Below are 57,671 nucleotides of genomic sequence, written 5' to 3' on the forward strand. Positions count from 1 at the left end.
GACCACGCCGAAGATCAGCGCCAGTACGGTGGCCAGCAGCAACAGCTGCTTGGCATGCGCCGCGTCGGCATCGCGTACTGCGGTTTGCGAGACGGTGAGTTTTTCGCTGTGGCCCAGCAGGATATCGCCTTGCTCGGTCATGATTTTCAGGGCCGCAGCGCTGGCGACCTGGGAGTCGCGGTACTGGCTGACGGCGGTGCGATAGGCTTGCAGCGACACGCCGGCTTCTTGCAGGTTGGCCTGGTACTGGGCAGGCAATTGGCCTTCCAGTTCGGTGATTTTCTTCAGGGCGTTGTCGATGGCATCCAGGGCAGGCTGCTCGGCCTCCGTCTTGGCGCTGTAGGTATAGCCGCGCACCTGGAAGCGTGATTGCTGGATCAGCTTGCTCAAGTCGACCACGCTGTTGAACTGGGTAACGCTGTCACCTTGCAGCAGCGCCTTCTCGACCTCATTGGTCTTGGCCACGGCGTTGTCGGCGGTGTCGCCGAGCTTGCTGCGCGCGCCTTCGCGCTTCAGGCCGGCCTGGACCATGGTGGCGAAGGCTTTTTTGTATTGGTTCAAGGCCTCCTGTTGTTGCTCCACCAGGGCCTTGTCGTCGGGTTGCTCGATCAGGGTTTGTGCGGTTTTAAGGCCGTTGTCCAGCTGGGTAAGCAGGCTGTTGACCGCATCCGTGCCTTGTTCGCCGCGACGCATTTCGAAGTCCAGGCGCGCCAGGCGCAGGTCTTTGGTCAGGCCGTTGAGGCTGGAGATAAAGCCCAGTTTGTCACCGCGACTGATCACATCGCCCAGGCCGGTCCAGCCGGTGAAGGTGGTCAACAACGTCAGGACTAACACCAAGCCAAAGCCAATGCTCAGCTTGCGGTTGACGCTCACATTCCCCAGTTTTTCGGCTAACCAACGATACATACTGCGAACTCCCTTTGAACAAGGCTTGGACTTATTCAGAGGCTATCGGCTGCGCAGGACTATTCTGTAGGCGCGATGGATCATGTTGCGCGTTTTGAGGTGGGCAGGTTTTTGTGGCGAGCGGGCTTGCCCCGCGTTGGGCTGCGCAGCAGCCCCAGTCAGAGCAACGCCGTATGTCAGGCATACCCAGTTGACCGTTTTGGGGCCGCTTCGCGCCCCAACGCGGGGCAAGCCCGCTCGCCACAAAAAGCCCGCTTGGCAGCAAACGGTGAGGTTTAGAACAGGCGGGCGAGCAGGGCGGTCACGGCGGTTTCTACGCGCAGGATTCGCGCGCCGAGCTGCACGGGTTGCAAGCCGGCTTTGGTCAGCAGGTCCACTTCGTAGGGTATCCAGCCACCTTCCGGGCCGATGGCCAGCGTTACCGGTTCATCCAGCGCACGCGGGCAGGCTGGGTAGTCGCCGGGGTGGCCGATCAGGCCGAGGGTGCCTGCGGTCATGGCTGGCAGGCGATCTTCGACGAACGGCTTGAAGCGCTTTTCGATAACGATCTCGGGCAGCACCGTATCGCGCGCCTGCTCCAGACCCAGAACCAACTGCTCACGAATCGCCTCTGGCTCAAGGAACGGGGTTTGCCAGAAGCTCTTCTCCACGCGGTAGCTGTTGACCAGCACCACCTTGGGCACGCCCATGGCTGCGACGGTTTGCAGCACCCGGCGCAGCATCTTCGGGCGCGGCAGCGCCAGCAGCAGGGTCAGCGGCAGTTTGGCCGGCGGCTGCAGGTCGAAGCTGACTCGCAGCTCGGCTTCGCCGGGTTCCAGGCGCAGCAGGTGGGCGTTGCCCATCAGCCCGCCGATGCGGCCCACACGCAGGTTGTCACCCACCACTGCGCGGTGGACGTCCTGCATATGCACCAGGCGCCGATCACGCAGGATCACCCGGTCGGCCGCGATAAAGTCGGCCTCCTCAAGCAGCAGCAGGTTCACGGCTGGGTCGCTGGCGGCTGATCGTCGTCGGCGGGTTGGTTATCCGGGTGCTCGCCACGTTTGCTGATCAAACTGCCAAACAGGATGCCGATCTCGAACAGCATCCACATCGGCACAGCCAACAGGGTCTGCGAGAAGATGTCCGGTGGCGTCAGGATCATGCCGACCACAAAGCAACCGATGATCACGTAAGGGCGCACTTTCTTCAGGTACTTGACGTCAACCACGCCGATCCATACCAGCAGCACCACGGCGACCGGGATTTCAAAGGCCACGCCAAAGGCGAAGAACAGCGTCATCACGAAGTCGAGGTAACTGGTGATGTCGGTCATCATCTCCACACCGGCCGGGGTGGCGGCGGCGAAGAACTTGAAGATCAGCGGGAACACCAGGAAATAGGCGAAGGCCATGCCGGTGTAGAACAGCAGGATGCTCGACACCAGCAATGGCACCGCGATGCGTTTCTCATGCTTGTACAGGCCCGGCGCGATAAAGCCCCAGATCTGGTGCAGGATCACCGGGATCGCCAGGAACAGCGAAACCATCATGGTCAGCTTCAACGGCGTCAGGAACGGTGACGACACGTCGGTGGCAATCATCGTCGCGCCGGCCGGCAGGTACTGGCGCAGCGGTGTCGAAACGAAGGTGTAGATCTGCTGGGTGAAGGCGAACAGCCCGGCAAAGATGATGAAGATCGCCGCTACGCAACGCAGCAGGCGGGTACGCAGCTCGGTGAGGTGCGAGACCAGCGGCATGTGCTGGTCGTTTTCCGGTTTATCAGCGCTCATGGGGCTCGCGGCGGCAATGTAGGGTCATGGGGAGCGGGCGACGCAACGGGCGTCGGCGCTGGCGTTGTCGGGGCAGGTGCGGTGGGTGCCGGGGTGTGTTCCACCACGGGGGCAGCATCAGCCGCGGCCGGTGGCGCGATGCTGTGCTCGGCCACGGGCTCTGCCGGTTTGCTCGGCTCATTGACCGGCGACAGAATCTTGCGCGCTTCCTGCTCCAACGAAAGGATATGTTCGTTGTGCAGCTGGCGGCGAATCTCGTCGGCGCCGATTTCCCGTTCAACTTCCTGTTTGATGGCGTTGAAACTGCGTTTCAGGCGCCCGATCCATAGGCCGGCCGTGCGCGCGGCACCGGGCAGGCGTTCCGGCCCCAATACCAGCAGGGCGACGAGGCCGACGAGGAGCAGTTCAGAGAAGCTGATACCAAACATTAGTCAGTGCTCACGAGTCTTTGCGGGTCGGCTCTTGGACTTTTTCAGCCTGCACGTCGAAGGTACGACGTTCGGTGATGGGCTGGGTGGCCTGCGGGTGCACAGGCTGCGCCGGGGGGACCGGGTTGGCGGCAGGTTCGGCGGGCTTTTCATCGTCGTTCATGGCTTTGCGAAAGCCCTTGATCGACTCGCCCACGTCAGTGCCCAGGTTTTTGAGTTTCTTGGTGCCGAACACCAGTACCACCACCACCAGAATGACGATCCAGTGTTTCCAGTCAAAAATGCCCATGCTGCAATTCCTCTGTAAAAGTTATTCAGGCGGACGGGCGCGAGGCCTTTTCGGCATGCCCGGACAAGCCGAAGCGACGGTCCAGTTCATCCAGCACTGCCTGCGGATGCTGCCCCAGTTGGGCGAGCATGACCATGCTATGGAACCATAGGTCAGCGGTTTCGTAGATGACATCGCTGCAGTCGCCGCTGATTTGCGCGTCTTTGGCAGCAATGATGGTTTCGACGGATTCCTCGCCGAGTTTTTCCAGAATCTTGTTCAAACCCTTGTGGTACAGGCTGGCGACATAGGAGCTGTCGGCGTCCGCGCCTTTGCGGTCTTCCAGCACCTGGGCCACGCGGTTGAGGGTATCGCTCATGTCTAGTGTCCTGCCGAGTAAATGGCGTGCGGGTCTTTGAGCACCGGTTCGACCACCTTCCATTCGCCATTCTCGAACACGCGATAGAAGCAGCTGTGACGGCCGGTGTGGCAGGCGATGTCGCCGATCTGCTCGACTTTGAGGATTACCACGTCGGCGTCGCAGTCGATGCGCATCTCGTGCAGGGTTTGCACGTGCCCGGACTCTTCGCCCTTGCGCCACAGTTTGCCACGCGAACGTGACCAGTAAATGGCGCGCTGCTCAGTGGCAGTGAGGCTCAGGGCCTCACGGTTCATCCAGGCCATCATCAGCACGCGCCCGGTCTTGTAGTCCTGGGCAATGGCCGGCACCAGGCCGTCACTGTCCCATTTGATCTCGTCCAGCCAGTCTTTCATGTTCCGCTCCGGCAATTTGCGACAGTGTATAACCGGATCGGCTATCGACGCACGATCAGATAAACACCCACGGCGACCATGATGCCGGCCGGCCAGTGGCCCAGTTGGTTCAGCGGCCCACCGATGGCCAGCATCACGCCGCCGACCAGGTGCGCGGCGCCCAGCAGGCGCAGGAACCAATCGTCCTTGCGCTTCTGCCAGGGCGGCGCGGGGTCTTTGGCGTGGGGTTGGGACATGCGCTCCAGCAGGTCGCGCGTCATGTTGGCCAGGTGCGGCAGTTGCTCGACCTGGCTTTGCAGGTTGCCCAGCAAGGTTTTCGGGCTGACGCGCTCACGCATCCAGCGCTCCAGGAACGGCTGCGCGGTGTTCCACAGGTCGAGGTCCGGGTACAGCTGACGGCCCAGGCCTTCGATGTTGAGCAGGGTTTTCTGCAGCAGCACCAGTTGCGGCTGCACTTCCATATTGAAGCGCCGCGCGGTCTGGAACAGGCGCATCAGTACCTGGCCGAATGAAATATCTTTTAACGGTTTTTCAAAGATCGGTTCGCACACGGTGCGGATGGCCGCTTCGAATTCGTTGAGCTTGGTTTCTGCCGGCACCCAGCCCGAATCGATGTGCAGCTGCGCCACGCGGCGGTAGTCACGCTTGAAGAAGGCGAACAGGTTGCGCGCCAGGTAATCCTGGTCTTCCGGGGTCAGGCTGCCGACGATGCCGCAGTCGATCGCAATGTACTGCGGGCTCCACGGGTTGACGGTGCTGACGAAGATGTTGCCCGGGTGCATGTCGGCGTGGAAAAAACTGTCGCGGAACACCTGGGTGAAGAAGATCTCCACGCCGCGCTCGGCGAGCATTTTCATGTCGGTACGCTGGTCGGCCAGGGTGGCGAGGTCGGTGACCTGCACGCCGTAGATGCGCTCCATCACCAGCACTTTGGGGCGGCACCAGTCCCAATACACTTGCGGCACGTACAGCAGCTGCGAGCCTTCGAAGTTGCGCTTGAGCTGGCTGGCGTTGGCGGCCTCGCGCAGCAGGTCGAGTTCGTCGTAGATGGTTTTTTCGTAGTCGGCGACCACGTCCACCGGGTGCAGCAGGCGTGCGTCGGCGGAGAAGCGCTCGGCGGCGCGCGCAAGAATGAACAGCCACGCCAGGTCCTGGCCAATGATCGGCTTGAGGCCGGGGCGAATCACCTTCACCACCACTTCTTCGCCAGTCTTGAGCTGCGCGGCGTGCACCTGTGCGACCGAGGCCGAGGCCAGCGGGTCGACGTCGAAACGGCTGAATACTTCGCTGATCTTTTTGCCCAACTGCTCTTCGATCAGCTTCATCGACTGTTGGGAATCAAACGGCGGCACGCGGTCCTGCAGCAGCATCAACTCGTCGGCGATGTCTTCGGGCAACAGGTCGCGGCGGGTGGAGAGGATCTGCCCGAACTTGATAAAAATCGGCCCCAAATCCTGCAGCGCCAGGCGCAGGCGCGCGCCACGGCTCAGCTCCAGCGGTCTGCGCGGGAGCCAGCGCCATGGCAGCACATAGCGCACCGCCAGCAGAAACCACGGCAAGGGCAGGGCGAACAGCAGGTCATCGAGGCGGTAGCGGATTACGACGCGCTGGATACGAAACAGACGGCGGACGGCGAGCAGCTTCATGCGTTATCGCTTGGATCAAGGGAACGGCTCAGGCGCTCAACGCGCGCCTCGAGGCGTTCCAGGTCGATTTTGGCCTTGTCGAGTTCGCGAAAGCGCGCTTGCGCTTCCCGTTCTCCGACCAGGGTGCGCGATTCTTCGCTCAGGTATTCGGCAAGGTTCTGGTTGAGGGCGGCGAACCCTTGCTGGTACCAGCGCGAGCGGCTGCGCAGGTGCCCGCTGATCAACTGAGTGGCCACGGGGCCGATCCAGCGTGACAGCTCGTATTCCCAATCCAGTTCCAGGTCTTGCAGCACGGCGGCCAGGTCCATCAGCACCGCGCTGTCGCCTTCCAGTTCCACGTCGGGGCCGTGGAGGATGGCGGTTTTGTTGCGGCTCAGCGCCAGGTGCAACAGGCTCGAGGCGGGCGCACGCAGGGTGCAGTCGGCTTCGGCGGCCCATTGGGTCGCGAGCAGCACGCCTTCATCGCTGGGCAGGATAAACAGCTGCAAGGCGGGGCTCGTGCAATCGACGGCAATGACTTTGCCGTTCAAGTGCGCGAGCCGCGCCAGGGCGGTGCTGTCCAGGCGCAGCACACGGTTGAGGCCGTGTTCAACGCTGGCGAGAAGGCCTGCGAACAGCATCAGGGTTTGATGCCGCGGTGCAGGGCGACGATGCCCGAGGTCATGTTGTGGTAGGTCACGCGGTCGAAACCGGCGTCTACCATCATCGACTTCAGCGTTTCCTGGTCGGGGTGCATGCGGATCGATTCGGCCAGGTAGCGGTAGCTCTCGGCGTCATTGGTGATCAGCTTGCCCATCAACGGCATGAAGGCGAACGAGTAGGTGTCGTAGACCTTGGACATCAGCGCGTTGGTCGGCTTGGAGAACTCCAGCACCAGCAGGCGGCCACCTGGCTTGAGCACACGCAGCATCGAGCGGATGGCGTCCTCTCTGTGGGTCACGTTGCGCAGGCCGAAGGCAATGGTCACGCAGTCGAAATGGTTGTCCGGGAACGGCAGCTTTTCAGCGTCGGCCTGGACGAATTCGATGTTGCCGGCCACGCCTTTATCCAGCAGGCGATCACGGCCAACCTTGAGCATCGAACCGTTGATATCCGCCAGCACCACCTGGCCGGTCGGGCCGACGAGCTTGGAGAACTTGGCGGCCAGGTCGCCCGTGCCGCCGGCAATGTCCAGCACGCGGTTGCCGGTGCGTACACCCGACAACTCGATAGTGAAGCGCTTCCACAGGCGGTGCATGCCGCCCGACAGCACGTCGTTCATCAGGTCGTACTTGGCGGCTACGGAGTGGAACACCTCAGCGACTTTTTCCGCTTTCTGGCTTTCCGGAACGTTCTTGAAGCCGAAGTGAGTGGTGGGTTCGGCATCGCTGCCTTTGCGCTGATCAGTCATATCGCTGTCACCAAAAGAGAATGCGGGACATGATAATCCCCAAGGCTTGCTTTGTCTTGGCAAGGCTGAAGGTAAGATAGACGGTCACCGAGACCTTTTGCCGCATGGCAGGTGTTCTGAGTCGTTATAAAGAGGAGTCATTGCAATGGCCCGTATTACCGTAGAGCGCGCACATTCCCTGGGTAAAGAAGGCGCGCGGGCGAAGGCCGAGAAGTTGGCGCACAAACTCAAAGAGCAATATGGCCTTGAGCCCACGTGGTCCGGCGACACCCTGATGCTCAAACGGTCCGGGGTGAAAGGCACGGTACTTGTAGCGGATGAATCGCTGCGCATTGATGTGGAACTCGGCCTGTTGATGTCGGCCATGAGTGGCACTATCAAATCCGAAATCGAGAAAGCCGTGGATAAGGCGTTGGCCTGATTCGAGTGCGCTTAGGGTGCCGATTCTAATTTTTCACCCTACTTTGTGCCCAAGCCCTCAACTCCTGTGGGCCGTTCCTCGACCCTGATTTGCGTGAGGTGCACCATGGCCAAAGTTATTTTGAAGAAAAAAATCGACATTCAGACCACCGCCCTGAGTGACGTTAAAAGCTACGCCCGCAAGATCTGGCTGGCAGGTCTTGGTGCCTACGCCAAGGTCGGCAATGAAGGCAGCGACTATTTCAAAGAGCTGGTTAAGACTGGTCAACATGTTGAAAGTAAAGGCAAAAAAGTTGTCGTTGAACAACTTGATGCTGCCAACAGTCAGATTGATCAAGTAAAGAGTAATGTCTCAAGCGTCAAAGGTTTGGTTGAAGTTCAACTGGATAAAGTTGAAAAAGCTTTTGACACGCGTGTTGCCAGTGCCTTGAATCGGATCGGCATTGCGTCTAAACATGACGTTGAGACACTCTCTGCTAAGCTCGAAGAGCTGACGGCATTGCTAGAACGTGTCGCGCGTAAACACTAAGGAGACATCGGGATGGCTGTTAAAAAGACTACTCAGAAAGAAGGCAGCTCGTGGATCGGGGAAGTTGAAAAATATTCCCGTAAGATCTGGCTTGCTGGTTTAGGCGTGTACTCGAAGGTTAGCAGTGACGGCGGTAAGTACTTCGAGACTTTGGTCAAGGACGGCGAAAAGGCCGAGAAGTTGACCAAGACTACAGTCGGTAAGAAAGTAGAAGCGGCAAAGGCGAGTGCGGGTTCTGCCAAGTCGAGCATTTCTGACACGTGGGGCAAGTTGGAAGAAACTTTCGACAAGCGCCTTAACAGTGCCATTTCGCGACTGGGCGTGCCGAGCAAAGCTGAGCTGAAGACGCTGCACGGCAAGGTCGATACGCTGACCCGTCAAATCGAAAAGCTCACGGGCGCAAAAGTGGCCCCGGCTAAAACCGCAGCGGCCAAACCAGCTGCCAAGCCTGCCGCTAAAACGGCTGCGGCAAAACCTGCAGCGAAAGCTGCAGCCAAGCCTCTGGTTAAAGCGGCGGCTAAACCCGCTGCCAAACCTGCGGCCAAGGCTCCAGCCAAAGCCGCGGCTAAACCGGCTGCCAAGCCTGCCGCTAAAACAGCCGCCGCTAAACCTGCCGCCAAGTCTGCTGCTAAACCCGTGGCCGCTAAAGCAACTGCCAAGCCAGCGGCTAAACCTGCTGCCAAGGCGGCTGCGAAACCTGCGGCTAAAACGGCTGCTGCAAAACCCGCTGCCAAGCCTGCCGCGAAATCTGCAGCCAAGCCAGCCGCGGCAAAACCGGCTGCCAAAGCTGTGGCGGCCAAGCCAGCGGCAAAACCAGCCGCCGCCAAGAAGCCTGCTGTAGCGAAAAAACCAGCAGCGGCAAAACCAGCGGTTGCGGCCAAGCCTGCAACGCCGGCGCCGACCGCTTCGACAGCCAACTCGGTGTCCGCACCGACGCACGCTGCTACTGCCCCGACTGCATCGCCGGCAACCCCGACGCCATCCAGTCAGTCCTGATTTTTTCAGGGCACAAAAAACGCCCGGCCTGTGAAGGTCGGGCGTTTTTTATTGGCGATCGTATGACCCACATAGTTCCAATGTGGGAGCGGGCTTGCCCGCGATTGCGGTCTGCCGATGACATAGGTGCTAACTGACTCACCGCTATCGCGGGCAAGCCCGCTCCCACATTTTCAATCCAGATCATCCAGATATTTCAGGGCAAACTTCTCGGTCGCCTGCCGTGCCGGCAACAGCAAGTGCGGCGCCACCAGCATCATGATCTGGTACACCACCACGCGCACTTCGCCTTCTCGGTCGAGGATGCGCTGGTAGTCCAGCGAAAACAGCAGCGTCAGGGTGATCTGCTCCACCAATTGGCCCAGTGCCTGGGTATCACTGACCAACTGCCCCGCCGCCTTCAAACGCGCAAGCAGCGACGCCAGCGTACGCTTGAGCGCCGTGAGCAAGGTGCGAATGCCCTTGGCCAGCTTTGGCAGGCGCCCCGCGAGGTTTGACAGGTCCTGAAACAGGAACCGGTAATGGGCCATGCGCTCGACGATCAGGTGCAGGAACAGCCAGTAATCCTCGGCGCTGAGTTGCGCATCCGCCGGCGGGTCAAGCAGCGGCGCCAGTTCATTCTGAAAGCGCTCGAACAGCCCAAGCACCAACGGCTCCTTGCCATGGAAGTGGTAGTAGAGGTTGCCGGGGCTGATCCCCATTTCATTGGCTACCTCCATGGTCGACACGTTCGGTTCGCCCTTGTGGTTGAACAACTGCAAGGCACATTCAAGGATACGGTCGCGGGTCTTCATCCAGTCTTCTTAATGTGATCGTTGAGCTCAGCGCACATGCACGTAAGTGCCCGGCGCCGCTTCCATCGGTGGGTAATTCTGGTTGCCCAGGGCGGTGAGGGTTTCGCGCTGCACGCCGGAGCGTTGTTGAATCCACTCCAGCCACTGCGGCCACCAGCTGCCTTCGACGTGGTGGGCGTCGTAGTACCAGGCACGCGGGTCGCTGCTCAGCTTGAGGTTTTCGACGTAATTGGCCTTGGGGTTGCCCGGCGGGTTGAGGATGCTCTGCACATGCCCGCTGTTGGACAGCACGAAGCGCCGCTCACCGCCCAGCAATTGCGTGGAGCGATACACCGCATCCCACGGCGTAATGTGGTCGTTGATGCCCGCGACGCTGAAGCTGTCCACCGTGACCTTCTGCAAGTCGATAGGCGTGCCGCACACCTCCAGGCCACCGGGATGGCTCAACGGGTTGTGCTTGAAGAAGTCCAGCAAGTCGCCATGCAGCGCGGCAGGCAGGCGCGTGTTGTCGTTGTTCCAGTACAGGATGTCGAACGCCGGCGGCTCCTTGCCCAGCAGGTAATTATTGATCCAGTAGTTCCAGATCAGGTCGTTGGGGCGCATCCAGGCAAACACCTTGGCCATGTCCCGGCCGTCGAGCACGCCTTGCTGGTAGGAGCGGCGCTTGGCGGCTTCCAGGGTCTGCTCATCGGCGAACAGAGTGGCGGGGCTGTCGATCTGGCTGTCCAGCAGGCTCACCAGGTAACTGGCGCTGGAGATGCGTCGCAACTGGCGCTTGGCTTGCAGATGGCCTTGCAGTGCGGCGATGGTCAGGCCACCCGCGCAGGCGCCCATCAGGTTGACTTCGCGGGCCCCGGTGATCGCGCGGCACACGTTCAACGCTTCTTCCAGCGCGGCGACGTAGGTGGACAGGCCCCATTCTCGGTGACGCACATCCGGGTTACGCCAGCTGACCATAAACGTCTGCAGGCCGTTTTTCAGTGCGTACTGCACAAAGCTGTTGGCTGGGCTGAGGTCAAAAATGTAGTACTTGTTGATTTGCGGCGGCACGATCAGCAGCGGCTTGGCGTACTGTTTTTCGCTCATGGGTTTGTACTGGATCAGCTCCAGCAGCTCGTTGCGAAACACCACCGAGCCGGGTGTGGTCGCCACGGTCTTGCCGACTTCGAACGCATGCTTGCTGACCTGGCGGGGCAGGCCGTTGTTGTGCAGCAAATCATCAAACAGGTTGCTCACGCCGCGCACCACGCTGTTGCCGCCGGAGTTGAGCAGTTCCTTGACGGCCAGTGGGTTGAGCAAGGTGTTGGAGGGCGACACCGCATCGTTGAGCAGCGAGAACGCAAAGTGCGCGCGGGCGCGATCGTCAGGGTTGAGGGTGCTGTCGTCGATCCAGTGGCGGGTTTGTTTCTGCCAGCTCAAATAGGCTTGCAGGCTGCGGCGGTACAACGGGTTGAGCTTCCAGGTCGGGTCAATGAAGCGCGCGTCGTTGGGGTTGGGCTCATGCACGGTTTCGCCCAGCAGCACGCGGCCCAGCTGACCACTCAGCGCCAGGGCGTGGCGCGCGGTGTGCACCGGGTTGCGCAAGCCGTGGGCGGCGACGCTGCGCAGGGTCGCCAGCAAATCCCGACCGCGCAGGCCGGTGATTGCATTTTGCGCATTGATGAACACGGCAGGGGTGGGCGCCGGGTTCGTCACGGGTCTTTCTCGCATGAGCCAACACTCCTTCGTCAAGGCAACAACGGGCACGCCAATTCAGAACCATAGTCGGTTCTCGGCAAGTTGCGCGGCGGTGCGGTCCTTACACGGCCGGTCGCGGGTGAATCACGGCCCGCAGGCGCTCCTCTTCGAGAAACTTCATGATGATCGGCGCCACGGCTTCGGCCCGGGTGATCAGGAACAGGTGACCGTCATCGATGATGTGCAACTGCGCGTTGGGAATCCGCCAGGCCAGCATGCGCATATTGATCAGCGGAATCAGCGGGTCGTCGTCGCCCGCCAGCACCAGCGTGGGTTGGCGGATCTTGTGCAGCCAGTGAATGCTGGTCCAGCCCAGCCCGGCGAACAGCTGCCAGTAATAGCCGAGCTTGCCGGCCGAGCGCACTTTGCTGGCGTGCTCGGCGGCCAGTTTCGCGTCACGCCGGAACGAGCCGCCATAAATCATCGGCGCGATGCGCACCACGTGGGACGGTTGGATGTAGCGCCGTGGGCTTGCCATCAGCCACAGCACCTTGGGCTTGCCCGGCACCATAAATGCACCGGCGGCGGTGGCGGCGAGGATGAGTTTTTTGCAGCGCTCCGGGTAGTCATAGGCGAACTGCTGCGCGAGCGCGCCGCCCCAGGACACACCCACGGCATTCACTTGGCCGTAGTCGAGGTAATCGAGCATACGCGCGGTGAGTTTGGCCAGGCCAGGAAAGCGATAGGGCCGACTCGGCGTCGAGGAACCACCGACGCCCGGCACATCGAAGGCGATCACTTCCAGGTCCGGGTCCAGCGCCTGGACGAACGGAAACACCAGCTCAAGGTTGGCGCCGATGCCGTTGAAAATCAGCAACGGCGTCAAGTGAGGCTTGCCCGGGCGTACCGCCGTGCGGATGGCCTGGCCATCCAGGTCGATGGTACGGAAGATGAACGGTTGCGGCATGGGCTTACCCTGCAAAATGGCGCTATTTCCCTGCGGGAACATGGTCAATGTGGGAGCTGGCTTGCCTGCGATGCAGACGCTGCGGTGTATCAGGCCTACCGAGTGGATGCCATCGCAGGCAAGCCAGCTCCCACATTTGATCCCATTCCAGCCTACCTTTCGTGAACGTATGTACCCGGCGCCGCCTCAGCTGCGGCATAGGTTTTGTTACCCAAAATTGTCGGAGCTTTCTTCAACTTGCCCGCCCGCTCTGCCTGCCACACCTGCCAATGCAGCCACCACGAGTCAGTATGTTTGGTCGCATTTTCCTGCCATTCCAGCGCCTTGCCCGCCAGGCCATCGCTGGTCTGGTAGCGTGCCTTGGGGTTGCCCGGCGGGTTGAGGATGCTCTGGATATGCCCACTGCTGGACAACACAAACTCGACCTTGCCGCCAAACAACTGCGCCGACTTGTAGCAGGATTGCCACGGCGTAATGTGGTCGTTGGTGCCGGCCAGTGAGTAGATGTCGGCGGTAACCTGCTTGAGGTCGATCGGCGTGCCGCACACTTCCAGGGCGTTGGCACGCACCAGCGGGTTGTTCTTGAACAGTTCGATCAGGTCGCCGTGAAAGGCGGCCGGCAAACGTGTGGTGTCGTTGTTCCAGAAGAGGATGTCGAACACCGGCGGCTCGTTGCCCAGCAGGTAGTTATTGACCCAGTAGTTCCAGATCAGGTCGTTGGGGCGCATCCAGGCAAACACCTTGGCCATGTCGCGGCCTTCCAGCACGCCGGCCTGGTAGGAGTGGCGCTTGGCTGCCTCCAGGGTCTGCTCGTCGACGAACAGCGCTACCTGGGTGTCCAGCGTGGTGTCCAGCACGCTCACCAGCAAGGTCAGGGCGTTGACCTTCTTCTCCCCCAGCGCCGCGTAGTGGCCCAGCAGCGCGGTGCAGGTGATGCCGCCGGAGCAGGCGCCGAGCATGTTGATGTCTTTGCTGCCGGTAATCGCCGTGACCACATCGACCGCTTCCTTGAGCGCCTCGATATAGGTCGACAGGCCCCACTCGCGCTGGGCCTTGGTCGGGTTGCGCCAGCTGACGATAAACGTCTGCTGGCCATTACGCAGGCAGAAGCGCGCCAGGCTTTTTTCCGGGCTCAGGTCGAATACATAGAATTTGTTGATCTGCGGCGGCACCACCAGCAGTGGGCGCTCGTGCACCTGTTCGGTGATCGGCTTGTACTGGATCAGCTCCAGCACGTCGTTGCGAAAGACCACGGCGCCTTCGGTGGTGCCCAGGGTCTTGCCCACTTCGAAGGCACCCATGTTGACCTGGCTCGGCATGCCGCCGTTGTGCACCATGTCCTTGGCCAGATGGGACAAACCATCGAGCAGGCTTTTGCCGCCGGTTTCAAAGAAGCGTTTGACCGCCGCCGGGTTGGCCGCGCTGTTGGTGGGGGCCATGGCTTCGGTCATCAGGTTGATCACGAAGTGGCCGCGGCTGATGTCCTGATCCGACAGGTTGCTGTCGCCGATCCAGTCGTGCAGTTCCTTGCGCCACGCCAGGTAAGTTTGCAGGTAACGTTTGTAGAGCGGGTTCTGGCTCCACGCCGGGTCGTTGAAGCGACGGTCATCGCCTTCAGGCACAAGCGCGGATTTGCCGAACATCACGTTCTTCAACTCGACACCGAAATGCGCGACGTGTTTGACGCTGTGTAACGGTTGCTTGATGGCTTGGGTCAGCACCATCTTCGCCGAAGCGAGTAAGTCCTTTTTTCGTAACGCGATGATCGGGTTCAGCCCCAGGGTGTTTTCAGAGGCCTGGCGTTTCAAGTCATCGTTATTCTTGTTACTCATCTACGACGCTCCATTGTCCGAAAGACGAGTACCGGCGATTGCTGCGCACCCAATTTCGATACACGACACCAGCCTGGTACTGCGACTCGGGTGACCGTTGATACCACATCGTCAAATGCAGGGAACTTGCCAGTTCCATTGGTTACCCGAGTTTAATTTTTTTCGCAAGCGGGCCAATCGTTGACCACGCGACAGGGCATTCAAGCAGATGAAATTAGAAAATGCCCTCTAAAGAGCAAGACGCCTGAGTTAGAGCATCAGCCGCACGACCGACTCGCTCGGGTCGCGGGTTTTGCCGGCTGCTTTGAGCTCAGCAATATAGTCGGCCCACAGGGCTTCCTGGCGTACGGCCAACTGGTAGAGGTAGTCCCAGGTGAACAGTCCGCTGTCATGGCCGTCGTCGAAGGTCAATTTCAGTGCGTACTGACCGGCCGGTTCTACCTTGATCAGCCTGACGTTGATCTTGCCGAATTGCAGGATGGGTTTGCCGTGGCCCTGGACCTCGGCGGAAGGCGAGTGGGTGCGCAATAGTTCGGCGGGGAGCTGGTAGACCTCGTCGGGCCCGTAGGTGAGGCCGAGGGTGTTGGAGGTTTTGTGCAGGTTTACAGCAGTAGGAAATTTCGACATTGATAATAATCCTGAAGAAACCGGCTCAAAAATGTGGGAGGGCTTCTGTGGGAGCCGGGCTTGCCCGCGATGCAGGCACCTCGGTGTTTCAGAAACACTGAGGTGATGCTATCGCAGGCAAGCCAGCTCCCACAAAAGCCAGGCTCCTACATACGCCTTTTTCTAAAAGGCTTACAGGATATAACGAGACAGGTCTTCGTTCTGCGCCAATTCGCCCAGGTGGCTGTTGACGTAGTCGGCGTCGATCTTGATCGCTTCGCCATTCTGCGCACCGGCCATGTCGCCAGCGCTGAAAGACACTTCCTCGAGCAGGCGCTCAAGCAAGGTGTGCAGACGACGCGCACCGATGTTCTCGGTCTTCTCGTTAACCTGCCAGGCAATCTCTGCCAGGCGCTTGATCCCGTCCGGCAGGAACTCAATGCCCAAACCTTCGGTTTTCAGCAGCTCACGGTATTGCTCGGTAAGCGACGCATGCGGCTCGCTGAGGATGCGTTCGAAGTCGCCCGGGGTCAGCGCCTTGAGTTCCACACGAATCGGCAGACGGCCCTGCAGCTCCGGCACCAGATCGCTTGGCTTGCTTAGGTGGAATGCACCAGAGGCGATAAACAGGATGTGGTCGGTCTTGACCATGCCCAGCTTGGTGTTCACGGTGCAGCCTTCGATCAGTGGCAGCAGGTCACGCTGTACGCCCTCGCGGGACACGTCGACGCCACCGGAGTTACCGCGCTTGGCCACCTTGTCGATCTCGTCGATAAACACGATGCCGTGCTGCTCGACCGCTTCCAGCGCCTTGGCCTTGAGTTCTTCCTCATTCACCAGGCGCCCGGCTTCCTCGTCGCGCACCAGTTTCAGCGCTTCTTTCACCTTGAGCTTGCGGCTTTTCTTCTTGCCCTTGCCCATGTTGGCGAACAGGTTCTGCAGCTGGCTGGTCATTTCTTCCATGCCAGGCGGTGCGGAAATATCCACGCCAGACACTTCGGCGACTTCGATCTCGATTTCCTTGTCGTCCAGCTGGCCTTCACGCAGGCGCTTGCGGAACAGCTGACGGGTATTGGAATCGGACGACGGCGCGGCGTCTTCGTTAAAGCCCATGCGTGCCGGTGGCAGCAGGGCGTCGAGGATGCGTTCTTCGGCGGCGTCTTCGGCGCGGTGGCTGACCTTGGTCATTTCCTGTTCGCGCAGCAACTTCAAGGCGGCGTCGGCCAGGTCACGGATGATCGACTCGACGTCGCGGCCCACATAGCCCACTTCGGTGAACTTGGTGGCTTCGACCTTGATGAACGGGGCGTTGGCCAGTTTGGCCAGGCGCCGGGCGATTTCGGTTTTACCGACGCCGGTCGGGCCGATCATCAGGATGTTCTTCGGCGTTACTTCAACGCGCAATTCTTCCGGCAATTGCATCCGGCGCCAGCGGTTACGCAGCGCAATGGCAACGGCGCGCTTGGCATCGTCCTGGCCGATGATATGGCGGTTAAGTTCATGGACGATTTCGCGGGGAGTCATGGACATAGTGTTTGGCGGCCTCAAGCGGGAATAAGCCTACGGCTTATTCGGCGAGGTCCTGCTCCTCAATGGTGAAGTTGTGGTTGGTGAACACGCAGATGTCGCCGGCAATGCCCAAGGCAGTCTCGACGACTTCACGGGCCGACAGATCGGTTTTCTTCAGCAAGGCGCTGGCGGCCGCTTGGGCATAACCACCGCCGGAACCCATGGCGATCAGGCCATGTTCAGGCTCAACCACATCGCCGTTACCGGTGATGATCAAGGACGCGTCTTTGTTGGCGACGGCCAACATGGCTTCCAGGCGGCTGAGGGAGCGGTCGGTACGCCATTCTTTGGCGAGTTCGACAGCGGCGCGAACGAGGTGGCCCTGGTGTTTTTCCAGCTGGCCCTCGAAACGCTCGAAGAGGGTGAAGGCGTCGGCGGTAGCGCCGGCAAAGCCCGCGAGAACCTGCCCGTGGTATAGACGACGCACCTTTTTGGCGTTGCCTTTCATCACGGTGTTGCCAAGGGAAACCTGGCCGTCGCCGCCCATGACGACTTTGCCGTGGCGACGTACTGAAACGATGGTGGTCAAGGGGAGAGTCTCCACGCAGCGGGGCGAAAATGCCCTGATGGAATCTCATATGGGGGTGGCGGGAGGGATTTCAACCGTAGAGGGTTATGGCGGACGGGCGGTGTTTATAGGTCTTACACCTTCTCAAGCACACCGCAAAACCAAATGTGGGAGGGGGCTTGCTCCCGATGGCGGTGCATCAGTCGCCAAAAATAGTGACTGATCTACCGCTATCGGGAGCAAGCCCCCTCCCACATTTTGATCCGCGTTGACTCTGAATCAACGGCTCTGGCGTTGTTGTAACAACAGGTTGCTAAACCCTGCGCCGGCCAGTTGCTTCTGCGCCACGGTCAGCTGTTCACGGTTGCTGAACGGCCCCACCAGCACGCGATACCAGGTCGCATCCTTCACCGTGCCGGACTCCACCGTCACCGCCTGGCCCAGCAGGATGATCTGCGCACGCACGCGATCCGCGTCCGCCTGTTTCGGGAACGAGCCCGCTTGCAGGAAGAACTTGGTCACCGGCGCAGCCTTGGTGGTGGCCACGGGCGGCGGCGGCGGCGGGGTGATCCCGGCCAGCGCAGCTTGCGCCCGCGCGGTGTCGATTTTCGCCGCTTCCGCTGGCGTCACCGGCGTGGTCGGCACTTGCGGCGTCGGCAGGGTTTTCTCCGGCACGGCGTCGGGCGGCACAATCACTTCCGATTCCGGCAGCAGCGTGTAGAAGTCGTATTTCGGCTTCACCGGTGCAGTCGGGCTTGGCGCCGTCTTGTTGGCTTCGGCCATTTTCGTGGCCTTCTGCTGCTCTTGCTTGACGCGCTTGACGTCATCGCCCTTGCCCGGCTCCAGCTTCATCAGGATCACGACGAACGCACCGACCGCCAGGCCGATAGCCATCCACAACCAGCCCGGAATAGGCTTCTTTGCCGGGGCTTGATAGCGGCTGGCGCCGCGCTTGGGTGCAGGTTTTTTCTTGGCAGCCAACTTACATACGCTCCAGGGTTTCCAGGCCTAACAGTTCCAGGCCTTGCTTGAGGGTCCGTCCAGCCAGTGCGGCGAGGCGCAGGCGACTTTGCTTTTGGGCTTCGTCGTCGGCGGTGAGGATCGGGCAGTTCTCGTAGAAGCTGGAGAACAGACCGGCGACTTCGTACAAATAGGTGCACAGGATATGTGGCGTGCCTTTCTCACCGACGCTGTTCAGCACTTCGCCGAATTGCGCCAGTTTGGCCGCCAGTTCCTGTTCATGCGCGGCATCCAGCACGATCTGGCCTTCAACTTCGCTGAAGTCCTTGCCCAGCTTGCGGAACACACCGGCGACGCGAGTGTAGGCGTACAGCAGGTACGGCGCGGTGTTGCCTTCAAAGTTGAGCATCAGTTCGAAGTTGAAGCTGTAGTCGCTGGTGCGGTGCTTGGACAGGTCGGCGTATTTCACCGCGCCAATGCCCACCACGCGGGCGATGTTGCGCAGCTCGGCTTCGGCCAGTTCCGGGTTCTTTTCCTTCACCAGGTTGTAGGCACGTTCCTGGGCTTCGTTCAGCAGGTCGATCAGCTTCACGGTGCCGCCGTCGCGGGTCTTGAACGGGCGGCCATCGGCGCCGTTCATGGTGCCGAAGCCCATGTGTTCCATGTGCATCGGGTGGGTGACGAAACCTGCGCGGCGTGCCACTTCAAACACCTGCTGGAAGTGCAGGGCCTGGCGCTGGTCGACGAAATACAGCGCGCGGTCGGCCTTGAGCACGCCGCTGCGGTAGCGCACGGCCGCCAGGTCGGTGGTGGCATAGAGGTAGCCGCCATCGGCCTTGACGATGATCACCGGCAGCGGCTCGCCGTCGGCGGTCTTGAATTCTTCGAGGAACACGCACTGTGCGCCGTTGCTCTCGACCAGCAGGCCTTTGGCCTTGAGGTCGTTGACCACATTGATCAGGTCGTCGTTGTAGGCGCTTTCGCCCATTACGTCGGCCATGGTCAGTTTTACGTTGAGCAGCTCGTAGATTTCCTGGCAGTGCGACAGCGAGATCTCGCGGAAGCGGCCCCACAACGCCAGGCATTCCTCGTCACCGGCTTGCAGCTTGACCACCAGGCCACGGGCGCGGTCGGCGAATTCTTCGGATTCGTCGAAACGCTTTTTGGCGGCGCGGTAGAAGTTTTCCAGGTCGGCCAGCTCGTTGCTGGTGATGGGGTTTTCCTGCAGGTAGGCCATCAGCATGCCGAACTGGGTGCCCCAGTCGCCCACGTGGTTCTGACGGATCACGGTGTCGCCGAGGAACTCCAACACCCGCGCCACGCCGTCGCCGATGATGGTCGAACGCAAGTGGCCGACGTGCATCTCTTTGGCCAGGTTGGGTGCCGACAGGTCGATGGCCACGCGCTGCAGCGGGCCGGCCTTGCGCACGCCGATCCTGGCGTCGGCCAGGGCGGCGTCCAGGCGCGAGGCCAGGGCCTGGGTGTTCTGGAAGAAGTTGATGAAGCCAGGGCCGGCAATTTCGGCCTTGGTGACGCTGTCGTCAGCCGGCAGCGCGGCAATGATTTTTTCCGCCAGGTCGCGCGGTTTCATGCCCGCAGGCTTGGACAGCATCATCGCGATGTTGCTGGCGAAGTCACCGTGGGTCTTGTCGCGGGTGTTTTCCACCTGGATCGCCGGCGTCAGGCCTTCAGGCAACACACCTTCGTTGACGAGTTGGGTGAGGGCTTGTTGGATCAGCTGGCGAATGGTGTCTTTCATGGTGTTCTCTTTCGACCGCAAGCGGCGGCGCGCGATGCGCAGGTGGAAAAACTGGGCATTATCCGTGGCGAGGGCGGGCTTGCCAACCGTTCAGACCAGAAGGCGGACCTGCGGGCCTCATCGCGGGCAAGCCCGCTCCCACATTTAAAGGTGTTCACATTTCAAAATGTGGGCGCTGGCTTGCCTGTGATCAATACAGGTCTACCGGGTCCACATCCAACGACCATCGCACCTGGCGGCCACTGGGCATTTGTTCCAGAGCAAGCAACCAGCTACTTAATAGCCGATGCAGGGGCGCGCGGGACGTTGCCTGCAAGAGTAGCTGAGCGCGATAACGCCCGGCGCGGCGTTCCATGGGTGCAGGCACCGGGCCGAGCAATTCGATGCCGGTCAGACCCAATTCGCCGAGCAAACGTTCGGCGGCGCTGCACGCCTCATCCAGAAAACCTTCCGCCTGCCCCGGTTTATGGGCTTCGGCCCGCAGCAGTGCAAGGTGCGAGAAGGGCGGCAAGCCGGCAGAGCGGCGTTCACTCAGCGCCTGTTCGGCGAAGGCGAAGTAGCCTTGTTCTGTCAGCTGGATCAGCAGCGGATGGTCGGCCAGGTGCGTCTGGATAATCACTTTGCCCGGTTCTTCAGCGCGCCCGGCGCGGCCTGCGACCTGCACGATCAGCTGCGCCATGCGCTCGCTGGCGCGGAAATCACCAGAGAACAGGCCGCCGTCGGCATCCAGGATCGACACCAGCGTCACCCGTGGAAAGTGGTGCCCCTTGGCAAGCATCTGCGTGCCGATCAGGATGCACGGCTGGCCTTTCTGGATGGTCGCGAACAGCTGGTTCATCGCGTCTTTGCGCGAGGTGCTGTCGCGGTCGACCCGCAGCACCGGGTAGTCCGGAAACAGGATGCCCAGGCGCTCTTCGGCGCGCTCGGTGCCCGCGCCCACTGGGCGCAAATCCACTTTGCCGCACTGCGGGCAGTGGCGCGGCACTCGTTCAACATGGCCGCAGTGATGGCAGCGCAGCTCGCCGTGGCGCTGGTGCACGGTCATGCGCGCATCGCAGCGCTCGCACTCGGACATCCAGCCGCAGTCATGGCACAGCAACGTCGGCGCAAACCCTCGGCGGTTGAGAAACACCAGCACTTGCTGGCCGGCGGCGAGGGTCTGGCCGATGGCTTGCTGCATCGGCCCGGAAATGCCGCTGTCCAGTGGACGGCTTTTTACATCCAGACGCAGGAAGCGCGGTTGCTTGGCGCCGCCTGCACGCTCATTCAGACGCAGCAGCCCGTACCGGCCGGTGTAGGCGTTGTGCAGGCTTTCCAGGGACGGCGTGGCCGAGCCCAGCACAATCGGGATGTCTTCCTGGCGTGCGCGCACCAGCGCCAGGTCGCGGGCGTGGTAGCGCAGGCCTTCCTGCTGTTTATAGGAGCCGTCGTGCTCCTCGTCGATGATGATCAGCCCGGGGTTCTTCATCGGCGTGAACAGCGCCGAGCGGGTGCCGATAATAATGTCGGCTTCGCCGTCCCGCGCGGCCAGCCAGGACTCCAGGCGCTCGCGGTCGTTGACCGCCGAATGCACCAGGGCGATGCGCGCGTTGAAGCGCTGCTCGAAACGCGCCAGGGTTTGCGGGCCCAGGTTGATCTCGGGGATCAGCACCAGCGCCTGCTTGCCGGCCTGCAGGGTTTCGCGGATGAGCTGCAGATAGACTTCGGTCTTGCCGCTGCCCGTCACGCCCGCCAGCAGGAACGCGTGGAAGCTGTCGAAGCCTGCGCGAATCGCTTCATAGGCAGCACGTTGCTCGGTGTTCAGCGGCAGTTCGGGCTGGGCCAGCCAGTGTTCGTGGCGTGGGTCGGGGGCGTGCTTGCGGATTTCCACCTGCACCAAGCCCTTGGCCAGCAGCAGGTCGAGGCTGTCCTTGCTCAGCATCAGCTTGCTCAATAGCTGATGCGCCACGCCGTGGGGATGCTGCGCCAACGTGGCCAGGGCTTCACGCTGGCGCGGCGCGCGGGCGATGCGTGGGTCATCGAGGCGCGCGCCGGGCACCATCGACCAGAAGCGCTCCTGGCGTGCCTCGGCCAGCTCGCCCTGACGCAGCAGCACCGGCAGCGCCCAGCTCAAGGTATCGCCCAAACTGTGCTGATAATACTGGGCGGTCCACAGGCACAGCTTGAACAGGGCCGGTGGCAGCGGCGCAGTGGCGTCGAGGATCGCGATGGCCGGCTTGAGCTTTTCTGCGGGTACTTCGCTGTGGTCGGCGACTTCCACCAGAATGCCGATCATTTCCCGGCGCCCGAACGGCACGCGCACGCGCATGCCTGGCTGCAACTGCGCCCGCAGCACGCCGGCGGGGGCTCGGTAGTCGAACAGACGGCGCAGGGGCGAGGGCAGGGCTAGGCGCAAAATGGCGTCGGGCACGCGGGGAGTCTCATATATAGGCAGGCGGTGGCGCAGGGGCGGGAGCCTAGCAGACCTGCGGTAGAGGTGTCCTGTCTCTACTGCACGAGTCAGCGCTTCTGTGGGCGCTGGGCCTTTTGTGGCGAGCAGGCTTGCCCTGCGTTGGGGCGCGCAGCGGCCCCGATGCCCGCAGCAAGTTCCAACTGCAAAATCGCACTAGCCTTATTGGGGCTGCTTCGCGTCCCAGCGCAGGGCGAGCCTGCTCGCCACAACACAACCCGGCTCCCATATTGATCGTGGTGTGTCGGGGGTTTTTCTGATGAAAGGGGCTTATATGTGGGCAATCGGCCGGAAGCGCCGCTTGCGCGTTTAAAAAGGTCTGGTAGAATCCGCGGCCTAATTACGTGCGGTATTCGACAATAGTGTCGAGTGGCGGCACGCTAGCCCGAGGAAGTCACCATGAAAGCCGATATCCATCCAGCGTACGAAACCATCGAAGTAACCTGCAGCTGCGGCAACAAGTTCGAAACACGTTCGAACCTGTGCAAACCACTGGGTACTGACGTATGCAACGAGTGCCACCCGTTCTACACCGGTAAGCAGAAAACTCTGGACACCGGCGGCCGTGTACAGCGCTTCGCAGATCGCTTTGGTGCTTTCGGCAAGAAGCCTGCTACTCCAGCAGAGTAAGGCTCAAAAGCCCTTCGGGTTTTTGTCAGCTGTTGAAGAAGGCGTCCTTTGGGACGCCTTTTTTGTGCCTGCAATTTGGTCGCGCGTGATTCAAATCAATTTTAATAAAAAAATTGTAGACATTTTTTAATGCGATTGTGAACAGTTGAGCCCTTGTATCCCGTGGCTCTTGGCTAAAAGTCGTAGCGCAGGGCCCTTGACACCTGTGACTGCCCAGTCTTGTAGGGACTTTGCGACACGCGTATCCTCGGCGGTCCGTCGACCAACAGTAAAAGCGGAATGCCGATATGTCTGATTTGAAAACTGCCGCTCTCGAATATCATGCCCATCCTCGTCCAGGAAAGCTGAGTGTAGAGCTCACCAAAGCCACTGCCACCGCCCGCGACCTGTCGCTGGCCTACAGCCCTGGCGTTGCCGAGCCCGTACGTGAAATCGCCCGCGACCCTGAACTGGCGTACAAGTACACCGGCAAAGGCAACCTGGTTGCAGTGATTTCCGATGGCACCGCGATTCTCGGCCTGGGCAACCTTGGCCCATTGGCGTCCAAGCCAGTCATGGAAGGTAAAGGCGTGCTGTTCAAGCGCTTTGCCGGCATCGACGTTTTCGACATCGAAGTCGATTCCGAAAGCCCGCAGGCTTTCATCGACACCGTAAAGCGCATTTCCATCACGTTCGGTGGCATCAACCTGGAAGACATCAAGGCACCTGAGTGCTTCGAGATCGAAAAGGCCCTGATCGAGCAGTGCGACATTCCGGTATTCCACGATGACCAGCACGGCACCGCGATCGTTACCGCGGCCGGCATGATCAACGCCCTGGAAATCGCCGGCAAAACCCTGGCTGACGCGCAAATCGTCTGCCTGGGCGCCGGCGCTGCAGCCATCTCCTGCATGAAATTGCTGGTGAGCATGGGCGCCAAGCTGGAAAACATCTTCATGGTCGACAGCAAGGGCGTTGTTCAGTCCGAGCGTACCGACCTGAACCAGTACAAGGCGATGTTTGCCCACGCGACCGACAAGCGCACCCTGGCTGACGCCCTTGACGGTGCAGACGTGTTCGTTGGCCTGTCTGGCCCGAACCTGCTGAGCGCCGAAGGCCTCAAGTCGATGGCGGCCAACCCGATCGTGTTCGCCTGCTCCAACCCTGATCCGGAAATCTCCCCGGAACTGGCCCACGCCACCCGTAACGACGTGATCATGGCCACTGGCCGTTCGGACTACCCGAACCAGGTCAACAACGTACTGGGCTTCCCGTTCATCTTCCGCGGTGCCCTGGACGTTCGCGCCAAGCGCATCAACGAAGAGATGAAAGTGGCTGCGGCCAATGCCCTGCGTGAACTGGCCAAATTGCCGGTGCCTCAGGATGTATGCGATGCGTACGGTGGTGCTCCACTGGCGTTCGGCCGTGAGTACATCATCCCTAAACCAATGGATAAGCGCCTGATCACCCTGATCTCCGATGCCGTGGCCAAAGCCGCGATCGAGACTGGTGTGGCGACCCTGCCGTATCCGAAGCACTACCCGCTGCAAAGCGTGGATGATGTGTTCAACGGCTAAGCCGTTGTAGCGCACCAACAAAAAGCCCCGACTCTTGCGAGTCGGGGCTTTTTTATTGCCTGCGATTTAACTGGCGCTGTTTAGACATCCAAATGTGAGAGGGGGCTTGCCCCCGATTGCGGTGTATCAGTCAGCGGATTCATTGGCTGAAAGTTCGCTATCGGGGGCAAGCCCCCTCCCACATGTTGCATCTCATCGGCTTGAGGTCGCGATCAGAACAAATCGATCGGCGCCCCTTCATCCGCCGGCAGCGGGCTGCCCGGTGCAACGCCATTGCCCAGTTCGTTGACCGACGGCGGCGTGTCTTCGCTCTTGAACAGCTCGAAGTACGCGTTCGGCGTGCTTGGCGAAGCCGCACGGCCACTCACCGGGTCAATCCGCAGGCTGAGAATGCCTTCAGGCTCAGGCTGGGTGTGCAGCGGCTTGTCTTTCAAGGCCGCGCCCATGTAGCTCATCCAGATCGGCAGCGCGACGGTGCCACCAAACTCGCGGCGACCCAGGCTTTCCGGCTGGTCGTAGCCGGTCCACACGGTGGTCACGTAGTCGGCGTTGTAGCCGGAGAACCAGGCGTCCTTGGAGTCGTTGGTGGTACCGGTCTTGCCGGCGATGTCCGCACGGCCCAGCGCCAGGGCGCGACGGCCGGTGCCTTTCTTGATCACGTCTTCCAGGATGCTGTTGAGGATATACGTGGTGCGGCCATCCACTACACGTTCAGCGACTGCTGGCGTTTGTGGCTCGTTCGCGGCGGCGGTGTTCGGTGTGGCTGGCGCTGCGCCCGGTGTCGGCTCGATGGTGATGCCGCCGTTGCTCGGCGCCGCGATGCCATCAGGCGCCGCCACGCCGTTGACCACGTCACCCGGCACGCGCGGAGGGTTGGCGGTAAACAGGGTGTCGCCATTGCGGCTTTCGATCTTGTCGATCAGGTACGGTGAGATCTTGTAGCCGCCGTTGGCAAAGGTGCTCCAGCCCGTGGCGATCTCCATCGGCGTGAGAGTCGCGGTGCCCAGCGCCAGGGACAGGTTGGGCGGCAAATCCGACTTGTTGAAGCCGAAACGCGTCATGTAGTCGATGGTTTTGCCCACGCCCATCGCCTGCAGCAGGCGGATCGACACCAGGTTACGCGACTTGTACAGCGCCTCGCGGATGCGGATCGGGCCGAGGAAGGTGTTGGTGTCGTTCTTCGGGCGCCAGACCTTGTCCAGGTACTCGTCGACAAACACGATCGGGGCGTCGTTGACCAGGCTGGCGGCGGTGTAGCCGTTATCCAGTGCGGCGCTGTAGACGAACGGCTTGAAGCTCGAGCCCGGCTGGCGCTTGGCCTGGATGGCACGGTTGTAGTTGCTCTGCTCGAAGGCAAAACCGCCGACCAGGGCACGGATCGCACCGTTCTGCGGGTCCAGGGACACCAGCGCGCCTTGGGCCACAGGGACCTGGCTGAATTTCAGGCTGTCGTCTTTCTGGCGTTGCACGCGGATCAAATCACCCACCTGTGCCACGTCCGACGGCTGCTTAGGCATCGGGCCCATGCTGTTGGTGTTCAGGAAGGGACGTGCCCACTTCATGCTGTCCCACGCCACATGCGCTTCGCCGGAGCGGGTCAGCACCTGCACGCCATCTTTCTTCACTTGGGTGACGATGGCGGGTTCCAGGCCGCTGATCGGGCGCTGTTTGCCCAGTTCAGTGGTCCAGGCGCTCAAAGTCTTGCCTGGCAGGCGGGATTCGGGGCCCCGGTAGCCGTGGCGCTGGTCATAGGTGACGAGGCCATCGCGTACCGCGTTGTTGGCAATTTCCTGCAAGTTGCTGGGAACGGTCGTGGTCACGCGGAAGCCTTCGGTGTAGGCCTCGCTGCCGTAACGGCCGACCATCTCGGCGCGCGCCATTTCAGCGATGTACGGTGCGTTCACCTCCGGCGTCGGCACGTGGTAGCTGGCATTCAGCGGTTCGGCCACGGCGCTTTCATAGGCGGCCTGGTCGATCTTGCCCAGCTTGTACATGCGGCCGAGGATCCAGTCGCGGCGCTCTTTGCTGCGCGCCGGGTTGGCCAGCGGGTTAAAGCGCGATGGGGCCTTGGGCAGGCCGGCAATCATTGCCATTTGCGCCAGGCTGGCGTCACGAATCGACTTGCCGTAGTAGACCTGCGACGCCGCCTCGATCCCGTAGGCGCGGTTGCCCAGGTAGATCTTGTTGACGTACAGCTCAAGGATCTCGTCCTTGGTCAACTGGCGTTCGATCTGCAGGGCCAGCAGGATTTCAGTGGCCTTGCGCGAAAAACTGCGCTCGCTGGTGAGGAAGAAGTTCTTCGCCACCTGCATGGTGATGGTGCTGCCACCGGATTGAATGTGTCCGCTTTTTACCAGCTGGGTAGCCGCGCGCACCAGACTGCTGGGGTCAACGCCGTAGTGATTGGCGAAATTATCGTCTTCTGCCGACAGCAGGGCATTGATGAAATTGGGTGGAATGTCGGCGAAACGGATCGGTGTGCGGCGCATCTCGCCGAACTCCGCGATCAGTTTTTCGTCGCTGCTGTAGACCCGCAAAGGAATCTGCAACTGGATACTTCTGAGTGCCTCTACGGAAGGCAAACCCGGACTAAGGTAGAGGTAGGCACCGCTGAGTACGAGCAGCAGCCCGCAGACAATCGCGACAATGGAGTACCCGAAAAACTTCAGCAGACGAATCAAGGCTTTTGGATTTCCAGAGAAAAGAATGAGTTAGGCGTCGGGGCATGCATGGCAAACGATGGATCGACCCGAGCAGCAGATAAATAGCGGGAAAAAACGCTGGGCATTAAAGCATTTTTCGGCTTGGGGCGTCATTCACGCCACTCAAACAAGTCGACCGAATGCACGATGGCCGGCGGCAATCAGGCGGTATGACAGGCAAAGTTTTGGGGAGTTTTATGAGAAAAGGATTTTTCAGGCGCAAAACCGACACCCTGCTGGGCGTCGACATCAATGACACGGGCATCAAGCTGATAGAACTGGGCCATTCGGCCGCGGGTTACCGGGTGCAGGGCTACAGCACCCAGGTGTTGCCGCCGAATGCGATGGTCGACGGCACCTTGTTGGACCTTGAAGAGGCAGGGCGAGCCTTGCACCTGGCGTTATCCCGGCTGCGTACGTCTGCTCGGCAGGCGGCCGTCGCTGTAGCGGGCCCTTCGGTCATCACGCGGGTCATCGACATGGAGGCCGGGCTCAGTGATGAAGAGATGGTCTGGAAGATCCAGATGGAGGCCGATCAGTACATTCCTTACCCGCTGGATGATGTAGCCATCGATTTTCAGGTGCGCGGCCCCTCGGCCCAGGATCCGGCCCGGGTCGAGGTTTTACTGGCTGCCTGCCTGAGGGAGCAGGTCGAGGCGCGCACTGCGGTTTTGGCCCTGGCGGGGCTCGTGACACGGGTGGTGGATGTCGAAGGGTTTGCATTGGAGCGCGCTTGCAGTCAGGATTTCGCCAGCTTCACGCCGGGTCATCAAGTCGATGGCACACAATGGGCCGTGGATGCCCACGGGATGGGAATTGCTTGCGGGTTGGCCCTGAGGAGTTTCGCTTGATGACAAGAATCAACCTTTTGCCCTGGCGCCAAGCCCTGGCGGACCGGCGTCGCAAATACTTTCTGATGTTTTTGCTGGCGTTCGCCTGTGCGGCCTTCGCGGCGTTATGGCTGGCGGACCAGGTGATTGACCAGGCCATCGACCGGCAGGGCGCACGCAATAACCACCTGAGCAAAGAAGTGACTGTCGTCGATTCGCGCATCAAGACCATCGACGACTTGCAGGAGCAAAGCCAGCAACTGGCCGCGCGCATGAAAGTCGTGCAGGACCTGCATGATGCCCGCTCTTCCAGCGCGCAGATGTTTGATCAACTGGCCCGCGCGGTGCCCGAGGGTGTCCATCTGCATGAAGTGGTGGCGAACGGCGACACCATCAGTGTCAGCGGCAGTGCCGAGTCCAGCCAGGACATTGCTCAGCTGATGCGCCGCCTGGAAGCTTCGCAGGGCACCCACGCCACTCGGCTGCAGCATGTGCGGGCAGAGGGCGAGCGTGGCGGTAACGAATTCCAATTGATGGTGCGCCAGGGGGAATCCACCGAGGCTCAGCCTTGAGCCTGCCCAGGCTCGACTTTTCCACGTTCTCTCACAACGCTTCGAAATGGCCCTTGCCGGGCAAGCTTCTGCTGGGCTGTGCGCTGGCAGGCTTGGTGCTGGCGGTGGGCGATAGCGTTTATTTGAGCCCGTCACGCGAGCGTTTGCACGAGTGGGAGGCGCAGGAAAAGGTCTTAAAACAGCTGCTCGTGCAGAAGGTCGATCTGGCCACCCGCCTTGAGGGCAGCGCCCACCCGGCTCAGGTGATGCAGGAAAAAACCGATGGGGGCTTAGGGCAGTTGTCTGGCGCACCTGACATGCCAGCCCTGCTGGATGAAATGGCGCGGCTGGTGGCTGCCAACGGCGTGGTGGTTGAAGGTGTCACGGTGCTGGACGAGCAAACTCGGCCGTTTTACATCGAGGAGCCGGTGCAGGTCGATGTGTTTGGGGCTTACCACGACCTGGCTACCTTCGTGAGTGCGTTGGGCGGCTTGTCTCGGATTGTTACCGTGCATGACATCACGCTTCGTTCCGAAGGGTCGTTGCTGCGCCTTGGCATGTTGGTGAAGACCTACCGGAGCACGTCGCTGCGCGGCGAACCTGACTCGGTTTTCGAGTCGGCGCCAGCATTTGTCTACGACGCATTTTCCCTGCGTGACCCGTTCCAGCCGGTCGCATTGCAGGTTAATCACCTGCCCGGACGCCCGGTGCTGGCGCCTGACCTTGCCCGGGTCCGCGGCGCCCTGGAAAAGGTCGCCATCGACCAGTTCGAGATGGTCGGTACGCTGTCCCGTGGGGAGCAGAGCTTTGCGCTGTTGCGTGTGGCCTCCACGGTGCACCGGCTGGCCGTTGGCGACTACCTGGGGCCGAACCACGGCAAGGTCACGGCCATTCATGACGGCTACATCGAACTGGCAGAGCTGTTCCCCGATAAACAGGGCGCGTGGCTGGAGCGCCCGCGAACCCTCGTGTTGAAACTCAACTCATAACGGAATCAAACAATGAAATGGACTTTCTCGTCCTTCGGTGTGGCGCTATGGATAGCGTTCACGGCACCGACGGCATTCGCTGTGCCCACTCGTGTGGACCTGATCCAGCTGCCGCCGCCTGGCAGCGCGGCGCCAGGCACCTACCACGGCGCCAAGCTGAACCTCAACTTCCAGAACATCGATGTACGTGCGGTATTGCAGCAGATTGCCGATGTCGCCGGGCTCAACCTGGTTGCCAGCGATGAAGTGCAAGGCTCCATCACCTTGCGGCTCAAGGACGTGCCCTGGGACCAGGCGCTGGACCTGGTATTGCAGACCAAAGGGCTGGATAAGCGGGTGAAGGCCGGCGTTTTGCTGGTGGCACCTGCCGATGAGCTGGCTGCGCGTGAATTGCTCACGCTGGAATCGCGCAGGCAGATGGCTGAGCTGGCGCCTTTGCGCCGGGAGCTGTTGCAGGTCAACTACGCCAAGGCGGCGGACCTGGCCAAGCTGTTCCAGTCGGTGACAGGCCTTGAAGGCGCCGGCGATGAGCGCGGTTCCGTGGCAGTGGATGACCGCACCAATAACATCATTGCCTACCAGACTGGCGAGCGCCTCGAAGAGCTGCGCCGGATTGTGGCGCAGCTGGACGTCCCGGTGCGCCAAGTGATGATCGAGGCACGGATCGTCGAGGCCAATGTTGATTACGACAAAAGCCTCGGCGTGCGCTGGGGAGGGCGACTCAACCGTGCCAATTGGGGCGCTGGGGGCATCAGCAAACCCTTGGCCGCCGGTGCTGAGCCACCGCAGAACCCTGTCAGTTCGCCATTTGTCGACATGGGAGCGCTCACCGGTACATCGGGCTTGGGCATCGCTTATATCACCAACAACCTGTTGCTGGACCTTGAACTGACGGCCATGGAGAAAACCGGCAACGGCGAAATCGTCTCACAGCCCAAGGTGGTCACTTCCGACAAGGAAACGGCACGGATCCTCAAGGGCACCGAGATTCCCTATCAGGAATCCAGCTCCAGTGGCGCCACCTCAGTGTCGTTCAAGGAAGCTTCGCTATCGCTGGAGGTGACCCCGCAAATCACCCCCGATGGCTGGGTGATCATGGAGGTCAAGGTCACCAAGGATGAGCCCGACTACCTGAACAAGCTCAACGACGTGCCGCCGATCAAGAAAAACGAAGTCAACGCCAAGGTGCTGGTCAAGGATGGCGAGACCATCGTCATCGGTGGCGTTTTCTCCAACACCCAAAGCAAAGTGGTAGATAAAGTGCCATTTTTAGGCGATGTGCCGTATCTTGGCCGCCTTTTCCGGCGCGATGTGATGGCGGAAAGAAAATCCGAGCTGCTGGTATTCCTGACTCCGCGTATTATGAATAACCAGGCGATTGCTGTGAGTCGTTGATTCTGTGCGAAATTTGATTCTTGTAGGACCGATGGGGGCTGGAAAAAGCACCATCGGCCGTTTGCTGGCCAAAGAGCTGCGCCTGCCATTCAAAGATTCCGACAAGGAAATTGAATTGCGCACGGGCGCCAATATCCCATGGATCTTCGATAAGGAAGGCGAACTGGGCTTTCGCGACCGCGAGCAGGCGATGATTGCCGAGCTGTGCGGTTGCGACGGCTTGGTATTGGCCACCGGCGGCGGCGCTGTCATGCGCGATGAAAACCGCCGGGCGCTGCATGCCGGTGGGCGCGTGGTCTACCTGCATGCTTCAGTCGAGCAGCAAGTGGGTCGCACCGCCCGCGACCGGAATCGCCCATTGTTGCGCACCGCTGACCCGGCAAAAACCCTGCGGGATTTGCTGGCGCTGCGCGATCCGCTGTATCGGGAAATTGCCGATCTGGTGGTGGAAACCGATGAGCGGCCGCCGCGAATGGTCGTTCTCGACATTCTCGAGCGTTTACAGCAGCTGCCACCCCGTTAAAGCCAGACCCGAAATGCGCTATTCTCGGCGGCGCGCTAACAGCCTTCGAGGTGTGGCGTAGAGCCATCAGGCAGCGTCAGATCCGAGCGTTGCCGATCGTATATCCATCTTCACGCGGGGACACATGCAGACACTTAAGGTCGATCTAGGCGAGCGCAGCTACCCAATCCATATTGGTGAGGGTTTGTTGGACCTGCCCGAGTTGCTCGCCCCGCATATTGCCGGTCGGCAAGTGGCGATCATCTCCAATGAAACGGTCGCGCCGCTGTATCTTGAGCGCCTGAGCCGCAGCCTTGCGGCGTACTCGGTGATTTCGGTGATCCTGCCTGACGGCGAGGCCCACAAGAACTGGGAAACCCTGCAACTGATCTTTGATGGCCTGCTGACTGCGCGTCATGACCGCCGGACCACGGTAGTCGCCCTGGGCGGCGGTGTGATCGGCGACATGGCCGGATTTGCGGCGGCCTGTTATCAGCGCGGCGTGGACTTTATCCAGGTGCCGACCACCTTGCTGTCCCAGGTCGATTCGTCGGTAGGTGGCAAGACCGGCATCAACCACCCGCTGGGCAAGAACATGGTGGGTGCGTTCTATCAGCCCCAGGCCGTGCTGATCGACACCGCGACGCTGAACACGTTGCCACCGCGCGAGCTGTCGGCGGGCCTGGCGGAAGTCATCAAGTACGGGCTGATCTGCGACGAGCCGTTCCTGACCTGGCTTGAGGAGCATATGGACGCCCTGCGCGCTCTGGATCAAGTGGCACTTACCGAAGCGATTTCCCGCTCCTGCGCCGCCAAGGCGCTGGTGGTGAATGCCGACGAGCGGGAGTCCGGCGTACGCGCCACTTTGAACCTGGGTCACACCTTCGGCCATGCGATCGAAACGCACATGGGCTATGGTGTGTGGTTGCATGGGGAAGCCGTAGCGGCTGGCACAGTGATGGCGTTGGAGATGTCGCAACGCCTGGGCTGGATCAGTGCCCAGGAGCGGGATCGGGGTATTGGCCTGTTCCAGCGCGCCGGTTTGCCGGTTGTTCCTCCTGAGGAGATGACCGAGGCGGATTTCCTCGAACATATGGCAATAGACAAGAAAGTGATCGACGGTCGCCTGCGACTGGTGCTGCTGCGCCACATGGGCGAAGCGGTAGTGACCGACGATTATCCGAAAGAGATTTTACAGGCCACGCTGGGAGCGGATTACCGCGCCCTGGCCCAGCTTAAAGGTTAATAAGATCCCGATGACTAGTTTGCATGCCGACGAGGCGTTCCTCGGCCATTACCAGTTAAGCCACGACCCTTTTGCTCCGCGGGTACCTGGCTTCAAATTTTTCCCCGCCCAGCGCAAGCCGGTGCTTGGCCAGTTGCACCATCTGGCGCGCTACAGCCAGCTGTTGCTGGTGGTCACCGGGCCGTTGGGCAGCGGCAAGACCCTGCTGCGCCAGGCACTGGTCGCCAGCACCAACAAGCAATCGGTACAGAGCGTGGTGGTGTCGGCCCGCGGTGCCGGTGACGCGGCGGGCGTATTGCGCCAAGTGGCCCAGGCGCTGAACGTATCCAATGCCGAGCCGAACGCGATCCTCAAGCAAGTGGTGCAGCTGGGCCTGACCGGCCAGGAAGTCTACCTGCTGGTGGACGACGCCGAGCAGCTCGACGAATCCGCCCTGGAAGCGCTGTTGGCGCTGGCTGCGGGCACGCCTGAAGGCCGCCCGCACGTGTTCCTGTTTGGCGAGTCGTCGTTGATCGCCGATCTGGAACAGATCAGCGGTGATCAGGAGCTGTTTCACGTCATCGAATTGCAGCCGTACGAAGAGGAAGAAACCCGCGAATACCTGGCTCAGCGCCTTGAGGGCGCCGGGGCCGGTATCGAACTTTTCTCCGCTGCGCAGATCTCTGATATTCACGAAAGCTCCGACGGCTGGCCTGGCACCATCAACCAGGTTGCCCGGGATGCCTTGATCGAAGCCATGATTGCAAGCCGCTCTGCGGTTAAGCGTCCAAAGATGGGGTTTACTATGCCTAAGAAGCACGTATTGGCTATTTCCGCCGTTGTCGTGGTCGCTGTCGCCGCCGCCTGGTTGATCCCTGGCCGTAGCAAGGCGCCCACCACCGCCGGCGCGCCAACCGAACAGGCGCAGTTGCCACTGGGCAAGCCCACACCAAACGTCGAATTCGCCAACTCCGGCCAACCGACCAACCTGCCGATGGTTGGCCAGCCGGTAATGCGTGGCCCGCTCGCCGAAGAAGCTGGTGGCATTTCCGAAGGCGACGACGGTGTGCCGGTGGAGGGCTCCAGCGCCACGCCGCCGACCGTAACCACTACCGCGCCGCCTGCGGGCGTGCCGGCCGGTCAGCCGGCAGCTCCGGTTGCCAAGCCGACCCCTGCACCGACTGTCGCCACCGCCAAGCCAGCGCCAGCGCCGGTGACCAAGCCTGTTGCACCGGCGCTAGCCGCCAAGCCAGCGCCGGCACCGGCTGCCAAGCCTGCCGAGAAACCTGCGGCGACCGTCGCCAAAGCAGGCGGCGCCGGCAGCAGCTGGTACACCAGCCAGCCAACCGGCAACTTCGTGGTGCAGATCCTCGGCACCAGCTCCGAAGCCAACGCTCAGGCGTTCGTGAAAGAGCAGGGCGGTGAGTACCGTTATTTCAAGAAAGTGCTCAACGGCAAGCCTCTCTACGTGATCACCTACGGCAACTTCTCCAGCCGTGCAGCAGCTGAATCCGCTATCAAGGCCTTGCCAGCGAAGGTTCAGGCTGGTAAACCTTGGCCTCGCACTGTCGCCAGCGTCCAACAGGAACTGGCAACAACTCGCTGAAGATTCGGCGGCCTTACCCAGGCCGCCTCTCCCGGCACCTCAAAAAACTACAAAAGCGTGCAGCCCTGAAGGCCGCGCGCTTTGTGGTGTCTGCGCCCGTTGCTTTTGAGTCGTAGCGGTCAAAATTAAAAAAGTTTTGACTAGCACAGCATATCGCTTTAAACCTTTCATAAATGCGACATAGATTTGCGACATTTCGTCGTTAAATTTGTGAGCGTTCGTGTCGGTGTGTACAATGACCTCCCTTTTGCCCCCGCTAAGCCGGCGTACGTTCGGCGTGGAAGGTAACCGGTTGAATTGAAAAGAAATTTGCCTCGTTATAAGAGGCAGCCTGGTGAGAAAGTGTCTATGAAAGCAGGTCTGTACCAACCCGATGAATTCAAGGATAACTGCGGTTTCGGCCTGATAGCCCACATGCAGGGCGAGCCCAGTCATACCCTTTTGCAAACGGCCATCGAGGCCCTGACCTGCATGACCCACCGCGGTGGGATCAACGCCGACGGCAAGACCGGTGACGGTTGCGGCTTGCTGATTCAAAAGCCCGACCAGTTCCTGCGCGCTGTCGCAAAAGCGCAATTTGCGGTCGACCTGCCCAAGCAGTACGCCGTGGGCATGGTGTTTTTCAACCAGGACCCGGTTAAAGCCGAAGCCGCTCGCGAAAACATGAACCGCGAAATCCTGGCTGCCGGCCTGCAGCTCGTCGGCTGGCGCAAAGTGCCAATCGACACCAGCGTGCTCGGCCGTCTGGCCCTGGAGCGCCTGCCGCAGATCGAGCAAGTGTTCATCGCAGGCGAAGGCCTGAGCGACCAGGACATGGCGATCAAGCTGTTCACCTCGCGTCGTCGTTCGTCGGTGTCCAACGCCGCCGACACCGACCACTACATCTGCAGTTTTTCGCACAAAACCATCATTTATAAAGGCCTGATGATGCCGGCGGACTTGACCGCCTTCTATCCAGACCTGAGCGATGAGCGCCTGCAAACCGCGATCTGCGTGTTCCACCAGCGCTTCTCCACCAACACCCTGCCGAAATGGCCGCTGGCCCAGCCATTCCGCTTCCTCGCCCACAACGGCGAGATCAACACCATCACCGGCAACCGCAACTGGGCCGTCGCCCGTCGCACCAAGTTCGCCAACGATTTGATGGACCTCGAAGAGCTCGGCCCGCTGGTCAACCGTGTGGGTTCGGACTCCTCCAGCATGGACAACATGCTCGAGTTGATGGTCACCGGTGGCATCGACCTGTTCCGTGGCGTGCGCATGATCATTCCGCCTGCGTGGCAGAACGTCGAGACCATGGACCCGGACCTGCGTGCGTTCTACGAGTACAACTCGATGCACATGGAGCCGTGGGACGGCCCGGCCGGCGTGGTCATGACCGACGGCCGCTACGCGGTGTGCCTGCTCGACCGTAACGGTCTGCGCCCGGCGCGTTGGGTCACCACCACCAACGGTTTCATCACCCTGGCGTCGGAAATCGGCGTGTGGGACTACAAGCCTGAAGACGTGATCGCCAAAGGTCGCGTCGGCCCTGGCCAGATCCTGGCCGTGGACACCGAAACCGGGCAGATCCTCGACACCGATGCCATCGACAACCGCTTGAAGTCGCGTCACCCGTACAAGCAATGGCTGCGCAAGAACGCCCTGCGCATCCAGGCGACCATGGAAGACAACGACCACGGCTCGGCTTTCTATGACGTCGACCAGCTCAAGCAATACATGAAGATGTACCAGGTCACGTTCGAAGAGCGCGACCAGGTGCTGCGTCCGCTCGGTGAGCAAGGCTACGAGGCCGTCGGCTCCATGGGCGATGACACGCCGATGGCTGTGCTGTCCCAGCGCGTGCGCACGCCGTACGACTACTTCCGCCAGCAGTTCGCCCAGGTGACCAACCCGCCAATCGACCCGCTGCGTGAAGCCATCGTGATGTCGCTGGAAGTGTGCCTCGGGGCCGAGCGCAACATCTTCCAGGAATCGCCTGAGCACGCCTCGCGTGTGATCCTCAGCTCGCCGGTGGTGTCTCCGGCCAAGTGGCGCTCGTTGATGACCCTGGAGCGCCCAGGCTTCGACCGCCAGATCATCGACCTGAACTACGACGAGAGCCTCGGCCTTGAAGCCGCGGTGCGTAACGTCGCCGATCAGGCCGAAGAAGCCGTGCGCGCCGGCCGTACCCAGATCGTGCTGACCGACCGCCACATCGCCCCTGGCAAGCTGCCGATTCACGCTTCCCTGGCTACCGGTGCGGTGCACCACCGTCTGACCGAAAAAGGCCTGCGTTGCGACTCCAACATCCTCGTCGAAACCGCCACCGCCCGTGACCCGCACCACTTTGCGGTGTTGATCGGTTTCGGCGCCTCGGCGGTGTATCCGTTCCTGGCGTACGAAGTGCTCGGCGATCTGATCCGTACCGGTGAAGTGCTGGGCGACCTCTACGAGGTGTTCAAGAACTACCGCAAAGGCATCACCAAGGGCCTGCTGAAGATCCTGTCGAAGATGGGCATCTCCACCGTCACGTCCTACCGCGGTGCGCAGTTGTTCGAAGCCATCGGCCTGTCCGAAGAAGTCTGCGAGCTGAGCTTCCGTGGCGTGCCGAGCCGCATCAAGGGTGCGCGCTTCGTCGACATCGAAGCCGAGCAGAAAGCCCTGGCAGCCGAAGCCTGGAGCGCGCGCAAGCCGATCCAGCAAGGCGGCCTGCTCAAGTTCGTGCACGGTGGCGAATACCACGCCTACAACCCGGACGTGGTCAGCACCCTGCAAGCCGCCGTGCAGCAGGGCGACTACGCCAAGTTCAAGGAATACACCGCGCTGGTGGATAACCGTCCGGTGTCGATGATCCGCGACCTGTTCAAGGTGAAAACCCTGGACACGCCGCTGTCCATCAGCGAGATCGAGCCGCTGGAATCGATCCTCAAGCGTTTCGACTCCGCCGGTATTTCCCTGGGCGCCTTGTCGCCTGAGGCTCACGAAGCCCTGGCCGAAGCCATGAACCGCCTGGGTGCGCGTTCCAACTCCGGCGAAGGCGGTGAAGACCCGGCGCGCTACGGCACCATCAAGAGCTCGAAAATCAAGCAGGTCGCGACCGGCCGTTTCGGTGTAACCCCGGAATACCTGGTCAACGCCGAAGTGCTGCAGATCAAAGTCGCCCAGGGCGCCAAGCCGGGTGAAGGCGGGCAACTGCCCGGCGGCAAGGTCAACGGCCTGATCGCCAAGCTGCGTTATGCGGTGCCGGGCGTGACCCTGATTTCACCACCGCCGCACCACGACATCTACTCGATTGAAGACTTGTCGCAGCTGATTTTCGACTTGAAACAAGTCAACCCGCAGGCGTTGGTCTCGGTGAAACTGGTCGCGGAAGCCGGCGTGGGCACCATCGCCGCCGGCGTGGCCAAGGCTTATGCCGACCTGATCACCATCTCCGGCTACGACGGCGGCACCGGCGCATCCCCGCTGACCTCCATCAAGTACGCCGGTGCGCCGTGGGAACTGGGCCTGGCGGAAACTCACCAGACCCTGCGCGGCAACGACCTGCGCGGCAAAGTGCGCGTGCAGACCGACGGCGGCCTGAAAACCGGCCTCGACGTGATCAAGGCGGCGATCCTCGGCGCCGAAAGCTTCGGCTTCGGTACCGCGCCAATGATCGCCCTGGGCTGCAAATACCTGCGCATCTGCCACCTGAACAACTGCGCCACCGGCGTGGCGACTCAGAACGAGAAGCTGCGCAAGGATCACTACATCGGCACCGTCGACATGGTGGTGAATTTCTTCACCTACGTCGCCGAAGAAACCCGTGAGTGGCTGGCCAAGCTGGGCGTGCGCTCCCTCGAAGAACTGATCGGGCGTACCGACCTGCTCGACATCCTCGAAGGCCAGACCGCCAAGCAACAACACCTGGACCTGACGCCGCTGCTGGGCAGCGATCACATCCCGGCAGACAAGCCGCAATTCTGCCAGGTGGACCGCAACCCGCCGTTCGACAAAGGCCTGCTGGCCGAGAAGATGGTCGACATGGCCAGCGCCTCGATCAACGACGCCAGCGGTGGCGAATTCGCCCTGGACATCTGCAACTGCGACCGTTCCATCGGCGCACGCATCTCCGGCGAAATCGCGCGAAAGCACGGCAACCAGGGCATGGCCAAGGCGCCGATCACCTTCCGTTTCAAGGGCACTGCGGGCCAGAGCTTCGGCGTGTGGAACGCCGGCGGCCTGCACATGTACCTGGAAGGTGACGCCAACGACTACGTGGGCAAGGGCATGACCGGCGGCAAGCTGGTGATCGTTCCGCCAGTCGGCAGCGTCTACAAGACTCAAGACAGTGCCATCATCGGCAACACCTGCCTGTACGGCGCAACCGGCGGCAAGCTGTTTGCAGCCGGTACGGCCGGTGAGCGTTTCGCGGTGCGTAACTCCGGTGCCCACACCGTGGTGGAAGGCACGGGCGATCACTGCTGCGAGTACATGACCGGTGGTTTTGTCGCGGTGCTGGGCAAGACTGGCTACAACTTCGGCTCGGGCATGACTGGCGGTTTCGCCTACGTGCTCGACCAGGACAACACCTTCGTCGACAAGGTCAACCACGAGTTGGTCGAGATCCAGCGGATCAGCGGCGAAGCGATGGAATCCTATCGCAACCACTTGCAGCATGTGCTGGACGAATATGTCGAGGAAACCAACAGCGAATGGGGTCGTAACCTCGCTGAAAACCTCGATGACTACCTGCGTCGTTTCTGGCTGGTCAAGCCCAAGGCTGCCAACCTGAAATCGTTGCTTTCCAGCATCCGTGCCAACCCGCAGTGATATGCGCCTGAAGAGTTTGATGAGGTTTTAACATGGCTGAACGTCTGAATAACGACTTCCAGTTCATCGATGTCGGGCGCAAAGATCCGAAGAAGAAACTGTTGCGTCAACGCAAGAAAGAGTTCGTGGAAATCTACGAACCCTTCAAACCCCAGCACTCGGCCGACCAGGCCCACCGCTGCCTGGGTTGCGGTAACCCGTATTGCGAATGGAAGTGCCCGGTGCACAACTTCATTCCCAATTGGCTGAAGCTTGTGGCCGAGGGCAACATCCTCGCCGCCGCCGAGCTGTCGCACCAGACCAACACCCTGCCGGAAGTGTGCGGCCGGGTGTGCCCGCAGGATCGTCTGTGCGAGGGTGCCTGCACCCTCAACGACGGCTTTGGTGCGGTGACCATCGGTTCGGTGGAGAAGTACATCACCGACACCGCGTTCGCCATGGGCTGGCGCCCGGACATGTCCAAGGTCAAGCCGACCGGCAAGCGTGTTGCGATCATCGGCGCGGGCCCGGCGGGCCTGGGTTGCGCCGACGTGCTGGTGCGTGGCGGCGTGACCCCGGTGGTGTTCGACAAGAACCCGGAAATCGGTGGCCTGCTGACCTTCGGCATCCCCGAGTTCAAGCTGGAAAAAACCGTACTGAGCAACCGTCGTGAAGTGTTCACCGGCATGGGTATCGAGTTCCGCCTCAATACCGAAATCGGCAAAGACATCACCATGGAGCAACTGCTCGCCGAATACGATGCGGTGTTCATGGGCATGGGCACCTACACCTACATGAAAGGCGGCTTTGCCGGTGAGGACCTGCCGGGCGTGTATGACGCGCTCGACTTCCTGATCGCCAACGTCAACCGCAACCTGGGCTTTGAAAAGTCGCCGGAAGATTTCGTCGACATGAAAGGCAAGAAGGTTGTGGTACTGGGCGGTGGCGACACCGCGATGGACTGCAACCGTACCTCGATCCGCCAGGGCGCCAAGTCGGTGACCTGTGCGTACCGCCGTGACGAAGCCAACATGCCCGGCTCGCGCAAAGAGGTGAAGAACGCCAAGGAAGAAGGCGTGAAATTCCTCTACAACCGCCAGCCGATCGCCATTGTCGGCGAGGACCGTGTTGAAGGCGTGAAAGTGGTCGAGACCCGTCTCGGCGAACCGGACGCCCGTGGCCGTCGCAGCCCCGAGCCGATCCCGGGTTCCGAAGAGATCATCCCGGCTGACGCCGTGGTCATCGCCTTCGGTTTCCGCCCAAGCCCGGCGCCGTGGTTCGAGCAGTTCGAAATCCAGACCGACAGCCAGGGCCGCGTTGTAGCCCCGGAACAAGGCCAGTACAAGCACCAGACCAGCAACCCGAAAATCTTCGCCGGTGGCGATATGGTGCGCGGTTCTGACCTGGTGGTAACCGCGATCTTCGAAGGCCGTAACGCTGCCGAAGGCATCCTGGATTACTTGCAGGTCTGATCCCGATCCCGAGCTGAAATGGGATCAAAATGTGGGAGGGGGCTTGCCCCGATAGCGGTGTGTCAGCCAATACATTATTGACTGAACCACCGCTATCGGGGGCAAGCCCCCTCCCACATTTGTTTTGCGGTGTGTTCAAGCTACCGCGACAAATTGACCCGATAGACAAAAGGCACGGCTCACTCCGTGCCTTTTGCGTCGCGCTCTGAGAAAATGCCCGCACTTTTTTTGCGGATGCCGACATGACTGCCCTCAAGAACGACCGTTTCCTTCGTGCCCTGCTCAAGCAACCCGTAGACGTCACGCCCGTGTGGATGATGCGTCAGGCCGGTCGCTACCTGCCGGAATACCGCGCCAGTCGCGCCCACGCCGGCGACTTCATGAGCCTGTGCATGAACCCGGAGTTCGCCTGCGAAGTCACGATGCAGCCGCTGGACCGCTACCCACAACTGGACGCGGCCATTCTGTTCTCCGACATCCTGACCATCCCTGACGCCATGGGCCAAGGCCTGTACTTTGAAACCGGCGAAGGCCCGCGTTTCAAGAAAGTCGTCAGCACCCTGGCCGACATCGAAGCCCTGCCGATCCCCGATCCGCACAAAGACCTGGGCTACGTGATGGACGCGGTCAGCACCATCCGCCGCGAGCTCAATGGCCGTGTGCCGCTGATCGGCTTCTCTGGCAGCCCGTGGACCCTGGCCACCTACATGGTCGAAGGCGGCTCGTCGAAAGACTTCCGCAAGACCAAAGCCATGCTCTACGACAACCCACAGGCCATGCACCTGCTGCTGGATAAACTGGCGCAGTCGGTTACCGCCTACCTCAACGGCCAGATCATGGCCGGCGCGCAAGCGGTACAGATTTTCGATACCTGGGGTGGCAACCTGTCGGCGGCGGCGTATCAGGAATTCTCCCTGGCCTACATGCGCAAGATCGTCAGCGGCCTGATCCGTGAACACGAAGGCCGCAAAGTGCCGGTCATCCTGTTCACCAAAGGCGGCGGCCTGTGGCTGGAAAGCATCGCCGACGCGGGCGCCGATGCGCTGGGCCTGGACTGGACCTGTGACATCGGTGAAGCCCGTCGTCGCGTTGGCAACCAAGTCGCGCTGCAAGGCAACATGGACCCGACCGTGCTCTACGCCAAGCCTGAAGCGATCCGCACCGAAGTCGGCCGCATCCTGGCCAGCTACGGCAAGGGCACCGGGCACGTGTTCAACCTCGGCCATGGCATCACCCCGGAAGTGAATCCCGAGCACGCCGGCGCGTTCTTGCGTGCGGTGCACGAGTTGTCCGCCCAGTATCACGAATAAACGCAAAACCAATGTGGGAGGGGGCTTGCCCCCTCCCACATTAAAAGCCAGAAATCTTCAGGCTTTCACATGGCCCAGTGGCGGCAACTTCGCCAACTTCAACGCCACCAACAGCGCACCCATCAACAGCGCCACGATAAACCCGCCAATCCCGTTCCACCCGGCAAAGTGCCAGAAGAACCCGCCCGCCGTCCCCGCAATGCTTGAGCCCACGTAATAGCAGAACAGGTACAGCGACGACGCCTGCCCCTTGGCCTTGACCGCGCGCCGGCCGATCCAGCTGCTGGCCACCGAGTGCGCGCCGAAGAAGCCGAACGTAAAGATCAGCATGCCCGGCACCACCAGCCACAGCGGGGTGAACAGGGTCAGTAACATGCCCGAAAGCATCAACACGATCGTGCCCCACAGCACGCGCCGCCGGCCGAGGCGGTCGGCCAGCGAGCCGATTTTCGCCGAGCTGTAGATGCCCGACAGGTACACCAGCGACAGCAGGCCGACCACGGCCTGGCTCAACGCGTAAGGCGACGCCAGCAGGCGATAGCCGATGTAGTTGAACATCGTCACGAACGCGCCCATCAGCAGGAAGGCTTCGAGAAAAAGCCAGGGCAGGCCGGCGTCCTTGAAGTGCATCACAAAGCCGTCCACCAGGCTGCGCGGCTTGAGGCTGCTGGCGCGGAAGTTGCGCGACTCGGGGAGGATCTTCCAGAACACCGTGGCAGCGATCAACGCCAGGGCGCCGATGATCAGCGTGGCGGTGTGCCAACTGACGAAGTCGATCAACACGCCCATGATCAGGCGCCCGCTCATGCCGCCAATCGCGTTGCCGCCGATGTACAAGCCCATGGCCAGGCCGATGTGTTGCGGGTGGATCTCTTCGCTCAGGTAAGTCATCGCGACGGCTGCCAGGCCGCTCAGGGACAGGCCGACCAGCGCACGCATCAGCAGGATGCCTTCCCAGGACGGCATCAGGCCGCTGGCGATAGTGGCCAGTGCGGCGCAAAACAGCGCGGCGACCATCACCGGTTTGCGCCCGAGGGTGTCGGAAATCGGTCCGGTGATCAGCAGGCCAAACGCGAGCATGGCGGTGGCGACTGACAGGATCAGGCTGCTCTGCGCCGCGTTGATGGAAAACTCGTGGGACAGCGCGGGCATCATAGGTTGCACGCAATACAGCAGGGCAAAGGTGGCAAACCCACCGGAGAACAGCGCCAGCACGGTGCGCATGAACATTGGCGTGCCTTTTTCGATGAACTGCTCGTTGAGCTGGGCCACCACCTCATCCAGGGCGGTAGGCGGGACTTCTTGAGCAAATGGAGCGACAGCAGATTTCACGGGGACCTCGGCGAGGGAAAGCCTGCCAGAACTGGCAATGCAAAAAAGAATATAGCTGGCTAATGATTCTTTCCAATATATTGTTCGACCTGTTTGATAGCTTTTACGACCTAAAGAGGTTTGCATGGAATTGCGTCACCTGCGGTACTTCATCGCCGTCGCCGAAGAACTGCATTTCGGCCGCGCCGCGCAGGTGCTGGGCATCTCGCAACCGCCGCTGAGCCAGCAGATCCAGGCCCTGGAGCAAGAGGTGGGCGCGCGCTTGTTTGAACGCACCAATCGTCGGGTCGAGCTCAGTGAGGCCGGGCGCTTGTTCCTGCAAGAGGCGCGACTGGTGCTGGCACAGGTCGACAAGGCCGCGGATGTTGCTCGGCGTGCCCAGTTGGGAGAGCTGGGGGAACTGAAGATTGGTTTCACGTCTTCCGCACCCTTCAATTCGAGCATTCCGCAGGCGATCTTTGCGTTTCGCCAGGCCTTCCCGGCGGTGCACTTGAGCCTGCAGGAAATGAGCAGCACCGAAGTGGCCGAATCGTTGGTGGATCAGTCGATCCAGGTCGGCCTGATGCGCCCGCTGCCGTTGCCGGATTCGCTGAGTGTCATCGAGCTGATGCGCGAACCGCTGGTTGCCGTACTGAACGCCGGCCACCCGCTGGCGGAAGGCAGCGAGCGCGGTTTGCACCTGGCGCAACTGGCACAGGAGCCGTTTGTATTCTTCCCGCGCAGCTATGGCAGCGGCCTTTACGCGCAGCTGCTCAACCTGGCCCGTGACGCCGGCTTCAGCCCGCACTTCGCCCAGGAAGCGGGGGAGGCGATGACGATTATCGGGTTGGTGGCGGCGGGCTTGGGCGTGTCGGTGCTGCCGGCGTCTTACCAGCGCATACGCATTGATGGCGTGGTGTATCGCACGTTGCTCGATCAGGAAGCGGTCACGGCGGTGTGGCTGGTGCAGCGCAAGGGTGCGCAGTCGCCGAGGGCGAGGGCGTTTGTAGAGTTGTTGACGCGCAAGGCCGTGGTGTAGGCGAAGTCACATATCAGGTAACGGGACTGGCTTAGTGACGGTTGTGCCTTTGAGCACCACCGCCCCGCAAACGCTGCTGGAGCATCATTTGCAGCTAGACAGTCATCTTCAGGGCGCGAACCCCATCTGCTGGGCGAAGTGCGACATTGTGGCGACCGTAAGCCTGGGGCGACTGGATCGAATCAAAAGCAAAGACCGTCATGGAAAACGAACTTACAAAATCGCGGAGCTCACCAATGATCAGTTTTCAGCGATAAAAGCAGCGGTGCGCAGTGCGCTGGGGTTGCGATGAAGTGGGTAAGGAATAAGCGGCGCTTTGCCACCGATTGCAGGCGAGTTGTTTTCAGGCATACTGGCCGAGTTCCCGAAAGGGGCTTGTGAGACTCTGAGGATCCTGGGCAACCAGCCATCGCAGAGCCAGGCAGGAAGCGGCGATGACAAGCCAACCTGTTTGTGAAGAGGGCGCCGAAAGGCGCCCTTTGTCGTTTCTGACGGACCGCGATCCTCAGTTCTGCTTCGACGCCCCTGTCTGCTCAAACGACTGCGCCGCAGGTCCCGGCGCGTTACCCACGCCATTGCTACGCAGCGCGGCCATGATGTCGCGATCGAGCATGCTCACCCAGCGGTTGTAGTTGCGATGGATCTTGCCGTCCTTGTAGCCCAGGTCGCGGCTGTCGCGGTAGGTGATGGCGTAGCTGTTGCGGCTGTAACGGATGTCGATGGCCGCGTAGAACTGGTTGCGCACGGTGATCTGGGCCTGCACGAGTTGTGGGCTGAAACGCTGCACGGTCCACTCGCGTTTTTGCAGGGCCGTGACGATGACCTGCTTCATGGTTTCTTCGCTCACCTGAGTGCCGGCCGGCAGCTCGTGCTGGGTGTTGAGCACGGGTTTGCTGGTGCAACCGGCGGCGGTCAGCAAGGCCAGGGTGATCAGGGTGGCGCGTAGCAAGGAAGACATTCCATTTTCTCCAATCAATTAAAAAATCAGGCCCAGCGACGGAAAATCAGCGAGGTGTTCACGCCGCCAAACGCAAAGTTGTTGTTCATCACGTAGTCGTGGTGCATCTCGCGAAAGCCGCCCTGCAGATAATCCAGCTCGCCACATTGCGGGTCGACCACGTCCAGGTTGAAGGTGTGTACGTACTGGTCGCGGTTCATCATTTCGATGCTGAACCACGACTCCAGCGCGCCGCATGCGCCCAGGGTGTGGCCAAGAAAACTCTTCTGCGAACTGATCGGCATGTGGCGGCCGAACAGGCTGCTGGTGGCCAGGGTTTCGGCAATATCACCTTGATCGGTGGCGGTGCCATGGCCGTTGACGTAGCCAATGGCCGACGGCTCCAGCCCGGCATCTTCCAAAGCCAGCTCCATCGCGCGGCGCATGGTTTTCTGCTCCGGGCGGGTGGTGTGCTGGCCGTCGGCGTTGCTGCCGAAACCCACGAGTTCGGCGTGGATGTGCGCACCGCGCGCCAACGCGTGTTCCAGTTCTTCGAGCACCAGCATGCCGCCGCCTTCACCGATCACCAGGCCATCACGGCCGCTGTCGTAAGGACGTGGGCTGGTCTGCGGCGCGTCGTTTTTCAGGCTGGTGGCGTAGAGCGCATCAAACACCATGGCTTCGGTGGGGCACAGCTCTTCGGCGCCGCCGGCGAGCATCAACGGCAGGCGTCCGAACTTGATCGCTTCATACGCATAGCCGATGCCCTGGCTGCCGCTGGTGCAGGCGCTGGACGTCGGGATCAGCCGCCCGGTAAGGCCAAAAAAGATGCTGATATTCGCTGCCGTGGTGTGCGGCATCATGCGCACGTAGGAGTTGGCATTCAGCCCCTCGGCCACCGAGTTCAGCAGCATGTTGCCGAATGCCTTGATCTCGTCGGTGCTGCCGGTGGACGAGCCACAGGCCACGCCCATGCGCCCGTCCTTGATCGACTCGTCGCCGAGCAACCCGGCGTCCTGCAACGCCTGCTCCGCCGCCCACACTGCCAGGCGCGACACGCGGCCCATGCTGCGCAGTTGCTTGCGCGTCCAGTGGGCCGGCACCACGAAATCGTCAATCGGCCCGGCCAGGCGCGTGTTCAGTTCGGTGAAACGGTCCCACTCGTCCATGCGCCGAATGCCGCTGCGGTTGGCGCGAAAGTTGGCGGCGATCGTGTCCCAATCGCTGCCCAGGGAGGTCATGCCGGCCATGCCGGTGACGACGACGCGTTTCATCAGCACAGGCCTCCGTTCACGGCCAACACCTGGCGCGTGATGTAGCCGGCTTCGGCCGACATCAGAAAGTTCACTGCACCGGCCACTTCTTCCGGGGTGCCCATGCGCTGCGCCGGGATCATTTTCATCAGTTCTTCGACCGGCACGTTTTCGTCCAGCATCGCGGTGTCGATCAAGCCGGGCGCTACACAATTGACGGTGATCTTGCGCTTGCCCAGCTCGATGGCCAGCGCCTTGGCCGCGCCAATCAGACCGGCCTTCGACGCGCTGTAATTGACCTGCCCACGGTTGCCGATCAGCCCCGACACCGAGGTGATGCACACAATGCGGCCGGCGGCGCGACGACGAATCATCGGCATCATCACCGGGTGCAGCACGTTGTAGAAACCGTCGAGATTGGTGCGCATCACCACGTCCCAATCGTCTTCGGACAAGGCCGGGAACGCGCCGTCACGGGTCAGGCCGGCATTGAGCACCACGCCGTAGTAGGCGCCATGTTGCTCTACGTCGGCTTCAAGGATTTGCTTGCAGCTGGCGCGATCGGCCACGTCAAACTGCAGCACCCGCGCCTTGCGGCCCAGGGCTTCAATCTCGACCTGCACCGCGTCTGCTTCCGCGCGGCCGCTGCGGCAATGCAGCACGATGTCATGCCCGGCCTGCGCCAGACGCAGGGCAATGGCGCGGCCGATGCCACGGCTGGAGCCGGTGACCAGTACGGATTCAGTCATGGCGTTTTGTCCTTCGATTCATCTAAATAGGTGGCCGCCTGGGGCGGTCGAAATACGTTCAAGCGCGCGCTGGCCTGGATACCGTCGCCGGTGAGGTGGCATTCGAACACACCCATGCCGTTGTCGTCTTCCAGCGAGCGCAGGCCGTGGATACGCAGTTCGGCGCCTGCCGGAAAGTGCTCCACGTTGCACTCGAACTTACGCGTGCCGAGCAGGAAGCCCAGCTCCACTGCTTCGCCGTTCTGGCGCGCGCGGCACCCGGCATACGCGGCGACGCTCTGCGCCATCAGCTCGATGCCAACCCAGGCCGGCAGGCTGCCGTCCGGGCGGTTGAACAGGCCGCCGGGTTTGACGGTAAGGCGCGTGTGAATCTGCTCTTCATCGAACGACAGCACCTGGTCGATCAGGATCATGTCGCCCGCGTGGGGCAGCAATTGGGCGAGTGGCCAATCAATCATGGGGCCTCTGCGATTATCAGGCTGACGTTGTTACCGCCGAAGGCAAACGAGTTGCTCATCAGGCAGCGTTTTTCCAAGGTGTCGCCGGTCTGCGCCCATTGCAGGGCGGGCAGCGCCGGGTCGGCCTGGCCGTCCCACACATGCGGCGGCACGCAGCCGTGGGTCAGGCTCAGCCAGCAGAACGCCGCTTCCAGCGCGCCGGCTGCACCGAGGGTGTGGCCGCTCATGGGTTTGGTCGACGAACAGGCCACGCCGTGGGGAAACAGGTTGGCCACGGCCAGGCTTTCCATGGCGTCGTTGTGCTGGGTGGCGGTGCCGTGCAGGTTCAAGTAACCGATCTGCTCGGGCACCAGCTTCGCGCTGGCCAAGGCCTTGCGCATCGCCTGCAATGCGCCTTTGCCGGTAGGCTCGGGCGCGGAGATATGGTGCGCGTCGCAACTGGCGCCACTGCCCAGCAGGGCAATCGGTGCCGGTTGTTGGGTCATCACAAACAGCACGGCCGCTTCGCCGATATTGATGCCATTGCGGTTCACTGAAAACGGATTGCAGCGCTCGTTGGAGACTGCTTCCAGCGCGGTAAAACCGTTGAGTGTCAGCTTGCACAGGCTGTCGACACCGCCGCAGATCACCGCGTCGCACACGCCCAGGTCCAGCAGGCGTTGGGCGCTCATCAACGCGCGGGCGCTGGAGGTGCAGGCGGTAGAAATCACATAGGCCGGGCCGCTCAGTTGCAGCCAGTCGGCGAGGAAGTTGGCGGGGGCGCTGAGTTCCTGTTGCTGGTAGTCGTAGTCGCCGGGGAACTGCTTGTCGCGCAGGTAATTGGCGATGCCACGGCTGGCCTCGTCGATGCCCGAGGTGCTGGTGCCCAGCACCACACCGACTCGCGAGGCGCCATAGGTGTGAATGGCCTGGCGGATCTCGCCCTCGATCTGCAACGCCGCTTCCAGCAACAACTGGTTGTTGCGGCTGCTTTGCTGGTTCAGTTCAAGCGGAATAGTCACCAGCTCGCTGCGCACGCCGCCGACCGGCAACACGCGTTCCGGCACCCAGCCACTCTCGGCACGCATGCCCGAGCAGTCGCCGGCAAACAGGCTGCGACTGACCTCGGCCTGGCCGCGTCCCAGGGCGCAAATCACGCCCAGCGCATTCAGATAAGCCGTCATCGAGCGACCCCCAGCGGTGTGATGCGATAGCTCAGCGGTTGGCCCGTCATGTTCACGCTGAACACCTCTGAAGACTGATAGACGATTTGCCAATGGCCCGGCAGCGTGCGCGTGAGGTCCATGGCCTGGGCGCTCGGGTAAAGTGCGCGCACGTCATCCGATGAAGTCAGGGCAAACAGCAAGGCGGCAAACAGCTCGCGCGCCGCCGGGTTGGGCGGCAGCAGACCATCGGCCTGCCACTGGCCATCGAGTAGTTTTTGCCGCGCCTGGGGAATGCCCAGCGGGTCCATCATCGACCAGCGAAGGGCTGCGCCTTCGCGCTGGATCACCAACAGCCAGTCCTGGCTCTGGCCACCCGAAAGGCGCTGCACATGCAATTGCATCGGCAAGGCCAGCGCCGGGGTTTTTGCGGGCAACGGCGGTTGGCTGGCGCAGGCGCTCAGCAGCAACAGGCAACCGATCAGCAGCAGGCGGATCATGGTGCGGCGCTCGCGAAAGGTTTACGCACCACACAGTTGACCAGCGTCTCTTCGCGCTGGCCCACCGGTGGCGGGTTGCGCAGGCCCCAGCGCTCGAGCAGGCCAAAATCACTGGAGCGGCTCCACCACAAGTACGGGTACGAGACGTTCTGCGGGGCGAATTCAAACCCCTGCTCGCGCAGCATCTCCAGGTATTCGTCGGCGCTTTTCTGCACGTGCATCGGGTGGCGGAACAGCCAGCGAATCACCCAGGTATCGATATAGGCTTCGGTGGACTCGGCAAACAGCAGGTAGCCGCCCGGCTTGAGCACGCGGTAGAACTCCTTCAAGGCGCGATGCTGTTCCACCAGATGGTGGAAGGTCTGGTGGCAGAACAGGATATCGACGCTGGCGTCGGGCACCTCAAGGGTGGCGCAGTCACTGCCGATCAGCTCGACGGCCAGGCCCTGGCGCTCGGCTTCGGCCTTGCTCAGCGCCAGGCTATGCGGGTCGGCATCCACCCCGATCAGGCGCTGCGGCGCGAACACCTGCTGCAAATACCGGAACGACTTGCCCTGGCCGCAACCGGCGTCCAGCAGCACCGGCGCGACTGGCAATGGCTCGGTGAACAAGCTGCGCAAGTCGTTGATCGCCACGCGCAACACGTGGTGCTGCCAAGTGTGGCTGCGCAGGAACCAGAAACCGAACCGGGTTTCTTCGACGTAGTTTTTACTCAGGTAGTTTTTTTCCAGCGCTGGACTGCTCATACCGGCTCACTCGCGCAAATCTCCGACAACATCCGCAACCGCCGCTTGGGCTCGCTGACAAACGGGTTGCGCTCATCCCATGCGTAGCCGGCGAGGATCGAGCTGATCATCCGGCGAATGTCCGGCGAGCTGCCCGGATGGAAAATCACATCCTGGAAGGTGCCGGCGTACCAGCCTTCGACGTAGCAGCGGAAGGTGTCGACGCCGCGTTTCAACGGTTCGGCAAACTCGGTTTGCCAGTCCACTGTTTCGCTTTTGAGTTGGCGATGCAGCAAGCCTGCCGCCATGCTCGCCGAGCGCATGGCGATGGTCACGCCGGACGAAAATACCGGGTCGAGGAATTCCGCCGCGTTGCCCAGCAGCGCAAAGCCCGGACCGTGCAGGGTTTTGACGTTGGCCGAGTAGCCGCCGATGGTGCGCGCAGGTGTGTCCCATACGGCGTTTTGCAGCACGCCGGCCAGGCTCGGCGTTTCAGCGATAAAGCCGCGCAGGCACGCGTCGAGGTCGCTGTCGCGGCCGTCGAAATGCGCCTTCGCTGCGACCACGCCCACCGAGCAGCGGCCGTTGCTGAACGGGATGGTCCAGAACCAGATGTCACGCTGGGTCGGGTGGGTGGTCACGAGGATTTTGGTGCGGTCGAAACCGGGGTGTTCGATGCGGTCCTCGACGTGAGTGAACACCGCCTGGCGCACCGGGAAATTCGATGGCGCCTCAAGGTCCAGCAGGCGCGGCAACACACGGCCATAGCCGCTGGCGTCGAGCACAAATTTGGCCTTGAGGTGGTATTCGCTGCCATTCTCGCGGCGCACGTGCAGGTAGCGGCTGTCACCGGAAAAATCCACACCGACGACGCTTTCGCCGTAGCGAATGTCGACGCCTTGCAAGGCGGCCTGGTCGGCCAGCAATTTGTCGAATTCACCGCGCTGCACCTGGAAGGTGGTGGGTTTGCCGTGGCTGAACGTGTCGCCAAAATCAAACGCGCTGTAGCGCTCGCCCCAGGCAAACGCAGCGCCGGTTTTTACCTGGAAACCCGCCGCCTGCACGGCCTCGAGCATGCCGGCTTCTTCGATAAAATCGATGCAGTGCGACAGCAGGCTTTCGCCAATCGAGAAGCGTGGAAAATGCTGGCGCTCGATAATCAATACATCATGCCCGTTGCGCTTTAACAGCGCGGCGGCGATGGCACCGGACGGGCCGGCACCGATCACCACCACCTGGCGACGTTCCATTTCAACTGTGGGCACGAGGGCTCCTTGCCGCTATGGCGATAATCACATTCATAAGGCGTGCTTCTGATGGCCGGCCCAGGGCGCCAGCATAAAGCTGAAGGCCAGGCCCAGGCTGACCGACAGGCCGAAATTGCTCACGGCCGGTGTACTCGACACCGCCAGCAGGCCAAACGACAACCAGGTCGTCAGCGCCGCCAGCAGCGTACCTAAAAGACTCACGGCAGGGCCGCCGATCTGTTCGCGCATCAAGATCGCGTAGTCAACGCTGATCGCCGTGACCAGCAGCAGGCCGAACAGGCTGAACAAGGTCAGTGGCTGGCCCAGCCAACCCAGGCTGGCCAGGCTGCACAGCGCCGCGAGCAGCGGCAGGGCGACGATGCGCAAGGCGCCGCCAAAACCGAACGGCAGGATCAGCAACAGCACGATCAGCACGCACGACATCAATTTCAATTCAGCGGCGCTGATCTGCGTGTCGGCGAATACCCGGTTCAAGTCGCCCAGGCGATCGACCAACTGTACGCCAGGCAGGTCCAGCGCCTGCACCCGCAGCAGCGCCGGGTTGTTCAGGCCTTGCAAGCTGACCATCGCCGCCACGCCGCCGTCCACCGGGCCCAGCCACAGCGTGCGCCAAGGCTCGGCGAGCGGGCCGACCAGCGCCGCGTCGATGTCTTCGGTGGGCAAGGCTTGCAGTTGCGCGATTTCGGCGTGCAGGGCGCTGGCGGGCACGCCCAGGTCCAACAGCGGCTGCCAGTGTTGCGGCAATTGGTTGAGCGCGTCGCGCAGCTGTTGCTGCTCGGCGGGCAGGTTGACCAGCTGGTTGAGCGCCAGGTAGCCCTGCAGCTTGTCCATGTTCACCAGTTGATCCAGGCGCTGGCCCAGGGCTGCCTGACGTTCGAGCAACTGCTGCTGATTGTCGGCGCGCACCAGAAAGAACTGGCTGGTGGGCTGGAACCCGGTGATGCGCGCCACGGCCTGGGCTTCCTGCAGCAATTGCGGCGGAGCGCCGATCCATTGGCGGATATCGTTCTTGCTGTTCAGGTGCCACAGGCCACCGGCGCAAAACAGCAGCACCAGCGCCAGGAGCAGCGGGCTCGGTAAGTGTTTGATCAAGGTGGCCCGCAGCAGCCACAGGCCTTCAGCGATGCGCAGCGGCCATTGCGCCGGGCGCAGGTCCACGCCGTTGAGCAGCGCGGGCAACAGGCACACGGCCGACAGGTAGGCGCCGACCAGACCGGCGGCAGAGAACACCGCGATCTGGGTGAGCGCCGGGAACGGCGTCCAGGCCAGCGCCAGGTAACCGATGCAGCTGGTTGCCAGGCTCAGGCTCAACCCCGGCAGGGTCAGGCGCAACGCCGGCCAACTGCGCCACGGCTGCAGGCTCCAGCTTTTGGACAGGTAATGCAGCGGGTAATCCACCGCCACGCCGATCAGGCTGGAGCCGAGCACCAAGGTCATCACATGCATATGGCCGAACAGCGCCACACAGGCCACCGCGCCAAACAACATGCCCACCAGCACCGGCACAAAGGCCAGCAGCACGCGCCAGCGGCGGAACGCCAGCAACAGCAATAACAGGATGCCCAGCGTGGCGCCGCCGCCCACCCAGGTGATTTCCCGGGTCGCCTGCTGCTGCCCATTGGCCGCATAGAGCAAACCGCTGGCGGCGAGCAATTGCGCGCCTTGCTCGCCGGCCTGCGCGCGGCTGGCCTGAAGCAGATCCGCCACTTGCAGCGGCAGTTTCATGTCGAAGGCATTGCCGGTGGTGCGCGCCCGCAACATCACCCAGCTTTTGCCGTCGGCATCGGCGATCAAGGTGCCGCTGCCGATATCCAGTTGCACCGAGCCGTGTTGCGGCTGGCTGTTCTGGATACGCCCGGTCAGGCCCAGCCAGTCGTCCTGGCTCGGCACCAGGCTGAACCCGGTGAAGGGGTCGAACAGTGCTTGCACGCGCTGTTGGATGAAGGCGTCGGGATGCTCGATCAGTTGTTCGCGGTCCTTGGCCGAGAGCATCGCCAGACGTCCGCGCAGCAATTGCTCGCGCAGGGCCGGCAAGTCGGCTTGCAGGTTCCACTGCACTTTTTCAAACAGCCCGCTGGCCTGCCAGCGCTCGCCCAATTGCTGCGCCACCGCCACGGCTGTTTGCCGATCGGCATGCCCGACCAATACCAGCATTTCGCGGTTCAGCGGCTCTTGCATGCGTTGTTCGGCTTTGAGCTCAAGCGCATCCGGCGTGCTGCCCGGCACCAGCTCCATCAGGTTGGCCGACAGCGGCGCGCCATGGCGCCACTGCCAGCCGGCCAGCGCCAGCACGGCCACCAGCAGAATCAGGAACAGGCGCGGCAGCAGGCGCTCACTGGGCAAAGTCGTGTTGCTCCGCATCGCTTAATGGTTGGGCGGCAGTGCTGTCCTGCATGCGCAGCACGGTGCTGTCGCCTTGGGTTTCCAGCAGTTGGATGGTCTGCACCAACTCGCCGCCGTCGATATTGATCTGGGTGAAGACCTGCTTGAGCAGCAATGAGCGCGGGATCAGCGTCAGCTTCCACTGCTTGGCTTCGCCTTGCAGTTGCAATTCGAAGTCGCGTTGCAGGCCGCTGCTGTCGCCTTGGAGCACGGCGAGAAACAGGCGGTTCTGCTCGGCCCCGGCGCTCTTGTTTGGCAGCAGTTGCCAGCCATTGGCGTCACGGCGCGCGATGCCTTGGGCGCTGATGCGGTAGTCTTGCTGCAGTGGGGTTTTCAACAGCCACAACAGGCCATGGTCTTTGGCGAGCACGAAGGTGCCTTTGCTGACCAAGGGTTGGGGCAGGGCGCGCAGGTGTTTTTCCTGGATGAAGTTGCCGTGGATCACGGACGGTTTTGCCAACTGATCGCTGAGCTGTTGCAGGTCGAAGGCATGGGCGCTGAAGCTCAGCAACAACCCAATTAATGTGGGAGCGGCGGTGCGACGATTCGACTTGCCCGCGAAGAACCTGAGGGCGCTGCGCAGTGTCAGGCGGTTCGCGTTATCGTTAACGTCCTTCGCGGGCAAGCCCGCTCCCACAGGGAATCTCATTTCAAGGCTCTCTCTACGGCGTCGGTGAAGACGTTGGGGGAGGCCAGCTGCATTTCGCGGCTGGCGATTTCTACCGCCACTTGCACGGTGCTGGCGTGGGTCAGGCGTTCGCCGCTGGCGAGGTCCGTGATCAGGTAATTGACCTTCAAACGGTTCTCCCACTCCACCAAACTGGCGCGCACATTGATCGTCTGGCCGAACACCGCGCCGCGCACGTAGCGCAGCTGCATGTCGATCACTGGCCATGCGTAGCCGGACTCCAGCATCGCCGTGTAGTTATGGCCGATCTTGTCCAGCAGCGCGCAGCGCGCTACTTCAAGGTACTTCACGTAATGCCCGTGCCACACCACGTGCATGGTGTCGATGTCGAAAAACGGCACGAGGATTTCAGTGTCGCAATGCAACACGCCCTGGCTACGCATGCAGCCTCCAGTGTTGCTCGGCAATACGTTTGAGGCACAGGCGCAGTTCGCCTTCCAGCGCACGGTCTTCGATGACCGGCGGGAAGTCCTTGGCCAGTTCTGCATGCATGGCGGCCAAGGCCGGCGGCAGGGCGCGTGCATCTTCAGCCTGGGCGCGCAGCCACACGCCTTGGTTGGCCGCGAGCAGCGTGGCGGCGGCGACTTGCTCGGTCAGCTCCAGCACGCGGATCGCATCGCGGGCGGCGATGGTGCCCATGCTCACTTTGTCCTGGTTGTGGCACTCGGTGGAGCGCGAGAACACGCTGGCCGGCATGGTGTTTTTCAACGCTTCGGCGGTCCAGGCGCTGGTGCCGATCTGCACGGCCTTGAAGCCGTGGTTGATCATCGCGCGATCGGCCGGCGCGCCGGACAAGTTGCTCGGCAAACCGTGGTTGTAACGCACGTCCACCAGCAGCGCGAGCTGGCGGTCGAGCAGGTCGGCGACGTTGGCCACCAGGGTCTTGAGGCTGTCCATGGCAAAGGCAATGTGCCCGCCGTAGAAGTGCCCGCCGTGCAGCACGCGCTCTTCTTCGGCGTCGATGATCGGGTTGTCGTTGGCGCTGTTCATTTCGATTTCGATAAACGAACGCAGCCAGTTCAAGCTGTCGGCCAGCACGCCAAGCACGTGCGGTGCGCAGCGCAGCGAGTAGCGGTCCTGCAGGCGATGCAGCGGCGCGGTCGGTGCATCAATCGCCAGGTCTTTGCGCAGCCACGCGGCGACTTGCATCTGCCCCGGGTGCGGTTTGGCGGCGAACAGGCGCTCGTCGAAGTGCTCCGGGTTGCCTTGCAGCGCCACCACGTTCAGCGCAGTAATGCGCGTGGCCAGTTGCAGCAGGTAGTCGGCGCGGGCGAAGGCCAGGCAGGCCAGGCCGGTCATGACGGCAGTGCCATTCATCAAGGCCAGGGCTTCTTTGGGGCGCAGCACCAGCGGCTCCCAACCGAGTTCGCGGTGCACGTCAGCCGCCTGGCGACGCTCGCCACGGAACATCACTTCACGCTCGCCGGACAAGGTCGCGGCCACGTAGGACAGCGGCGTCAAATCACCGCTGGCGCCTACCGAGCCTTCTTCCGGAATCAGCGGCAGCACATCGTGTTGCAGAAACGCATGCAGCCGCTCGAGCAACTCCACACGCACCCCGGACACGCCGTGGCACAGCGACTGCAAACGCGCTGCCAGCACGGCGCGGGTGGCTTGTGCGTCGAGCAATTTGCCCAGGCCGCAACCGTGGAAGGTATACAGATGACGCGGCAGCGCCTCGACGTGCTGCAACGGCACCGCCACCACGCACGAGTCGCCGTAGCCGGTGGTCACGCCGTAGATCACGCCTTCCTTGTCCAGCAGCGAGTCGAGGAACTGCGCGCCTTTGGCAATGCGCTGGCGGTACGCGGCGTCGTCCTGCAACTGCGTGGGCGCCTGACGGTTGGCCAAGGCCAGCACGTCTTCAATGCGCAAAGCGCGTTCGCCAAAGGTTACCGGCTCAAGATGCGTCGTCATCGGTCTTCCAGAAAGGGTAAAAGTTGAACCACTGTTGGGGCGCTTCCAGGCAGAACTGGCCCAGGCGTGCGGCGTAGCGCGCGGTCCACAGGGCGATGACCTGCTCGCGGGTGCTGCGCTTCCATTCGATCAATTGCGCGAACGGCTCGATGGTCAGGCGATAACGACCGTCGTGCTTCAGGCACATCAGCAGGTTCACCGGGCATTTGAGCAGCCCGGCCAGCAGCCACGGACCTTGCGGGAACGCCGCGTCAAAGCCGAGGAAATCCACGCGCACCTTGCGCCCGCCGTGCAGCGGCACGCGGTCGCCGGCAATCGCCAGCCACTCGCCGTCGTCCAGGCGCTGGCTGAGCAGCAGCATGGTCGCCGGGTCCAGTTCGCTGACCTGGATCAGGCGCAAATGCGTGGCCCCGGCTTCGCCCAGCAGGCGGTTGAAACGCTCGGCGTGCTTGGTGTGCACCAGCACGTTCATGGTGACTTGCTCACCGATCTCGGCCAGCGCGCGGCACACTTCGAGGTTGCCCAGGTGCGCGCCCACCAGCATCTGCCCGCGCTTGCCGCGCAGTTGCCCGCGCAATTGCGCCGGGTCGTTGATTTCGATCTGTTCGATGCGCAGCTTGCCGTTCCACACGTCGAGTTTGTCGAGCAGCGAGTCGGCAAACGCCATGAACTGGCCGAAGACGCTTTTATGCGTGGGCCGCAGCTCATCGCGCCCGCTCCAGTCGGCCAGGCGTTGCTGGTATTCCCAGGCGCTGTGGCGCGCGGTGCGGCCGAATAGGAAAAAGTACAGCACGATGCTGTACAGCAACGGGCTCAGCAGGCGACGGCCGAGGACCTTGGCGGCGACGGCAGTGAGCTTCATCAGCCAGAAGCTGCCGCGCTCCTCGCGGTCGGCCCAGTGTTTGGTGCGGTCGCTCATGCCTGCCACCGTCGCCACAGAATCATCGGCGCGCGCACCAACATGCCGAAAAACAGCCGCGTGTGCATGGCCGAGATGCGCACGTTGTCGCGAAACAGGCGAAAGTGCGACAGGCCGTCGGCGGGGTAATGCACCTGGGTCGGCAGCCAGCGCATCGGCTGGTTACGCCAGGCCAGGCGCACCAGGATGTCGGAATCGAAATCCATGTGCGTGCCGATGTAGGCCGAGTCCATCAGGGCTAGCGTAGGCGCCAGCGGGTACACGCGAAAGCCGCACATCGAGTCGCGAATCTGCAGCGACAGGGTGTTGATCCACACCCACACGTGGGTCAGGTAGCGCGCGTACAAGCGGCCCTTGGGCACGCTGTCGTCGTATTCGGGGTAGCCGCAGATCACCGCGTCGGGGTGCCTGCGTGAAGTATCGAGAAAGCTCTCGACTTCGCGCAGGTCGTGCTGGCCGTCGGCGTCCACTTGCAGCGCGTGCGTGAAGCCCCGGCGTGCGGCTTCGCGGAAACCGGCCATGACCGCGCCGCCTTTGCCTTGGTTGTTGGGCAAGGTCAGCAGGGTGACGTTGTCGAGTGTCGCCAGTTGCGC

At 61.8% G+C, this 57,671-nt stretch carries 53 protein-coding genes (2 of these 53 only partly in view); 17 read left to right on the forward strand and 36 right to left on the reverse strand.

The genetic code is table 11. From position 1 onward, the window contains the following. The 10 genes from L8K08_RS16720 to ubiE form a co-directional block, all read right to left on the reverse strand. Positions 1–906: the start of a methyl-accepting chemotaxis protein gene (locus L8K08_RS16720; RefSeq protein ID WP_242198769.1), read on the reverse strand. Its footprint begins 1,011 nt before the window's first position; 906 of the gene's 1,917 nt are visible here — the first part of the coding sequence; the start codon lies at positions 904–906; its stop codon lies off the left edge, out of view. 275 nt (positions 907–1,181) lie between these two features. Beyond that, a complete protein-coding gene (locus L8K08_RS16725; protein WP_242198771.1) occupies positions 1,182–1,889 on the reverse strand; it encodes a 16S rRNA (uracil(1498)-N(3))-methyltransferase in 708 nt (235 codons plus the stop codon). After that, positions 1,886–2,677, reverse strand: a complete 792-nt coding sequence (gene tatC / locus L8K08_RS16730) for a twin-arginine translocase subunit TatC (RefSeq protein ID WP_242198774.1) — start codon at positions 2,675–2,677, stop codon at positions 1,886–1,888. Before tatC ends, L8K08_RS16725 begins: the two co-directional genes overlap by 4 nt. Next, positions 2,674–3,105, reverse strand: coding sequence for a Sec-independent protein translocase protein TatB (gene tatB, locus L8K08_RS16735; RefSeq protein ID WP_242198777.1), 432 nt, complete (start codon positions 3,103–3,105; stop codon positions 2,674–2,676). Before tatB ends, tatC begins: the two co-directional genes overlap by 4 nt. A gap of 10 nt (positions 3,106–3,115) precedes the next feature. Then, on the reverse strand, positions 3,116–3,394 hold the full coding sequence (locus L8K08_RS16740; RefSeq protein WP_242198780.1) for a twin-arginine translocase TatA/TatE family subunit: 279 nt from the start codon (positions 3,392–3,394) through the stop codon (positions 3,116–3,118). Positions 3,395–3,419: 25 nt separating this feature from the next. Next, positions 3,420–3,752, reverse strand: a complete 333-nt coding sequence (locus tag L8K08_RS16745) for a phosphoribosyl-ATP diphosphatase (RefSeq protein ID WP_099602007.1) — start codon at positions 3,750–3,752, stop codon at positions 3,420–3,422. A 2-nt stretch (positions 3,753–3,754) separates the two neighbouring features. Continuing rightward, a complete protein-coding gene (hisI, locus tag L8K08_RS16750; protein ID WP_012721796.1) occupies positions 3,755–4,147 on the reverse strand; it encodes a phosphoribosyl-AMP cyclohydrolase in 393 nt (130 codons plus the stop codon). Between the two features lie 41 nt (positions 4,148–4,188). Continuing rightward, positions 4,189–5,793, reverse strand: a complete 1,605-nt coding sequence (gene ubiB / locus L8K08_RS16755) for a ubiquinone biosynthesis regulatory protein kinase UbiB (RefSeq protein WP_242198781.1) — start codon at positions 5,791–5,793, stop codon at positions 4,189–4,191. Next, on the reverse strand, positions 5,790–6,413 hold the full coding sequence (locus L8K08_RS16760; RefSeq protein WP_242198783.1) for an SCP2 sterol-binding domain-containing protein: 624 nt from the start codon (positions 6,411–6,413) through the stop codon (positions 5,790–5,792). The genes ubiB and L8K08_RS16760 overlap by 4 nt, the downstream gene beginning before the upstream one ends. Continuing rightward, complete coding sequence (gene ubiE, locus L8K08_RS16765; RefSeq protein ID WP_242198785.1) at positions 6,413–7,183, reverse strand: bifunctional demethylmenaquinone methyltransferase/2-methoxy-6-polyprenyl-1,4-benzoquinol methylase UbiE; 771 nt, start codon at positions 7,181–7,183, stop codon at positions 6,413–6,415. The genes L8K08_RS16760 and ubiE overlap by 1 nt, the downstream gene beginning before the upstream one ends. 145 nt (positions 7,184–7,328) lie before the next feature. Here ubiE and L8K08_RS16770 point away from each other — a divergent pair, with 145 nt between their 5' ends. The 3 genes from L8K08_RS16770 (at position 7,329) to L8K08_RS16780 (ending at position 9,128) form a co-directional block, all read left to right on the forward strand. Beyond that, positions 7,329–7,604, forward strand: coding sequence for a polyhydroxyalkanoic acid system family protein (locus tag L8K08_RS16770; RefSeq protein ID WP_242198787.1), 276 nt, complete (start codon positions 7,329–7,331; stop codon positions 7,602–7,604). A 105-nt stretch (positions 7,605–7,709) separates the two neighbouring features. After that, complete coding sequence (locus L8K08_RS16775; RefSeq protein WP_242198790.1) at positions 7,710–8,132, forward strand: phasin family protein; 423 nt, start codon at positions 7,710–7,712, stop codon at positions 8,130–8,132. A gap of 12 nt (positions 8,133–8,144) precedes the next feature. Next, positions 8,145–9,128, forward strand: coding sequence for a phasin family protein (locus L8K08_RS16780; protein WP_242198793.1), 984 nt, complete (start codon positions 8,145–8,147; stop codon positions 9,126–9,128). A 173-nt stretch (positions 9,129–9,301) separates the two neighbouring features. Here the strand turns inward: L8K08_RS16780 and L8K08_RS16785 are convergent, their stop codons facing one another. From L8K08_RS16785 to L8K08_RS16830, 10 genes are all read right to left on the reverse strand, one after another. After that, positions 9,302–9,922 (reverse strand): TetR/AcrR family transcriptional regulator, encoded by a 621-nt coding sequence (locus tag L8K08_RS16785; protein WP_145159967.1) that lies wholly within the window; start codon positions 9,920–9,922, stop codon positions 9,302–9,304. 27 nt (positions 9,923–9,949) lie between these two features. Beyond that, positions 9,950–11,632 carry a class II poly(R)-hydroxyalkanoic acid synthase gene (gene phaC, locus L8K08_RS16790; protein ID WP_145159969.1) on the reverse strand — a complete coding sequence of 561 codons (1,683 nt, stop codon included), beginning with the start codon at positions 11,630–11,632 and terminating at the stop codon, positions 9,950–9,952. A gap of 88 nt (positions 11,633–11,720) precedes the next feature. Further along, positions 11,721–12,566: a poly(3-hydroxyalkanoate) depolymerase gene (gene phaZ, locus L8K08_RS16795; protein ID WP_106577519.1), complete on the reverse strand. Its 846-nt coding sequence runs from the start codon at positions 12,564–12,566 to the stop codon at positions 11,721–11,723. Between the two features lie 152 nt (positions 12,567–12,718). Beyond that, the gene (gene phaC, locus L8K08_RS16800; protein WP_242198795.1) at positions 12,719–14,398 is read right to left on the reverse strand and encodes a class II poly(R)-hydroxyalkanoic acid synthase; all 1,680 of its coding nucleotides are present in this window, start codon (positions 14,396–14,398) and stop codon (positions 12,719–12,721) included. A gap of 249 nt (positions 14,399–14,647) precedes the next feature. Beyond that, entirely contained in the window at positions 14,648–15,025 is a 378-nt protein-coding gene (locus L8K08_RS16805; protein ID WP_242198797.1) for a DUF971 domain-containing protein, read from the reverse strand. A gap of 171 nt (positions 15,026–15,196) precedes the next feature. Continuing rightward, the gene (gene hslU, locus L8K08_RS16810; RefSeq protein ID WP_008439258.1) at positions 15,197–16,534 is read right to left on the reverse strand and encodes an ATP-dependent protease ATPase subunit HslU; all 1,338 of its coding nucleotides are present in this window, start codon (positions 16,532–16,534) and stop codon (positions 15,197–15,199) included. Positions 16,535–16,571: 37 nt separating this feature from the next. After that, positions 16,572–17,102 (reverse strand): ATP-dependent protease subunit HslV, encoded by a 531-nt coding sequence (hslV, locus tag L8K08_RS16815; RefSeq protein ID WP_003237338.1) that lies wholly within the window; start codon positions 17,100–17,102, stop codon positions 16,572–16,574. A 258-nt stretch (positions 17,103–17,360) separates the two neighbouring features. Beyond that, positions 17,361–18,062: an SPOR domain-containing protein gene (locus tag L8K08_RS16820; protein ID WP_053253947.1), complete on the reverse strand. Its 702-nt coding sequence runs from the start codon at positions 18,060–18,062 to the stop codon at positions 17,361–17,363. A 1-nt stretch (position 18,063) separates the two neighbouring features. Next, entirely contained in the window at positions 18,064–19,800 is a 1,737-nt protein-coding gene (gene argS / locus L8K08_RS16825) for an arginine--tRNA ligase (RefSeq protein WP_242198799.1), read from the reverse strand. A gap of 190 nt (positions 19,801–19,990) precedes the next feature. Further along, positions 19,991–22,210: a primosomal protein N' gene (locus L8K08_RS16830; RefSeq protein ID WP_106577524.1), complete on the reverse strand. Its 2,220-nt coding sequence runs from the start codon at positions 22,208–22,210 to the stop codon at positions 19,991–19,993. 438 nt (positions 22,211–22,648) lie between these two features. Between L8K08_RS16830 and rpmE the strand changes: the two genes are divergently transcribed. Together rpmE and L8K08_RS16840 are read left to right on the forward strand one after the other, a co-directional pair. Next, positions 22,649–22,879, forward strand: coding sequence for a 50S ribosomal protein L31 (gene rpmE, locus L8K08_RS16835; RefSeq protein WP_049710411.1), 231 nt, complete (start codon positions 22,649–22,651; stop codon positions 22,877–22,879). Between the two features lie 287 nt (positions 22,880–23,166). Next, entirely contained in the window at positions 23,167–24,435 is a 1,269-nt protein-coding gene (locus tag L8K08_RS16840) for a malic enzyme-like NAD(P)-binding protein (RefSeq protein WP_056860619.1), read from the forward strand. Between the two features lie 212 nt (positions 24,436–24,647). Here L8K08_RS16840 and L8K08_RS16845 read toward each other — a convergent pair whose 3' ends face one another. Further along, positions 24,648–27,116 (reverse strand): penicillin-binding protein 1A, encoded by a 2,469-nt coding sequence (locus L8K08_RS16845; RefSeq protein ID WP_145159977.1) that lies wholly within the window; start codon positions 27,114–27,116, stop codon positions 24,648–24,650. Positions 27,117–27,334: 218 nt separating this feature from the next. Here L8K08_RS16845 and pilM point away from each other — a divergent pair, with 218 nt between their 5' ends. From pilM to hemE, 10 genes are all read left to right on the forward strand, one after another. Then, positions 27,335–27,988 carry a type IV pilus assembly protein PilM gene (pilM, locus tag L8K08_RS16850; RefSeq protein ID WP_145159979.1) on the forward strand — a complete coding sequence of 218 codons (654 nt, stop codon included), beginning with the start codon at positions 27,335–27,337 and terminating at the stop codon, positions 27,986–27,988. Then, positions 27,988–28,539, forward strand: a complete 552-nt coding sequence (locus L8K08_RS16855; RefSeq protein WP_242198801.1) for a PilN domain-containing protein — start codon at positions 27,988–27,990, stop codon at positions 28,537–28,539. The genes pilM and L8K08_RS16855 overlap by 1 nt, the downstream gene beginning before the upstream one ends. Beyond that, entirely contained in the window at positions 28,536–29,507 is a 972-nt protein-coding gene (locus L8K08_RS16860; RefSeq protein ID WP_242198803.1) for a pilus assembly protein PilP, read from the forward strand. Before L8K08_RS16855 ends, L8K08_RS16860 begins: the two co-directional genes overlap by 4 nt. A gap of 12 nt (positions 29,508–29,519) precedes the next feature. Further along, positions 29,520–30,902 carry a type IV pilus secretin PilQ family protein gene (locus L8K08_RS16865; RefSeq protein WP_242198805.1) on the forward strand — a complete coding sequence of 461 codons (1,383 nt, stop codon included), beginning with the start codon at positions 29,520–29,522 and terminating at the stop codon, positions 30,900–30,902. Positions 30,903–30,906: 4 nt separating this feature from the next. Then, positions 30,907–31,425, forward strand: coding sequence for a shikimate kinase AroK (aroK, locus tag L8K08_RS16870; protein WP_145159987.1), 519 nt, complete (start codon positions 30,907–30,909; stop codon positions 31,423–31,425). A 124-nt stretch (positions 31,426–31,549) separates the two neighbouring features. Beyond that, complete coding sequence (gene aroB, locus L8K08_RS16875) at positions 31,550–32,650, forward strand: 3-dehydroquinate synthase (RefSeq protein ID WP_242198807.1); 1,101 nt, start codon at positions 31,550–31,552, stop codon at positions 32,648–32,650. A 10-nt stretch (positions 32,651–32,660) separates the two neighbouring features. Next, positions 32,661–34,235 (forward strand): AAA family ATPase, encoded by a 1,575-nt coding sequence (locus L8K08_RS16880; RefSeq protein WP_242198808.1) that lies wholly within the window; start codon positions 32,661–32,663, stop codon positions 34,233–34,235. Positions 34,236–34,583: 348 nt separating this feature from the next. Then, a complete protein-coding gene (gene gltB, locus L8K08_RS16885) occupies positions 34,584–39,029 on the forward strand; it encodes a glutamate synthase large subunit (RefSeq protein ID WP_242198809.1) in 4,446 nt (1,481 codons plus the stop codon). Positions 39,030–39,061: 32 nt separating this feature from the next. Next, positions 39,062–40,480 (forward strand): FAD-dependent oxidoreductase, encoded by a 1,419-nt coding sequence (locus L8K08_RS16890; protein ID WP_003171228.1) that lies wholly within the window; start codon positions 39,062–39,064, stop codon positions 40,478–40,480. A 242-nt stretch (positions 40,481–40,722) separates the two neighbouring features. Next, on the forward strand, positions 40,723–41,790 hold the full coding sequence (hemE, locus tag L8K08_RS16895; RefSeq protein ID WP_106577532.1) for a uroporphyrinogen decarboxylase: 1,068 nt from the start codon (positions 40,723–40,725) through the stop codon (positions 41,788–41,790). Between the two features lie 57 nt (positions 41,791–41,847). Here the strand turns inward: hemE and L8K08_RS16900 are convergent, their stop codons facing one another. After that, positions 41,848–43,122 (reverse strand): MFS transporter, encoded by a 1,275-nt coding sequence (locus L8K08_RS16900; protein ID WP_242198812.1) that lies wholly within the window; start codon positions 43,120–43,122, stop codon positions 41,848–41,850. A 124-nt stretch (positions 43,123–43,246) separates the two neighbouring features. On the opposite strand from L8K08_RS16900, the gene L8K08_RS16905 reads away from it, so the two are divergent. Both L8K08_RS16905 and L8K08_RS16910 read left to right on the forward strand, forming a co-directional pair. Next, positions 43,247–44,140, forward strand: coding sequence for a LysR family transcriptional regulator (locus L8K08_RS16905; RefSeq protein WP_242198815.1), 894 nt, complete (start codon positions 43,247–43,249; stop codon positions 44,138–44,140). A gap of 10 nt (positions 44,141–44,150) precedes the next feature. Then, positions 44,151–44,432 (forward strand): type II toxin-antitoxin system PemK/MazF family toxin, encoded by a 282-nt coding sequence (locus L8K08_RS16910; protein WP_262208246.1) that lies wholly within the window; start codon positions 44,151–44,153, stop codon positions 44,430–44,432. 213 nt (positions 44,433–44,645) lie between these two features. Here the strand turns inward: L8K08_RS16910 and L8K08_RS16915 are convergent, their stop codons facing one another. The 14 genes in view from L8K08_RS16915 to L8K08_RS16980 are tightly spaced (at most 33 nt apart) and all read right to left on the reverse strand, a layout consistent with a single transcriptional unit that may run on beyond the window. Continuing rightward, positions 44,646–45,098 carry a hypothetical protein gene (locus L8K08_RS16915; protein WP_145160003.1) on the reverse strand — a complete coding sequence of 151 codons (453 nt, stop codon included), beginning with the start codon at positions 45,096–45,098 and terminating at the stop codon, positions 44,646–44,648. A gap of 26 nt (positions 45,099–45,124) precedes the next feature. Next, positions 45,125–46,351 (reverse strand): beta-ketoacyl-ACP synthase, encoded by a 1,227-nt coding sequence (locus tag L8K08_RS16920; protein WP_106577537.1) that lies wholly within the window; start codon positions 46,349–46,351, stop codon positions 45,125–45,127. Next, a complete protein-coding gene (gene fabG, locus L8K08_RS16925; RefSeq protein ID WP_145160005.1) occupies positions 46,351–47,079 on the reverse strand; it encodes a 3-oxoacyl-ACP reductase FabG in 729 nt (242 codons plus the stop codon). The genes L8K08_RS16920 and fabG overlap by 1 nt, the downstream gene beginning before the upstream one ends. After that, positions 47,076–47,537 (reverse strand): hotdog family protein, encoded by a 462-nt coding sequence (locus L8K08_RS16930; protein ID WP_242198822.1) that lies wholly within the window; start codon positions 47,535–47,537, stop codon positions 47,076–47,078. The genes fabG and L8K08_RS16930 overlap by 4 nt, the downstream gene beginning before the upstream one ends. Further along, on the reverse strand, positions 47,534–48,700 hold the full coding sequence (locus tag L8K08_RS16935; RefSeq protein ID WP_242198823.1) for a beta-ketoacyl-[acyl-carrier-protein] synthase family protein: 1,167 nt from the start codon (positions 48,698–48,700) through the stop codon (positions 47,534–47,536). Before L8K08_RS16935 ends, L8K08_RS16930 begins: the two co-directional genes overlap by 4 nt. Next, positions 48,697–49,179 carry a hypothetical protein gene (locus L8K08_RS16940; RefSeq protein WP_242198826.1) on the reverse strand — a complete coding sequence of 161 codons (483 nt, stop codon included), beginning with the start codon at positions 49,177–49,179 and terminating at the stop codon, positions 48,697–48,699. Before L8K08_RS16940 ends, L8K08_RS16935 begins: the two co-directional genes overlap by 4 nt. Next, the gene (locus L8K08_RS16945) at positions 49,176–49,910 is read right to left on the reverse strand and encodes a class I SAM-dependent methyltransferase (protein ID WP_242199128.1); all 735 of its coding nucleotides are present in this window, start codon (positions 49,908–49,910) and stop codon (positions 49,176–49,178) included. The genes L8K08_RS16940 and L8K08_RS16945 overlap by 4 nt, the downstream gene beginning before the upstream one ends. 11 nt (positions 49,911–49,921) lie before the next feature. Further along, positions 49,922–51,169, reverse strand: coding sequence for an NAD(P)/FAD-dependent oxidoreductase (locus L8K08_RS16950; RefSeq protein WP_242198828.1), 1,248 nt, complete (start codon positions 51,167–51,169; stop codon positions 49,922–49,924). A 33-nt stretch (positions 51,170–51,202) separates the two neighbouring features. Then, the gene (locus L8K08_RS16955) at positions 51,203–53,515 is read right to left on the reverse strand and encodes an MMPL family transporter (protein ID WP_242198831.1); all 2,313 of its coding nucleotides are present in this window, start codon (positions 53,513–53,515) and stop codon (positions 51,203–51,205) included. After that, positions 53,505–54,203, reverse strand: a complete 699-nt coding sequence (locus L8K08_RS16960) for an outer membrane lipoprotein carrier protein LolA (protein ID WP_242198833.1) — start codon at positions 54,201–54,203, stop codon at positions 53,505–53,507. The genes L8K08_RS16955 and L8K08_RS16960 overlap by 11 nt, the downstream gene beginning before the upstream one ends. Then, complete coding sequence (locus L8K08_RS16965) at positions 54,200–54,625, reverse strand: acyl-CoA thioesterase (protein ID WP_242198835.1); 426 nt, start codon at positions 54,623–54,625, stop codon at positions 54,200–54,202. Before L8K08_RS16965 ends, L8K08_RS16960 begins: the two co-directional genes overlap by 4 nt. Continuing rightward, the gene (locus L8K08_RS16970; protein ID WP_242198838.1) at positions 54,618–56,159 is read right to left on the reverse strand and encodes an aromatic amino acid ammonia-lyase; all 1,542 of its coding nucleotides are present in this window, start codon (positions 56,157–56,159) and stop codon (positions 54,618–54,620) included. Before L8K08_RS16970 ends, L8K08_RS16965 begins: the two co-directional genes overlap by 8 nt. Beyond that, on the reverse strand, positions 56,143–57,078 hold the full coding sequence (locus L8K08_RS16975) for a glycosyl transferase (RefSeq protein ID WP_242198840.1): 936 nt from the start codon (positions 57,076–57,078) through the stop codon (positions 56,143–56,145). Before L8K08_RS16975 ends, L8K08_RS16970 begins: the two co-directional genes overlap by 17 nt. Next, positions 57,075–57,671, reverse strand: the 3' portion of a protein-coding gene (locus L8K08_RS16980) for a glycosyltransferase family 2 protein (RefSeq protein ID WP_242198842.1). The gene runs 138 nt beyond the window's last position; the window shows 597 of its 735 coding nt (coding positions 139–735); its start codon lies beyond the right edge, outside the window; the stop codon is at positions 57,075–57,077. Before L8K08_RS16980 ends, L8K08_RS16975 begins: the two co-directional genes overlap by 4 nt.

This window comes from Pseudomonas sp. TREG-RG-20F-10-E-6-01 (assembly GCF_022662455.1).
Lineage (GTDB): Bacteria > Pseudomonadota > Gammaproteobacteria > Pseudomonadales > Pseudomonadaceae > Aquipseudomonas.

Coding starts and splice junctions, on each gene's coding strand:
- L8K08_RS16890 (WP_003171228.1), top strand. CDS start 39,062: ATGGCTGAACGTCTGAATAACGACTTCCAGTTCATCGATGTCGGGCGC.
- phaC (WP_145159969.1), bottom strand. CDS start 11,632: ATGCGAGAAAGACCCGTGACGAACCCGGCGCCCACCCCTGCCGTGTTC.
- L8K08_RS16805 (WP_242198797.1), bottom strand. CDS start 15,025: ATGTCGAAATTTCCTACTGCTGTAAACCTGCACAAAACCTCCAACACC.
- L8K08_RS16920 (WP_106577537.1), bottom strand. CDS start 46,351: ATGAAACGCGTCGTCGTCACCGGCATGGCCGGCATGACCTCCCTGGGC.
- L8K08_RS16785 (WP_145159967.1), bottom strand. CDS start 9,922: ATGAAGACCCGCGACCGTATCCTTGAATGTGCCTTGCAGTTGTTCAAC.
- ubiE (WP_242198785.1), bottom strand. CDS start 7,183: ATGACTGATCAGCGCAAAGGCAGCGATGCCGAACCCACCACTCACTTC.
- L8K08_RS16855 (WP_242198801.1), top strand. CDS start 27,988: ATGACAAGAATCAACCTTTTGCCCTGGCGCCAAGCCCTGGCGGACCGG.
- L8K08_RS16880 (WP_242198808.1), top strand. CDS start 32,661: ATGACTAGTTTGCATGCCGACGAGGCGTTCCTCGGCCATTACCAGTTA.
- L8K08_RS16775 (WP_242198790.1), top strand. CDS start 7,710: ATGGCCAAAGTTATTTTGAAGAAAAAAATCGACATTCAGACCACCGCC.
- L8K08_RS16915 (WP_145160003.1), bottom strand. CDS start 45,098: ATGTCTTCCTTGCTACGCGCCACCCTGATCACCCTGGCCTTGCTGACC.
- L8K08_RS16975 (WP_242198840.1), bottom strand. CDS start 57,078: ATGAGCGACCGCACCAAACACTGGGCCGACCGCGAGGAGCGCGGCAGC.
- L8K08_RS16970 (WP_242198838.1), bottom strand. CDS start 56,159: ATGACGACGCATCTTGAGCCGGTAACCTTTGGCGAACGCGCTTTGCGC.
- hisI (WP_012721796.1), bottom strand. CDS start 4,147: ATGAAAGACTGGCTGGACGAGATCAAATGGGACAGTGACGGCCTGGTG.
- phaZ (WP_106577519.1), bottom strand. CDS start 12,566: ATGCCGCAACCGTTCATCTTCCGTACCATCGACCTGGATGGCCAGGCC.
- argS (WP_242198799.1), bottom strand. CDS start 19,800: ATGAAAGACACCATTCGCCAGCTGATCCAACAAGCCCTCACCCAACTC.
- fabG (WP_145160005.1), bottom strand. CDS start 47,079: ATGACTGAATCCGTACTGGTCACCGGCTCCAGCCGTGGCATCGGCCGC.
- L8K08_RS16965 (WP_242198835.1), bottom strand. CDS start 54,625: ATGCGTAGCCAGGGCGTGTTGCATTGCGACACTGAAATCCTCGTGCCG.
- aroB (WP_242198807.1), top strand. CDS start 31,550: ATGCAGACACTTAAGGTCGATCTAGGCGAGCGCAGCTACCCAATCCAT.
- L8K08_RS16940 (WP_242198826.1), bottom strand. CDS start 49,179: ATGATCCGCCTGCTGCTGATCGGTTGCCTGTTGCTGCTGAGCGCCTGC.
- pilM (WP_145159979.1), top strand. CDS start 27,335: ATGAGAAAAGGATTTTTCAGGCGCAAAACCGACACCCTGCTGGGCGTC.
- L8K08_RS16780 (WP_242198793.1), top strand. CDS start 8,145: ATGGCTGTTAAAAAGACTACTCAGAAAGAAGGCAGCTCGTGGATCGGG.
- hslU (WP_008439258.1), bottom strand. CDS start 16,534: ATGTCCATGACTCCCCGCGAAATCGTCCATGAACTTAACCGCCATATC.
- L8K08_RS16760 (WP_242198783.1), bottom strand. CDS start 6,413: ATGCTGTTCGCAGGCCTTCTCGCCAGCGTTGAACACGGCCTCAACCGT.
- hemE (WP_106577532.1), top strand. CDS start 40,723: ATGACTGCCCTCAAGAACGACCGTTTCCTTCGTGCCCTGCTCAAGCAA.
- ubiB (WP_242198781.1), bottom strand. CDS start 5,793: ATGAAGCTGCTCGCCGTCCGCCGTCTGTTTCGTATCCAGCGCGTCGTA.
- L8K08_RS16960 (WP_242198833.1), bottom strand. CDS start 54,203: ATGAGATTCCCTGTGGGAGCGGGCTTGCCCGCGAAGGACGTTAACGAT.
- L8K08_RS16935 (WP_242198823.1), bottom strand. CDS start 48,700: ATGACGGCTTATCTGAATGCGCTGGGCGTGATTTGCGCCCTGGGACGC.
- rpmE (WP_049710411.1), top strand. CDS start 22,649: ATGAAAGCCGATATCCATCCAGCGTACGAAACCATCGAAGTAACCTGC.
- L8K08_RS16865 (WP_242198805.1), top strand. CDS start 29,520: ATGAAATGGACTTTCTCGTCCTTCGGTGTGGCGCTATGGATAGCGTTC.
- L8K08_RS16740 (WP_242198780.1), bottom strand. CDS start 3,394: ATGGGCATTTTTGACTGGAAACACTGGATCGTCATTCTGGTGGTGGTG.
- gltB (WP_242198809.1), top strand. CDS start 34,584: ATGAAAGCAGGTCTGTACCAACCCGATGAATTCAAGGATAACTGCGGT.
- tatB (WP_242198777.1), bottom strand. CDS start 3,105: ATGTTTGGTATCAGCTTCTCTGAACTGCTCCTCGTCGGCCTCGTCGCC.
- tatC (WP_242198774.1), bottom strand. CDS start 2,677: ATGAGCGCTGATAAACCGGAAAACGACCAGCACATGCCGCTGGTCTCG.
- L8K08_RS16745 (WP_099602007.1), bottom strand. CDS start 3,752: ATGAGCGATACCCTCAACCGCGTGGCCCAGGTGCTGGAAGACCGCAAA.
- phaC (WP_242198795.1), bottom strand. CDS start 14,398: ATGAGTAACAAGAATAACGATGACTTGAAACGCCAGGCCTCTGAAAAC.
- L8K08_RS16930 (WP_242198822.1), bottom strand. CDS start 47,537: ATGATTGATTGGCCACTCGCCCAATTGCTGCCCCACGCGGGCGACATG.
- L8K08_RS16905 (WP_242198815.1), top strand. CDS start 43,247: ATGGAATTGCGTCACCTGCGGTACTTCATCGCCGTCGCCGAAGAACTG.
- L8K08_RS16770 (WP_242198787.1), top strand. CDS start 7,329: ATGGCCCGTATTACCGTAGAGCGCGCACATTCCCTGGGTAAAGAAGGC.
- L8K08_RS16840 (WP_056860619.1), top strand. CDS start 23,167: ATGTCTGATTTGAAAACTGCCGCTCTCGAATATCATGCCCATCCTCGT.